The organism is Secundilactobacillus silagincola, from assembly GCF_002583405.1.
GTDB lineage: Bacteria > Bacillota > Bacilli > Lactobacillales > Lactobacillaceae > Secundilactobacillus > Secundilactobacillus silagincola.
The window spans coordinates 99109-156779 of the sequence record NZ_BCMJ01000001.1; the positions used below are offsets into that span (position 1 = coordinate 99109).

At 42.5% G+C, this 57671-nt stretch carries 54 protein-coding genes and 1 other annotated feature (1 of these 55 running past the window's edge); of the genes, 15 read left to right on the forward strand and 39 right to left on the reverse strand.

Translation table 11 applies throughout. The features are described from left to right. A protein-coding gene (locus CES82_RS00335; protein ID WP_098823331.1) for a DHA2 family efflux MFS transporter permease subunit crosses the window boundary here: on the reverse strand, positions 1–640 show its start. Its footprint begins 764 nt before the window's first position; only the first 640 of its 1404 coding nucleotides appear in the window; it begins with the start codon at positions 638–640; its stop codon lies off the left edge, out of view. A gap of 165 nt (positions 641–805) precedes the next feature. Between CES82_RS00335 and CES82_RS00340 the strand changes: the two genes are divergently transcribed. Beyond that, positions 806–1918 carry a YdcF family protein gene (locus CES82_RS00340; RefSeq protein WP_098823332.1) on the forward strand — a complete coding sequence of 371 codons (1113 nt, stop codon included), beginning with the start codon at positions 806–808 and terminating at the stop codon, positions 1916–1918. Positions 1919–2141: 223 nt separating this feature from the next. On the opposite strand, the gene CES82_RS00345 is transcribed toward CES82_RS00340, so the two are convergent. Beyond that, the gene (locus tag CES82_RS00345; RefSeq protein WP_098823333.1) at positions 2142–3755 is read right to left on the reverse strand and encodes an FAD-dependent oxidoreductase; all 1614 of its coding nucleotides are present in this window, start codon (positions 3753–3755) and stop codon (positions 2142–2144) included. A 221-nt stretch (positions 3756–3976) separates the two neighbouring features. On the opposite strand from CES82_RS00345, the gene CES82_RS00350 reads away from it, so the two are divergent. Beyond that, positions 3977–5335, forward strand: coding sequence for a glutamate--cysteine ligase (locus tag CES82_RS00350; protein WP_098823334.1), 1359 nt, complete (start codon positions 3977–3979; stop codon positions 5333–5335). A gap of 63 nt (positions 5336–5398) precedes the next feature. Here the strand turns inward: CES82_RS00350 and CES82_RS00355 are convergent, their stop codons facing one another. From CES82_RS00355 to CES82_RS00385, 7 genes are all read right to left on the reverse strand, one after another. Continuing rightward, positions 5399–6334, reverse strand: a complete 936-nt coding sequence (locus tag CES82_RS00355) for a nucleoside hydrolase (protein ID WP_098823335.1) — start codon at positions 6332–6334, stop codon at positions 5399–5401. A gap of 4 nt (positions 6335–6338) precedes the next feature. Further along, entirely contained in the window at positions 6339–7154 is an 816-nt protein-coding gene (locus tag CES82_RS00360) for an energy-coupling factor ABC transporter ATP-binding protein (RefSeq protein ID WP_098823336.1), read from the reverse strand. 3 nt (positions 7155–7157) lie between these two features. Beyond that, positions 7158–8015, reverse strand: coding sequence for an energy-coupling factor ABC transporter ATP-binding protein (locus tag CES82_RS00365; protein ID WP_098823337.1), 858 nt, complete (start codon positions 8013–8015; stop codon positions 7158–7160). After that, on the reverse strand, positions 8012–8761 hold the full coding sequence (locus CES82_RS00370; protein WP_098823338.1) for an energy-coupling factor transporter transmembrane component T: 750 nt from the start codon (positions 8759–8761) through the stop codon (positions 8012–8014). Before CES82_RS00370 ends, CES82_RS00365 begins: the two co-directional genes overlap by 4 nt. Beyond that, a complete protein-coding gene (locus tag CES82_RS00375; protein WP_098823339.1) occupies positions 8758–9387 on the reverse strand; it encodes an ECF transporter S component in 630 nt (209 codons plus the stop codon). The genes CES82_RS00370 and CES82_RS00375 overlap by 4 nt, the downstream gene beginning before the upstream one ends. 99 nt (positions 9388–9486) lie before the next feature. Next, complete coding sequence (locus CES82_RS00380) at positions 9487–10185, reverse strand: GntR family transcriptional regulator (RefSeq protein WP_098823340.1); 699 nt, start codon at positions 10183–10185, stop codon at positions 9487–9489. A 220-nt stretch (positions 10186–10405) separates the two neighbouring features. After that, positions 10406–12538, reverse strand: coding sequence for an AAA family ATPase (locus CES82_RS00385; protein WP_098823341.1), 2133 nt, complete (start codon positions 12536–12538; stop codon positions 10406–10408). A 292-nt stretch (positions 12539–12830) separates the two neighbouring features. On the opposite strand from CES82_RS00385, the gene CES82_RS00390 reads away from it, so the two are divergent. Further along, the gene (locus CES82_RS00390; protein WP_098823342.1) at positions 12831–13811 is read left to right on the forward strand and encodes an aldo/keto reductase; all 981 of its coding nucleotides are present in this window, start codon (positions 12831–12833) and stop codon (positions 13809–13811) included. Between the two features lie 97 nt (positions 13812–13908). Here the strand turns inward: CES82_RS00390 and CES82_RS00395 are convergent, their stop codons facing one another. The 3 genes from CES82_RS00395 to CES82_RS00405 are packed head-to-tail and all read right to left on the reverse strand — an operon-like array spanning position 13909 to position 15902. Then, entirely contained in the window at positions 13909–14295 is a 387-nt protein-coding gene (locus CES82_RS00395) for a hypothetical protein (RefSeq protein WP_098823343.1), read from the reverse strand. Next, positions 14288–14608 carry an acetyl-CoA carboxylase gene (locus tag CES82_RS00400; RefSeq protein WP_098823344.1) on the reverse strand — a complete coding sequence of 107 codons (321 nt, stop codon included), beginning with the start codon at positions 14606–14608 and terminating at the stop codon, positions 14288–14290. Before CES82_RS00400 ends, CES82_RS00395 begins: the two co-directional genes overlap by 8 nt. Next, on the reverse strand, positions 14601–15902 hold the full coding sequence (locus CES82_RS00405; RefSeq protein WP_098823345.1) for a Y-family DNA polymerase: 1302 nt from the start codon (positions 15900–15902) through the stop codon (positions 14601–14603). Before CES82_RS00405 ends, CES82_RS00400 begins: the two co-directional genes overlap by 8 nt. A gap of 139 nt (positions 15903–16041) precedes the next feature. On the opposite strand from CES82_RS00405, the gene CES82_RS00410 reads away from it, so the two are divergent. Continuing rightward, positions 16042–16593, forward strand: coding sequence for a PAS domain-containing protein (locus CES82_RS00410; protein ID WP_098823346.1), 552 nt, complete (start codon positions 16042–16044; stop codon positions 16591–16593). Between the two features lie 249 nt (positions 16594–16842). Then, a complete protein-coding gene (locus CES82_RS00415; protein WP_098823347.1) occupies positions 16843–18000 on the forward strand; it encodes an ArgE/DapE family deacylase in 1158 nt (385 codons plus the stop codon). 158 nt (positions 18001–18158) lie between these two features. Here the strand turns inward: CES82_RS00415 and CES82_RS00420 are convergent, their stop codons facing one another. From CES82_RS00420 to CES82_RS00495, 16 genes are all read right to left on the reverse strand, one after another. Further along, positions 18159–18923, reverse strand: a complete 765-nt coding sequence (locus tag CES82_RS00420; RefSeq protein WP_098823348.1) for a CAP domain-containing protein — start codon at positions 18921–18923, stop codon at positions 18159–18161. Between the two features lie 349 nt (positions 18924–19272). Next, positions 19273–20265 carry a D-2-hydroxyacid dehydrogenase gene (locus tag CES82_RS00425; protein ID WP_098823349.1) on the reverse strand — a complete coding sequence of 331 codons (993 nt, stop codon included), beginning with the start codon at positions 20263–20265 and terminating at the stop codon, positions 19273–19275. Between the two features lie 155 nt (positions 20266–20420). Then, the gene (locus CES82_RS00430; RefSeq protein ID WP_225364794.1) at positions 20421–21629 is read right to left on the reverse strand and encodes an RNA-guided endonuclease InsQ/TnpB family protein; all 1209 of its coding nucleotides are present in this window, start codon (positions 21627–21629) and stop codon (positions 20421–20423) included. A gap of 344 nt (positions 21630–21973) precedes the next feature. Next, positions 21974–22531, reverse strand: coding sequence for a serine O-acetyltransferase EpsC (epsC, locus tag CES82_RS00435; protein ID WP_098823350.1), 558 nt, complete (start codon positions 22529–22531; stop codon positions 21974–21976). Then, the gene (locus tag CES82_RS00440; protein WP_098823351.1) at positions 22497–23684 is read right to left on the reverse strand and encodes a trans-sulfuration enzyme family protein; all 1188 of its coding nucleotides are present in this window, start codon (positions 23682–23684) and stop codon (positions 22497–22499) included. The genes epsC and CES82_RS00440 overlap by 35 nt, the downstream gene beginning before the upstream one ends. A 20-nt stretch (positions 23685–23704) precedes the next feature. Next, on the reverse strand, positions 23705–24622 hold the full coding sequence (locus tag CES82_RS00445; protein WP_098823352.1) for a PLP-dependent cysteine synthase family protein: 918 nt from the start codon (positions 24620–24622) through the stop codon (positions 23705–23707). Positions 24623–25226: 604 nt separating this feature from the next. After that, complete coding sequence (locus CES82_RS00450; RefSeq protein WP_098823353.1) at positions 25227–25694, reverse strand: arginine repressor; 468 nt, start codon at positions 25692–25694, stop codon at positions 25227–25229. A 17-nt stretch (positions 25695–25711) separates the two neighbouring features. Further along, positions 25712–27184, reverse strand: a complete 1473-nt coding sequence (gene arcD, locus CES82_RS00455) for an arginine-ornithine antiporter (RefSeq protein WP_098823354.1) — start codon at positions 27182–27184, stop codon at positions 25712–25714. A 31-nt stretch (positions 27185–27215) separates the two neighbouring features. Further along, entirely contained in the window at positions 27216–27905 is a 690-nt protein-coding gene (locus tag CES82_RS00460; RefSeq protein WP_098823355.1) for a Crp/Fnr family transcriptional regulator, read from the reverse strand. A 41-nt stretch (positions 27906–27946) separates the two neighbouring features. Next, positions 27947–28909, reverse strand: coding sequence for a carbamate kinase (gene arcC, locus CES82_RS00465; RefSeq protein WP_098823356.1), 963 nt, complete (start codon positions 28907–28909; stop codon positions 27947–27949). 167 nt (positions 28910–29076) lie between these two features. Beyond that, a complete protein-coding gene (gene argF, locus CES82_RS00470) occupies positions 29077–30105 on the reverse strand; it encodes an ornithine carbamoyltransferase (protein WP_098823357.1) in 1029 nt (342 codons plus the stop codon). Positions 30106–30119: 14 nt separating this feature from the next. Then, positions 30120–31358, reverse strand: a complete 1239-nt coding sequence (gene arcA, locus CES82_RS00475; RefSeq protein WP_098823358.1) for an arginine deiminase — start codon at positions 31356–31358, stop codon at positions 30120–30122. Positions 31359–31851: 493 nt separating this feature from the next. Further along, positions 31852–33606 (reverse strand): DUF2075 domain-containing protein, encoded by a 1755-nt coding sequence (locus CES82_RS00480; protein ID WP_225364795.1) that lies wholly within the window; start codon positions 33604–33606, stop codon positions 31852–31854. A 12-nt stretch (positions 33607–33618) separates the two neighbouring features. Beyond that, the gene (locus CES82_RS00485; RefSeq protein ID WP_369689061.1) at positions 33619–33972 is read right to left on the reverse strand and encodes a nucleotide pyrophosphohydrolase; all 354 of its coding nucleotides are present in this window, start codon (positions 33970–33972) and stop codon (positions 33619–33621) included. 16 nt (positions 33973–33988) lie between these two features. Continuing rightward, complete coding sequence (locus CES82_RS00490; RefSeq protein ID WP_098823360.1) at positions 33989–36835, reverse strand: DEAD/DEAH box helicase; 2847 nt, start codon at positions 36833–36835, stop codon at positions 33989–33991. Next, positions 36822–37247 carry a (deoxy)nucleoside triphosphate pyrophosphohydrolase gene (locus CES82_RS00495; RefSeq protein ID WP_098823361.1) on the reverse strand — a complete coding sequence of 142 codons (426 nt, stop codon included), beginning with the start codon at positions 37245–37247 and terminating at the stop codon, positions 36822–36824. Before CES82_RS00495 ends, CES82_RS00490 begins: the two co-directional genes overlap by 14 nt. A 329-nt stretch (positions 37248–37576) precedes the next feature. Between CES82_RS00495 and CES82_RS00500 the strand changes: the two genes are divergently transcribed. The 5 genes from CES82_RS00500 (at position 37577) to recA (ending at position 41495) form a co-directional block, all read left to right on the forward strand. Then, entirely contained in the window at positions 37577–38329 is a 753-nt protein-coding gene (locus CES82_RS00500; protein WP_098823362.1) for a GW dipeptide domain-containing protein, read from the forward strand. A 156-nt stretch (positions 38330–38485) separates the two neighbouring features. Then, positions 38486–39013 (forward strand): hypothetical protein, encoded by a 528-nt coding sequence (locus tag CES82_RS00505; RefSeq protein ID WP_098823363.1) that lies wholly within the window; start codon positions 38486–38488, stop codon positions 39011–39013. Between the two features lie 180 nt (positions 39014–39193). Continuing rightward, positions 39194–39694, forward strand: a complete 501-nt coding sequence (locus CES82_RS00510) for a DUF2798 domain-containing protein (protein WP_098823364.1) — start codon at positions 39194–39196, stop codon at positions 39692–39694. Positions 39695–39785: 91 nt separating this feature from the next. After that, a complete protein-coding gene (locus tag CES82_RS00515; protein ID WP_098823365.1) occupies positions 39786–40190 on the forward strand; it encodes a hypothetical protein in 405 nt (134 codons plus the stop codon). A gap of 213 nt (positions 40191–40403) precedes the next feature. Continuing rightward, the gene (gene recA / locus CES82_RS00520) at positions 40404–41495 is read left to right on the forward strand and encodes a recombinase RecA (protein ID WP_225364796.1); all 1092 of its coding nucleotides are present in this window, start codon (positions 40404–40406) and stop codon (positions 41493–41495) included. 109 nt (positions 41496–41604) lie between these two features. On the opposite strand, the gene CES82_RS00525 is transcribed toward recA, so the two are convergent. Then, on the reverse strand, positions 41605–41910 hold the full coding sequence (locus CES82_RS00525) for a YciI family protein (RefSeq protein ID WP_180245614.1): 306 nt from the start codon (positions 41908–41910) through the stop codon (positions 41605–41607). Continuing rightward, positions 41910–43073: an alpha/beta hydrolase gene (locus CES82_RS00530; protein WP_098823368.1), complete on the reverse strand. Its 1164-nt coding sequence runs from the start codon at positions 43071–43073 to the stop codon at positions 41910–41912. The genes CES82_RS00525 and CES82_RS00530 overlap by 1 nt, the downstream gene beginning before the upstream one ends. A 217-nt stretch (positions 43074–43290) precedes the next feature. Here CES82_RS00530 and CES82_RS00535 point away from each other — a divergent pair, with 217 nt between their 5' ends. Then, positions 43291–43761: an RrF2 family transcriptional regulator gene (locus CES82_RS00535; RefSeq protein ID WP_098823369.1), complete on the forward strand. Its 471-nt coding sequence runs from the start codon at positions 43291–43293 to the stop codon at positions 43759–43761. A gap of 238 nt (positions 43762–43999) precedes the next feature. Here the strand turns inward: CES82_RS00535 and CES82_RS00540 are convergent, their stop codons facing one another. Next, entirely contained in the window at positions 44000–44698 is a 699-nt protein-coding gene (locus CES82_RS00540) for a FadR/GntR family transcriptional regulator (RefSeq protein ID WP_180245615.1), read from the reverse strand. 142 nt (positions 44699–44840) lie between these two features. Here CES82_RS00540 and CES82_RS00545 point away from each other — a divergent pair, with 142 nt between their 5' ends. Beyond that, on the forward strand, positions 44841–45737 hold the full coding sequence (locus CES82_RS00545) for a 3-hydroxyacyl-CoA dehydrogenase (RefSeq protein WP_098823371.1): 897 nt from the start codon (positions 44841–44843) through the stop codon (positions 45735–45737). 180 nt (positions 45738–45917) lie between these two features. On the opposite strand, the gene CES82_RS00550 is transcribed toward CES82_RS00545, so the two are convergent. The 4 genes from CES82_RS00550 to CES82_RS00565 form a co-directional block, all read right to left on the reverse strand. After that, a complete protein-coding gene (locus CES82_RS00550; RefSeq protein ID WP_098823372.1) occupies positions 45918–46367 on the reverse strand; it encodes a hypothetical protein in 450 nt (149 codons plus the stop codon). 124 nt (positions 46368–46491) lie between these two features. After that, on the reverse strand, positions 46492–47343 hold the full coding sequence (locus CES82_RS00555) for an NmrA family NAD(P)-binding protein (protein ID WP_098823373.1): 852 nt from the start codon (positions 47341–47343) through the stop codon (positions 46492–46494). Between the two features lie 497 nt (positions 47344–47840). Continuing rightward, positions 47841–48611: an acetoin reductase gene (locus tag CES82_RS00560; protein ID WP_098823374.1), complete on the reverse strand. Its 771-nt coding sequence runs from the start codon at positions 48609–48611 to the stop codon at positions 47841–47843. A 20-nt stretch (positions 48612–48631) separates the two neighbouring features. Further along, positions 48632–49105, reverse strand: coding sequence for an S-ribosylhomocysteine lyase (locus tag CES82_RS00565; protein WP_098823375.1), 474 nt, complete (start codon positions 49103–49105; stop codon positions 48632–48634). A gap of 108 nt (positions 49106–49213) precedes the next feature. Continuing rightward, positions 49214–49482: a binding site (T-box leader), on the reverse strand. Between the two features lie 306 nt (positions 49483–49788). Between CES82_RS00565 and CES82_RS00570 the strand changes: the two genes are divergently transcribed. Both CES82_RS00570 and CES82_RS00575 read left to right on the forward strand, forming a co-directional pair. Further along, positions 49789–50397: a helix-turn-helix domain-containing protein gene (locus CES82_RS00570; RefSeq protein ID WP_098823376.1), complete on the forward strand. Its 609-nt coding sequence runs from the start codon at positions 49789–49791 to the stop codon at positions 50395–50397. Positions 50398–50501: 104 nt separating this feature from the next. Further along, positions 50502–51158, forward strand: a complete 657-nt coding sequence (locus CES82_RS00575) for a DUF6198 family protein (protein WP_098823615.1) — start codon at positions 50502–50504, stop codon at positions 51156–51158. 42 nt (positions 51159–51200) lie between these two features. On the opposite strand, the gene CES82_RS00580 is transcribed toward CES82_RS00575, so the two are convergent. Genes CES82_RS00580 through CES82_RS00590 form a run of 3 tightly spaced genes read right to left on the reverse strand, consistent with a single transcriptional unit; the run spans position 51201 to position 54387 of the window. After that, on the reverse strand, positions 51201–51848 hold the full coding sequence (locus CES82_RS00580) for a TetR/AcrR family transcriptional regulator (RefSeq protein WP_098823377.1): 648 nt from the start codon (positions 51846–51848) through the stop codon (positions 51201–51203). Between the two features lie 15 nt (positions 51849–51863). After that, positions 51864–53480 carry an ABC transporter permease gene (locus CES82_RS00585; protein ID WP_098823378.1) on the reverse strand — a complete coding sequence of 539 codons (1617 nt, stop codon included), beginning with the start codon at positions 53478–53480 and terminating at the stop codon, positions 51864–51866. Beyond that, the gene (locus CES82_RS00590) at positions 53470–54387 is read right to left on the reverse strand and encodes an ABC transporter ATP-binding protein (RefSeq protein ID WP_098823379.1); all 918 of its coding nucleotides are present in this window, start codon (positions 54385–54387) and stop codon (positions 53470–53472) included. Before CES82_RS00590 ends, CES82_RS00585 begins: the two co-directional genes overlap by 11 nt. 192 nt (positions 54388–54579) lie before the next feature. On the opposite strand from CES82_RS00590, the gene CES82_RS00595 reads away from it, so the two are divergent. Beyond that, on the forward strand, positions 54580–55419 hold the full coding sequence (locus tag CES82_RS00595; protein ID WP_098823380.1) for an aldo/keto reductase: 840 nt from the start codon (positions 54580–54582) through the stop codon (positions 55417–55419). 415 nt (positions 55420–55834) lie between these two features. On the opposite strand, the gene CES82_RS00600 is transcribed toward CES82_RS00595, so the two are convergent. Further along, on the reverse strand, positions 55835–57178 hold the full coding sequence (locus tag CES82_RS00600) for an MFS transporter (RefSeq protein WP_098823381.1): 1344 nt from the start codon (positions 57176–57178) through the stop codon (positions 55835–55837). Positions 57179–57671: the final 493 nt, after the last annotated feature.

A 57671-nucleotide genomic window follows, 5' to 3' on the forward strand; every position in this document is an offset into this window, starting at 1 on the left:
CAATCAAAAAGAAGGAAATCCCTAATAATATAAGGCCAAGAAAATCAAACGTGTCGCGCCGGGTCTTCATCTTTTGCGGAATCGTGAACGTACCCAGTAAAACAGCGATCACAACCACGGGTAAAATAAACCAGAAAATTTCACGCCAGGTAAATAAATAGGTGTTCATCCCACCGTAAGTCGGTCCAATGGAAGGCGCGACACCAACCACCATGCCACCGATGCCCATAAATAAACCTAGCCGGGCAACGGGAACCTGCTGCAGAATAATCGCGAATAATAGCGGAATCGCATAACCGGTTGCGACAGCCTGAATCAGCCGGCCAATTAATAACACGACAAAACTTGGGGCCAAGGCACAAACAAAGCTGCCCAAGATAAATGACACCCCTGAAAAAATAAAAATACTGCGAATTTTATATCGTCGCTGGATATACGCCGAAGTCGCCATGGTCAGTGAAACCAGTAAGAGATACCCAGTAGACAGCCATTGAACCACACTCATGGACAGTTTAAACTGTGCCATCAGTGTTGGAAACGTCACGTTCATCGATGTTTCAACTAAAACACCGCAAAACGCCATTAAACCAGCACCAATAATCGCCAGCATTGTCTTTCTCGGAATGGCTTGATTTTGCAAAATAAAGATCCTCTCTCTATGTCATTTTAACGATTATGATGACACAACAAACATCATAACCAGCTTATATAGTATAGACGTTCTTTACCTAAAACGCCAAGGTATCAAGTAATTAACACCGGATTTAGAGTATAATTTAATGAGACGATTAAGGGGGAGTTATTATTGCAAGGCGATTATTTATTTTACGTTAAACTGGGCTGGCTGATCACCGGAGTCTTCTTTGTGATTTTTGGGATCAACTATGCCTACAACCGAACTTGGCTGAGAAACGGCATTTGGTTCAACTTGTTTTTCTACAGCTTTTGGCTGACACTTGCCATAACCATCCTGAATACCGGCAATACCGCCATTATTTACCCCGTTGGCATCTTATTCTTATTTATCCTCTTCTGTATTGGCCTGTTCTTTGCGCTTCAGGCAATTTTACTATTCTGGAACGCTGCCATTGTTTGGCGTCGGGAAAGTCATTCACTGGCAAATTCACTGACACTTTATCTGGGAATCGGCATTATTATACTGCCATTTGTAATCAAACTTATTCGGGCACATTTACCCATTTTTTGGGCTGAGGTGTTCACGACCTTTCCAGTCCTATGCATCTTGTATGCTGTTTTCTGGTTCTATAATTACCTGACTGTACTGGTACTCTACCAGTTCTATTGGCCCCGTCACAATAAGGATTTCATCATCGTACTGGGTGCCGGTTTGATGAACGGTGATCAAGTCACCCCCTTACTGGCACAAAGAATTCATAAGGGAATCCAATTCTATCAACGCCAGCTAAAGAAAACGGGTCACGCTCCGAAAATGATTTTTTCCGGCGGTCAGGGTGGCGACGAAACCATGCCCGAAGGTGAAGCCATGCGTCAGTATGCGATTGCCCACGGTGTTGGCGCCAACGATGCCCTTGCTGAAACGGCCTCTAAAACGACTTATGAGAACATGGTCTTTTCAAAAAAAATCATCGATGAATCACTGGTTAAAAAACCGAAAACCATTTTTGTCACCAATAACTACCACACGTTCCGAGCTGCTATCTTTGCCCAATCGGCAGGACTAAAAGCCACTGGTATCGGTTCTAAGACAGCCGGCTTCTTCCTGCCAAACGCTGTGATGCGTGAATACATCGCCATCGTTATGCGTCAGCGGAAATTACATTTGATCATGATCATATTGATGTTTATTTTATCGCTGCTATTAGTAGTGCTATCACTGCATTCAGACTGGATTGCGGCGTGGTTACAGGGAATTCGTCGGTTTTTGGACAACCTCTAAAAAAATAAGTTGTGCCATAAGCCTATATTGGCAAGTATTTCAATCACTTTTTCAGCCAAAATTAGTGATACTGTTCTTTGGCTCAACGCGTCAATATTGCCTAATCGTGTGCCAAAACTCAGATTCCTGCCATTTAACGTGAATAAACCTCATCCCGACAAAGTTCGCCGGAATGAGGTTTATTCACGTTAAATTCTGGAATCTACCAAGTTTTGTCACACACTCATTCTGTCACAATTTTAACATCGTATCCGTTCCCTGCCAGTATTCTGGAAGCATTATAAGGGCCAAGTCCCTTCCTGTAAAGAATGTAGACGGTGTGCCCCGTCGGAATTTCAGTTAACCGGTCACGTAGCTCGGTTAGTGGAATGGCCAAGTCTGAATCAATGGTGCCGCTGGCAGTTTTTCCCGTTTCGCGAATATCAAGAAAGGTCCCATCACAGCGTTCAGTCTCGGTTAAATCATCGTACTTGACCGTCTGATTAGCCTGCTGGCGTTGATTGATTCCAACGTAGCCAGCCATATTTAACGGGTCTCGAGGGGCTGAATACGGCGGTGAATATGGCAACTCAATCCCTGGCAGTTCGTCAATGGTGAGGCCACCAGCAATTGCCGCTGAGAGCTCCCCTGATCGTTTATCAACACCGTTTTCACCCACGAATTGACCGCCGAGAATTTTACCGGTGTCTGGTTCATAAATCAGTTTAATATTCAACCGTTTCGCATTCGGGTAGAAATAGGCATGGTCAAAGGGGGTAATGAATACACTGGCATAGTTAGTGATTCCTGCAGCCTGCAGGGTTTGTTCAGAGTACCCCACCATACTTGCAGTGAGATTAAACACCTTCACGGCAGATACGCCCACAAATCCGGGATAATGCAGTGGTTCACCGTTCAAAATATCTGCCAGTAAGTGCCCCTGCCGGTTGGCGGCGCTGGACAGTAAACTTGGGATCGGTAACCCGGTAATCCGACTGGTTGTTTCGATAACGTCACCAATCGCGTAAATATCGGGCGCGGAAGTGGCAAATTGATTATTCACAATAATGTGGCCATCCGCCCACAATTGAAGACCAGCGTTTTTAGCAATTTCGCTATTGGGGGTGACACCGGTGACCACTACCAACATATCCGTGTTCAGTACACTGCCATCTGATAAGTGCAGCTCACGACCACTGTCGGCAACCAACTGAATCGTCACGCCCAGTTTCACATCAACACCATTTTTCTCCAGCTCTTTTTCCAAGAAATCCGCCAGTTCAATATCGTATGGCTGCATCACTTTGTCAGCTTGATCAACCAGTGTCACTGATAGTCCCAGTTGTCTGAAATTTTCAGCAAGTTCAACGCCTGCTGCGCCTGCACCTAAAATCGTCACTTGTTGAGGCGCTTCTGTTTGAATGTAGTTCTTAATCCGGTCACCATCCGTCAAACTGCGCAACGTAAAGGCGTTAGTAGCCGTTTCAATCCCGCTGATCGGTGGCAACACTGGTCGCGCACCAGTTGATAAAACTAACTTATCGTAGGTCTCTTCATACTGCTCGCCACTATCCAAGTTCTTCACACTTAACCTGTGCCGCGCTGGATCAATCGCTGTGACTTCGTGACGCACGCGAACATCAATATTATTATTCTGTTTCAAAATCGCCGGTGTCCGCTCGATCAACGCATTACGATCAGTAATGACGCCACCTAAATAGTACGGCAACGCACAACTGGCGATTGAAATATGCTCGCCGCGTTCCAGTATCAGAATCTCGTTTTGTTCATTCAATCGCCGAAACCGGGTGGCAAAGGATGCTCCACCAGCAATGCCGCCAATGACGATGACTTTCATAGGAAAACCTCCATTCTAAATAAGCGCTTTCATCGATTTTAGCATACTGGTTAACCTGCCAATGCGCAAGCAATAAGTCCGTTGTCACTGCCGTAATACATTTAACCAATTAATTTACGAATTTGCTGTACTACATTATTAGAAAAGTGTACACTAAGGAATAATGTTTTCTCATAGAATATTAATAATCTAATTGGAAATACATATAGGGGGAACCAACCATGTTTAGTGAAATCGGTCAATTAATTTTTGACAATGAAGCCGTGGCGAAAACGCAAGATTTTACCATGGGGCTAGAAATCGAAATGCAGCGAGTCGATGAAACCGGAGAATTAAGTCAGGAACCTTATCCTGCTGGTGCCGGCGATGAAAAAACGAATCCGTGGATTACCAACGACTTTCTGGAAACCATGTCAGAGGTTGTGACACCGCCTGCCAGTCACGCACTAGATGCGATGCACTACTTATTTAGTTTAAATAACGCTTTACGTACCGCGCTTTCACCAGGAGAATTACTGTGGCCATTATCGATGCCGCCACGCTTACCCAAGGATAAATCAACCATTCCGTTAGCCAAAATGGGACCTGATAAGGAAGCCTACCTGCATGAATGGGTCAAACGGCATGGCTTTTCTGCCGGCACACCATGTGGCGCACACATTAATCTCAGCATTGATAATCACGTTTTCGAATTAGTTTATGAGCATCTAAAGGACCGTTTCCCGAATCGAGTCGATCTAGAAAATTACCTTTACGCTGTCATCGCTCAAGGCTTTTGTCGCTACCGCTGGCTAATTACCTATCTTTTCGGTGCCAGTCCAATTGCCGAAGCAGGTTACTTTGATAAAAATGAGGGACCAGGTCATCCCGTACGGAGCATCCGTCAAAGTGTCTATGGCTTTGGCACGAAATTCAAAGGTGACTACACCAGTGTTCAGCGGTATGTTGACCGCATTGAAAAAGGTGCCAAGGATGGTACCTTAATCTCCGACTATGAATTCCACGGTGCCGTTCGTTTAAAGGGTAATTCAAATTTGAAAGACCTGCCTAAAACTGGGGTCAAGTACCTCGAACTGAGAATGTTAGACTTAGATCCCAGCAGTTCAGTGGGTGTAAGAACCGGCACGCTGCGTTTCTTACGATTAATGGCCAGTTATTTTATCATGACACCCGCTTTGCACCCGGAAGAGGTCGAAAAAGTCATCACCCGTTCCGATAAAATGAACGAAATTGTTTCAGAAGAAGAACCCACTTCCGTTACTAAATTTCAGGCTAAAGCCAAAGCACTCATGCGCCGGCTAGAAATGTATGCCAACCAAATCCAGTTGGGACCTGAATACCAAGAAGAACTGGAAGATCTCGAAGACCGGATCGAGAACCCTTATACCACACCAAGTGCACGATTAATGACACACGTTAAAAACGATTCATTAGAAGAGTACGCACTGATCCGGGCTAAGCGTTATCAGAATTCGGCACTGGAGACCATCCGGCCGTTTAAAGGTTTCGATCACAAGCGAAAACTCACTGCTGAAGATTTAAAGAGTCAGCTATTCAAGGGCAGTTGGGAACCACAATGATCAAAAAAAGGACGTTCACTTATCAGCGTAAACTGGTAAGCGAACGTCCTTTTTGACGATGTTCTATTTCTCATTTAGCCGATTAATTGCTTCAAAAAGCAAATCACGATATTGTTCTCGTTTAACATCCATTAGAACTAATGTTGAGTTCTTATTTTCAGGCAAGGGGCGTTTATCCGCTACAGTCATTCCCCGTGCCTCAGAATCATCGGTCACTACATCCACAGAATAATGTTCGCCAGTAAATATATTAGGGTTAAGCAAATAAGAAACTGTACACAGATCATGAATCGGACTATTTTTAAACCCAAATTGCTTACCTGACTCAAAATAAAAGCTTAGCAATGCATACACAACTTGATTAATTTTACCCGGCTTATTGAAAGTCTGAATTTCATCATAAGTAATATACGCTTTTTCCGTTACATCAAGTCCTGCCATAACAAGTGGGATGCCAGCGGTAAAAACAATCTTAGCTGCTTCTGGATCTGTCCAAATGTTAAACTCTGCTCCCTTAGTTATATTACCGTGGTCAATTCCACCACCCATAAGAACAATTTTATCAATAGAATCTTTTACATCAGGAAAAGTTTTGAATAGTAATGCGATATTAGTTAACGGTCCAGTTGCAACTATCGTAATTAATTCTGAACTTTGTTGTATTTTTTTATGCAAGAAAGTAACCGCATTTTGACTGCTGATTGGATAATTAGTATCGGCATTGTCAAACGTTGGACCATCCATTCCTGTATCTCCATGTGCATTGGTAGCTGGATAAAATTCTTTCACTAAAGGTCGATCTTGGCCACTAGCTAGTTCAATATTTGCGTGCGCAACTGACAAAATATGTTGTGCATTTCGAGTTACATTTTCCAAGGTCTGATTGCCACCAACAGTAGTAATGCCTAGTAAATTCAATTTATCTGGATTGGCTAACGCTTCAAAAAGTGCCATCGCATCATCGTGGCCAGGGTCACAATCAAAAACAATATTTTTCATCAAACTATTCCTTTCCATTTGCTGCAACTAAATCATCGACTAATTGTGTAACGCTCAGTGGTGTCTGAGATAGCTTAACTCGTTGCGCAATTGAAATTACCTCAGCTGGTTCAATGTTTGCATCGTTCATCAATTTTTTATCCGTGAAAATTTCTTCGGGTGTACCATCTCTTAAAACCATATGCTTTGATAATACTACGACGCGTTTAAAATTCTCTACAACAAAATTCATATCATGGGTAATAACAATGACACATTTATTGTTCTTTACTAATTCCTCAATGATACTGGCTAATTTTTGTCGGCTAACAGAATCCTGACCGGCTGTTGGCTCATCGAAAATATATATATCCGGGTCCATTGCAATAATCGAAGCAATCGTAATGAATTTTCGTAACGAATAAGGAAAATTATATGGGTGTTCATTAAGGGAATCCATCAATCCAGTCAATTTAGCGGCATACTGAACACGCTTCTCCAATTCCTCACCAGTAATACCATTTTTCTTAGGTCCGAATTCAATCTCTTTACGAATACTGTTATTAAAAATTTGATCATCTGGGTTTTGAAATGAATATCCTACTTTCAGTGCGACTTTTGCAGTAGTAAGATTTCTAGTGTCTTCACCATTAACAAACACATGTCCTTTTTGAGGAACCAGTAAGCGATTAATTAATTTCACAGTGGTCGTTTTACCTGCTCCATTTTGACCAACAATTGCTGTTGCCGTCCCTGATTGAAAAGCAAGATTAATATTTTCAATCACTGAATTTTTAACATCATAGGCAAAAGAAACTTTTTCTAATTTTACGCTCTCCAATGTTCAGGCCTCCTCCATTTTATTGATTACTGACACGATATCAGCACGAGTAACAGGAACCGATTCCCCTTTTTCTACTAATTGACGTTGCACTAATTCTCGATACACACGCGCGGCTGTCGGTAAAGCTACTTCGTTTTCATTTAATAGTTTTTTCAAAACCATTTCAGGTTTACCAAGAGCCAACTGCGTCCCATCCGACTTTAGAACTAATAATTGATCAATACATTCCATCATTAAATCAATCTTGTGCTCCACAATGATAACCGTTTTACTATCCTTCTTTAAATTCTCGATAATTTTAAAAATACGATTTGTACCTGCTGGATCTAGCTGAGAAGTTGGCTCATCAAAAATAATAATTTCAGGATTCAAAGCTAATATTGATCCAATTGCTACGAGTTGCTTTTGACCTCCAGAAAGATCAAATGGATTTTTATTTTGAATGTCTTCTAATTCAAGCAAATTAATGATTTTTGCTACACGTTCTAATATTTCATCACTCGGCTTCCCTAAGTTTTCTAATCCATATCCTATTTCTTCCTTTACTGTATCTTTTACACCAGAAATTTGAGTAAACGGGTTTTGAAAAATATAACCAATTTTCATACTCAGTTGTGCTTCATCATACTGGGCAATTGGCTTACCATCTAGCAGAACTTCACCGTCTAAATTTCCTTGATAAAAGCTGGGAATGAACCCTCGTATAACATTACACAAAGTTGTTTTACCAGAGCCATTAACTCCCATAATACCTAATATCGTTCCCTGCTCTACGTTCAAATTTATATTCATTAATGTCTTTTTTTCAGTTAGAGGATAACGGTAATTAATGTTTTTTAATTCTATGACTGAATTCATTTAAATACCCCCAAATAAAAGCTGATTAAAAAGGCAATAATGATAACCCAGCTTAAAATTTTATCCATACCCGTTTTCTTTATCGGTAACATCAAAGTAGGTCGTACTTTGCTAGAAAACGCTCTTGATTCCAACGTAAGTACACGTTCTTCGTTCTGCTCTATTGATGTGAGTACTACCGGGCCTAACATGGGTACAAAAGATTTAATACGCGTGAGAAGATTGCCTTCTGTTTCTACACCACGAGATTTTTGTGCATCTGCAATAGTAGCTGTTAAAGCAGACATCTGTGGAATTAATTGCATTGTCGATAAAATTACAAAAGTAAGTTTTTTGTTCCATCCGGCATTTTGCATCGCTGCTGCAATGTCCTTAACCTCAGTTACTTGAAAAAACCAAATTAAAATTGCACCAATTGCAACGATTTTTGAAGTCATCGTATAACTCATCTGTAAGCCAGTATTAGAGACATGAATAATACCCCAACTTAGAATGATATGATCGTGATAAACAAACAGTGTCTGAATAATAAAGATAAACAAGGCAACTAAAAAAATTGATTTGAAAAATAACGATAAATATTTACCTGTCACTTGACCTAAAATTGCTAATATCAATCCAATCACGAATACGCCATATTGAAAAAGATACCCAGAGAAAAACACACTACAAAGTGTGATTGCAATGACTAACCATACTTTGGTTGTAGGATAAAGTCGCTTAATAATATTAGTTTGATTAATCATGATAGGGATTCCTCCAAATGACGTAACTTTTTAGGAATATAATTCCATCCGTAGTTTAATTTAATTAAGAACCGTGCCGGAATGTTATGAATAATTAATAATGCTAAAACCATATTGATAATCGTATTCACTGTACCCGAAATCAAGTTTGTCGAAATCACAGAGGTCCAAATTTGTTGCCCAGTTGCTAAAAAGGCAGCAGTTAAGAAATCCGTTCCCGTTCCTGTAACACCACCAAAAAGTAAAACTGAAACTACCGCTGACGATGACGCAGAAATTACATCAACGATAATTCCCGCAATTACGATTCCAACAATGTTTGTATACATTTTCCATCGAGATAAATATCCTGTGGCTAACGCTGTACATAGAGATACAAAAGCAAAGGGTATTGAAATTGGATTAAGCATCCCATTAACTAAATTGCCTAAAACGCCAGTAGCTGCACCAACCCATGGCCCTGCAATCATCGAGACCATTACGGTACCTATTAAATCAATGAAAATTGGTAACTTTAAAATTGTCGATAGTTGATACCCTACGACACTTAGCGAGACACCAATTGGAATTAGTAAAAGTGCCAATAAGTTGAAATCATGAAAAAAGCCAACTTTTCTTTTATTCATTTTCTGATCCTCCAATCGCACGTGAAACGGAACCGCTTACAACGCAATCAAAGTAACAAAAATAAAAAAGTTGGTCAATAGGACAAAGTTGTATTGCTTTTAGCTAGTATAAAAGATTAATTTTGCGAGTTTTGTTGATAAATAATGTTCGTTTGTCAATATAACTCTTTCATTTGAATCATAAATACACTCGATAATCTTAAAGAAAATTGAATTAGAACTGCCATATATAGCGTGTTTAAAAATCACCTTTTGTGGGTTGATAACCTCAACTTTAATCTGTGAGTTATAACCAATATCATAAACCTTTTCTTCAATTAGTCTTTGAATGTCCTTTTTGTTATACATATCCGTTGAACTGCTAGAAACTAATTCAGCCGGTACAATGCTCCTAGTATTCGCAATAATAGTATTATTATGTTGGTACCAAAGATCCACCTTAAAGTAAGCACCGATGTTTCTATGAAATAGTTCTTGGCTAAATGGGTTGGATTGTTCCACTTCTGATTCAGTAATTACATTGGTAATTTCCTCTGTACAAATGATTGGTACTAAAGGCCTAAATTGAGTAAACGTGTCCTCTAAATTACTTACGGTATCGGTTATAAGCCTTTGATGTCGCTTATTATTAACAATGCCGGAATCAACTAAATAGTCAATGGCCTTTCTAACTGTCACCCTACTCGCATGATAATTTATCATTAATTGTTCATCAGTAGGTAATTTATGCCCTGGTCTCAGGACTTGCAATTTAATATCTCTCATAATATTATTTGCAACTCGCTCATACTTGTACATGATCTATCCTCCGCATTTAATCTAATTTAATCTGCTATAATACAATATTATAATAGATTTTTTGTTTAAAAAACACGTTGTTGGAAAGTTACTGGAAATAATCAAGTTCATCGAAAACAATCTAATTATTCATTTATTTAACACAAAAAGCAGGACACCAAGCATATTGGTGTCCTGCTCTTCGTATGTTAATAGCTTATAATCTGATCAACAGCGGCAATTAAGCTGTCACCGCAGCCTTTTCACTAATCTTAATCGTGCCATCTACTAGATCAGCTTGCAGGTGCTTGGCATCCAAGTGATCCAGATAGAAGTCAGTGACCTTGTCACGAATTTGCTGTTCAATGACCCGACGAAGCGGACGTGCGCCCATTGCTTCATCGTAACCTTCCGTCATCAACCAGTTCTTAGCATCGTCAGAAACCGTTAAAGTAATCCCCTTCTTAGCCAATGTCTTGTTAACGTCGTCCAATAACAGGTCAACGATTTGACTCAGATCATCCTTGGTCAGGTGACTGAATTGAACGATCCCGTTGAACCGGTTCAGGAATTCTGGTCTGAAGTATGGTGCCAAACGTTCAGATAAACTGATATCCTTCTCTTTGTCACCAGTCAAAGCTTCGTTACCGAAACCGGCGTTAGAGGTGGCGATGATAATCGTGTTCTTAAAGTTGACCACGTTACCTTGACCATCCGTCAAACGACCGTCATCCATGACTTGCAGCAAAAGCGTCAACACTTGCGGATCAGCCTTTTCAATTTCATCCAAGAGAACGATTGAGTATGGGTTACGACGAACTTGCTCAGTCAAGGTGTTGCCGTTGTCTTCGTAACCAACGTAACCAGCACTGGTCCCGATTAACTTGGAAACCGCGGTCCGATCGCTGTATTCACTCATGTCCAACCGGATAATGGCATCCTTGTTGCCAAACATGTCCAGGGCTAATTGCTTAGCCAATTCCGTCTTACCCACACCGGTAGGACCAACGAACAGGAAGCTGCCGATTGGCCGGTTACCTTCGTCAAACCCAGCACGGTTACGACGAATGGCACGGGCTACCATGTCAACGGCTTCGTCTTGGCCAATGACCTTAGACTTCAGCCGGTCAGCAATGCCTTTCAAACGCTGAATATCGTTGGTACCCATCTTAGCAACGGGAATGCCAGTCAGCCGTTGAACGGATTCAGCAACGTCATTTGGCGTCGCAACCACGTTACTTTCAGTGGTGTCGTCAGCATGCTTGATTTGAGCTTCCAGTTTTTCGACGCGTTCCTTAGCTTTAGCGGCTTTTTCATAATCTTCAGCTTTAGCGGCTTCGTCCTTGGTCTTTTGAGCTGTTTTCAGTTGTTCTTTCAGACTTGCTTCATCGGAGCCAGCGTTGCCAGCTGCTAAATGAGCCGCGGTCATGTCAATCAAATCGATGGCCTTATCTGGTAACGTCCGTTGCGGCATGTATTGAACGGAATAGTCCACCGCCGCTTTCAACACATCATCCGGTAAGCTGACGTGATGGTGCTTTTCATAGAGGCCTTTGACCCCTTTCAAAATTGCCAAAGTCGTTTCCGGTGATGGTTCGTTGATCGTTACATCATTGAATCGACGAGCTAACGCCGTGTCCTTTAAAATGGTGTTCCGGTATTCATCTTGAGTGGTTGCACCAATCACGGTAATATCACCACGAGAAAGTGATGGCTTGATGATGTCAGCCAAGCCTTTACCGCCATTTTCTTCACCGCCAGTAGAACCAATACCCAAAATCTGGTGAATTTCGTCGAAGAATAAAATGACGTTACCGGCAGCCTTCACTTCTTTGACTAAGTTTTTAATGTTATCTTCAAATGAACCTCGCAACTGCGTTCCGGCTTCTAGTGAGGACAAATCAATGGACCAAATTTCCTTACCTTGAACGGCTTCAGGTACTTTGCCATCAGCAATCGCCTGTGCTAAACCTTCAACAACTGCAGTCTTACCAACCCCAGCGTCACCAACAAGGATTGGGTTGTTCTTGATCCGACGACTTAGAATTTCAGCCGTTTCTTGAATTTCCTTGTCCCGACCAATGACAGGATCCAGTAAGCCATCGCGAGCTTCTTGTGTTAAGTTACGACCTAACTTCTCCAAAATACCGCCCTTTTTAACGGCGTGATCACCAGTATCGTTCACTTCAATTTCATGTTCGCGGTCTGGTAACTTCCCCGTTGCACGGTACTGTGCGAATTCATCCGGCGTTAACTCGTGGCCGTTGACTTCGTAGCGTGCAGTTTCACCATTACCCATCTGTCGAAATAGGCTGTTAAACATATCATCCATGTTGTTATTGAAGAATGGATCATTGTTAAAATAATTTGCCATATTACATACACCCCCATGTGATTTGACGCCCAAGCAAAACGCAAAGGCACCGTCTGGTCGACGGTGCCTCGCTGATTGCTATTAAGTTGGTTAGTCTAGTCAGTCGAGGCGGATATTAACATTATATCGAACACAAGTCTGATATAGTTCTTATATCCCCGTCAACAATTATATAGTATCACCTTTTTAGCACTCTTGCAAGTAGAGTGCTAACTTTATTTTTATTTATTTTTGCGGGTCAAACTGGTTATAATAAGACTGTATGCTAAAACGCTTACAAGGAGGATTTACGATGTCAAAAACAGTAAAAATTGGTAAATCAGAAGTCACCTCAACCCCATTAGGTCTTGGAACCAATGCAGTTGGTGGTTATAACCTCTTCCCAAATTTGAATGACGAGGATGGTTTAAACATCGTTAAGACCGGTATTGAAAACGGCATTACGTTGTTAGATACCGCCTACGTTTACGGACTGGGCCATTCTGAGGAATTGGTGGGCCAAGCTATCAAGGACTTTGACCGTCATCAGTTAGTGATTGCCACTAAAGGTGCTCACGATTTTTCATCAGGTGAACAAGTCATTCGTAACGATCCAAAGTTTATCACCCAGCAAGTGGATGATAGCCTGAAGCGTTTAGGAACCGACTACATCGACATTTACTACCTGCATTTTCCAGATCACGATACACCAAAGGCCGAAGCAGTGGGTGCACTGCAACGTTTACGCGAACAAGGTAAGATTCGGGCAATTGGCGTTTCCAACTTCAGTCTGGATCAAATCAAGGAAGCTAACGCTGATGGGTACGTTGACGTGGTGGAAGATGAATTTAGCTTGCTGCATCAAGACCGTGGTGCAGATATGCTGCCATATTTAAAGGAAAATAATATTAGCTTCGTGCCATACTTCCCATTAGCGAGTGGTTTGCTGACGGGTAAGTATCAACGAGATATCGCCTTCCCAGAAGACGATATCCGCAGTCAAATAGCTGACTTCCAAGAACCGCGTTACGGGAAAATTCTCACGGCGGTTGATGCTGTTCGGCCAATTGCGGAAGCGCACGATGCCACGGTGGCGCAGACTGTCTTAGCTTGGTACATTAAGAATCCACTGATCAGCGTTGTGATTCCAGGGGCTAAAAAACCGGAACAAGTAGCAGCTAATGTGAAAGCGTTGAATGTAGAATTGAGCGACGAAGAATTCAAGCAAATTGATGATGCGTTTGCTGATTTTAAACAGATTAAGAGTGGAAAATCGTTGAAGGATCCGGATTAGAGTGTGGAAACAGGCGGTTAAGGAGCGACGTGTAAGGTGATGTTGGTAAAAATCCCGGTTTTGGATTTATGCCAACATCACCTTACACGCCAGTCCCTTAACGCCTGCTTCCACGCTCTATGTTTCTCACATCCCCAATCTCAAACCCTTGCTGCCCTTCCAAATAAACCATCTCATCCTCATACCCAATCACCTTGCCAACCAAATCTGGTAAAAATTCACCATTCAGATTCCGGTTATTCAACTGAACACTCACCGTTTGACCGTTCGCATAGGCTTCACTCAATACTTGAGCGATCTCTTCCACGGATTGCTGCGTCCTAGCCGGATACTTTTTTGCTTCTTGTTTGGCCTGCTTTTTCAGTGCGGCTGTGTGATCCGACAGATAGAATCCCTGCCACTTCACCACACCACGATCCTGATAATCGTGATCGAAGAAGCGCTGCACCAATTGATCATCATTAATCTGCTGTAACTTACTCATTGTTTAATCGCCTGCTTTGAATTAAACGCTGACTAGATGGCCAGCGTTGGCCTGTAAAACCGACAAACTCAAAACTCAGCTTAGTGTGTTCCCTTAGTCCCTTAACCACCTGTTCCAAATAGGTTAACTGGTATTGCTGAATACTGTGCAAAGGCTGAGACTTCAACCGTTGACCACGGTGCTGATAGTTAAGGAAGAAATTATACGTTTTATCATACGGATCATCCGTGATTTGAACTTGATAGCGAACTTGCGGCAATCGTTTAAAACCAGCATCCAAACGTTCCGTAATTAATTTTAAGTCCTTATTCATAAGCATTCCCTCCGTTATGTCCGCCGACTAATGACGCTCTATCAATAGCGGTACCACCTTTTTGTAAACTGTTAGCGTACACTAACCTAGTAAAACCAAACCGGTCACGAATTGCGTCAACCACATGGTCAGCCTTAACACGCTTAAGTTGCGTCTTAGCCGGTTCAAAAAAGTTCAGCTGCAAGCCTGTTGACGGACACAGCCTAGACGTATAAACCGCTACGTTTCGAATGGCCTGACCTCCCCAGTTGCGCCTAAACAAATCAAGGATTGCGGCCGTAATCTCAGTATTCTGATCAGTTGGTGCAATGCGCATCTCCTGATGAAACCCGCTGCGCCCATCTGCTTCACTGGCGGCGTAGGAAAAGCCGATGCCCAGTGACACGCAACCTGCCTGCTTATGGTGATGACGTAGACGAGAAGCCACTTGTTCACCGACTTCTTTAATCACCGTTTCAATCTCTGCCTGCTTTACGTAGTCTCTGGGCAACACTTGGGAGTTCCCCAAACTGGCATTTTTAGGTCCACGGCGCTTGTGTAACTGTGACCGATCGATCCCCCACGCCATGGCAAACAGTTGCTGACCCATCAACCCCATTTCGCCGTTCAACTGATACGGATCCACGTGGGCCAACTGATACATATTATGGATTCCCAGACGGTTTAAGTGAGCTGCGGTTCGCTTCGCAATCCCCCAAATGGCCGTTAAACTATCAACCGGCCAAATCGTTTGCGGTACGGTTGAGTAATGAATCTCACCAATCAGATCAGCATCATGCTTGGCATAAAGATCCAACGCTAACTTAGCTTGGAGAGGATTATCACCAATTCCAACGGTGGTGTATAACCCTAATTCTCGTCGCACCGTTTTTTGAATTCGAACGGCGACTTCTCTTGGTGTCTTCCCAAATAATCGCCAAGAATGGGTTAAATCCAAAATCGATTCGTCAATCGAATATGGCATTAAATCTTCGTTGGCAACAAACCGGCGAAAAATATCGTTGATCTGTAGATTGCGTTTAATATATAAATTCATCCGTGGGGGCACCACCACTAATTGCGGGTCCTGCGGTACTTCCCGGGCACGGGAAACGTTCGCTTGTAAATGATAACGTTTCTTAGCTTCCGGTGACGTGGCTAAAACCAGACCACCGTTCGTATTCTCAGCTTCACTCATCACTACAAGGCTAATCTTTAGTGGATTCCACCCTCGTGCAACAGCTTCGACGCTGGCGTAAAACGACTTATTATCGATTAAAAAGAAGACCCCGTGAGGTTCATTTTGGTAATTCATCACGCTCACCTCGAACATACGTTTGCATACATTATACAAACATATGTTCTTATTTGGCAAGCATTATTTCTAAATTTCTGAAGTCCTCATAGTTTCGTACTATAATATAGACATCAAATTAACATTGGAGGATGATTTTATGCCAGATAATGAGCCTTTCACGAAAGATGCCCACGTCACTTTTCCAAGTGGGACTTTAACATTGACTGAGCTTCAGCAAATTTTTAAAACGCTCCCCTTTGAGTTGGACTTGGTGGATGCTAACGACCGCTTTAGTTGGTATTCAGATCAGCCGAATCGCAACCACGGCCGCTCTCAAGACCAGATTGGCAAAACGCTGGCAGAAATTCATCCTGCCAAAATTCTGCCGACCATCAAATCACTTATTGAAAGTTTTAAAGCGGGTAAACAGGATTCCATAAACATTCCCAGCACACAAAACGGCCACAAAATTTTGACCACTTACTATGCGTTACGTGATGACGCCGGTGCCTACTTAGGGACTTTGGAATGCACCGCAAACGTTGACCAAGTGATCAGTATGTTTGAAAACGGCGCGTTTGATGCGATTTCCGGTGCGTCATCTCAGCCGGGTAAAAACAGTAACACCGCCGATGCTACAACAGGTGCATTGGCAAAACCAAAGATGCCAGAAAATTTGGATACCACAACTGGCGCATCACAAAAGTAAACAACAAGTAACGACGCTGCTCCGAAAATGAGAGTAGCGTCGTTTTACATTTTCAATAAACTGTGTAAAATTTTAAAAATCGTCCTTGTGAAAGTTGTACAAACAAATCATCTTAAATTGATTAAAATACCGCCATAAAGCCATTTAAAACTGCTTTTGCACACTAAACACCGAGTGCTAAAGGGGACAATTGTCCGAAAAAAGTTTATAATGTAAAGTATAAGTCTGAAAATGAAAGCGGAGGTCACTATGGATAAACAAAATAAAATTGACATCCTAACGCACTTGGTGCAAATTGATTCGGCTAATGATCACGAAAAAATGATTGCGGATTACTTAGAAAAGTTACTTACGGATCACGGCATCACAGTTAAGCAAGTTGAAACGTCTCCTGGGCGCAACAACCTGATTGCTGAGCTTGGCGAACCAGACGCAACGCCTGTTTTCGCGCTTGCTGGTCACATGGATACTGTCAGTTTCGGTAATGTGGACGATTGGGCACATGGCCCATTGTCAGCTGAAGTCCACGGTGACCGCCTTTATGGCCGTGGCAGTGCAGACATGAAAGGCAGTCTGGCTGCTATGGTTATCGCCATGATTGATTTAGCGGACAGCAAAGTTAAAATTCCTGGTCGCATCCGTTTACTAGCCACAGTCGGTGAAGAATACGGTGCCGCTGGGTCTAGACAATTAACCGAACAGGGTGAAGTCGATGATGTAGATGGCATGATCATCGGTGAACCAACTAGTGGCGATGTGGTTTACGCCCACAACGGTTCACTGAATTACACCGTAACTTCCGAAGGGACACCCGTTCACAGTTCCATGCCAGAACAAGGTGTCAACGCCTTGACTAACTTGGTGAAGTTTGTGAACGCTGAAGCCGATCTTTTCGCTGACGTGAAGCCAAGCAAGGAAGTTGGCCCATTGGTTCACAGTATCACCGTCTTCAATAGTGGCGACCAAGTCAACACGATTCCAGGTCACGCCGAACTGCAAGGAAACATCCGTGCCACACCTGAATTTGGTAACGGTGCTGTGATCAAGCGGTTGAATATGATCTGTCGTGGTCTGAGCTCAGCTGCTGATACTGATTTATCCTTCAACGTGGATATGTCCTTTGATCCAGTGGTCACCGATAAAGAAGACCCACTGGTTCAGTTGGCACAATCAGAATCAAGTAAAGCCTTGAAACATGACACTGAATTTAAAGTCATCCATGGTGCCACCGATGCCTCAGAGTATCGTAAAGCCGAAAACCAGTTCCCAATCGTCGTTATGGGTGCCGGTGACTGGGAGAATGCTCATAAGATGAACGAATACGTTGAATTGAGCCAATTCTTGGTGATGGATGACGTTTATAAAGAAGTTGCTTTGAAGTATTTGAAGAGTTTGAGTAAGAAATAGTTCGCCGCACAGTAAAAAGGGGCAGTAAGATTGTCGTCACAATCTTACTGCCCCTTTTTTAGGCTGCTTCACGAAAGTAACGAACCATCACTCCCACTCATCTCCACGCAGAATAACTGTTTAGGTTAAACTTGTCAGGTTTCCCTATGATAAACCGATTAATTTAGAGAACTATAAAAGTTCATGACGTTATAAACGTCACCATCGTGATAGACCGAGGCCACCGCAACTCTTGTCGCTTGAGCACTCATAATATTATCCCGGTGACCCCAGTTAGAAGCGGCATCGTCATAGAAGTACATATGAAAAATATCATCTGCCGTAGCTTGATTAGAACCTTGCCAGAAATCGTATGCAAGATTTTCGTTAAAATATCCAGCATTAAACCCAGCAGCATCCGCCATGTCAGACGCAATAAAATTACCAGCAGCATCCGTGTGACTAAAATTCTTGACAATCTGGTTAGCACGAACCAGTGTTACCTTCTGAAACAGGTTAGAATCTAACGTTACTGGCGCTAGACCGCCCGCGGTTCGATGCTGATTGATCAACGTCAAGAACCGTGCATCAGTTACTGCTTCATTGAACTTTTCAGCGGGTTTAGCTTTTTTTAAATAACCATGCCAGACCCAACCGGTACTCTTACCGACCTTAAACTTATAATAGATGCTGGCCTTGCCATTCTTTGAAACGTGCGCGGCATAGTAGCCTGTCACCTTTGATCCATATGTACCAAGTTTGCCCTTTTTATGCGTTAATTTAGCTGATGAATACACGTTAGCGTTTTTATTAGTCACCGTATAAGTCGCATTACTAATATTTTCGTACGACCGCACCTTAGTTTTAGCGTTACCAGAGACCGGTGTTAATAAAGTAAACAAAGCAGCTGAAAATGTAATCGTCATTAATTTTCCAAATTTCATAACGTCTTCTCCAATCCAGATTATCTGTTGATCAACAACTATCAGTCATACATCTCACATTACTGACATGCTCCTTGTAATAGTAGAATAACCATGAGCTTTTGTAAATGACTTTTCGTGTTCCTCGGCCTATCCTAACGTCTTCGATTGTTAACATCATTATGGCAGCATAAAGACGCCCACAGCAATACCTCTGTGGGCGTTTCTCCGTTAATTTAAATTACGGTAGGTTTTTTAAGCTTAAGAGACATGCTACAAAAGTCGTTTTAAGAATCATTTAGCTGGATAACTAAAAAGAACCAGCCCTAATAGTGGTTTTGAGTCTCGAAAAAACGATTCACAATACTTCTCAAAACTCATGCTCACTCTTCCCACCACTGATGATTGCCAAAGTATCATCCAGCGACTGCATCACCATGTTCTTGACAGCATGGTCAGTGAAGAACGCCACGTGCGGCGTGAGTAACACATTCGTCATTTTCTTCAACTGATTATAGTGATCAACCGGTGTTGGGCCATCAAACTTCTTGTTGAAGACCTTGGTTTCATCCTCAACCACGTCCAGCGCCGCGCCAGCAATCTGCTGGTTGTTCAGCGCACTGATCAACGCCTGGGTATCCACTACTGGTCCACGGGAGTCGTTGATGAAGAAGGCGGTTGGCTTCATTTGTACAAAGGCCTTGTCGTTGATCAAATGGAAATTATCGTCGCCGCCCCAAACGTGCACGGAAATAATGTCGGCCCGTTTGTACAGTTCTTCCTTGCTGACATAGGTCATAACCCCACGTAAATCTTCACGCGGTGCACGCAGATCATTGCCGATCACCGTTGCACCAAGGGCGTGGAAAATTCGTGCTAAGGTACCGCCAATCCGGCCAACACCCACGATGCCGACTGTCAGCTCAGTTAGTTCCTGTGACCGTAACCCAAGCACGACATAATTATTGTCACTGAGTCGGTCGTTAAATTGTGGGATGTGGCGAATGAGTTGCATTGCCTGAGTTAGTGCCATCTCAGCCACCGCCTCTGGTGAATAGGACGGCACGTTGGTTACCCGCAAATGATTTTCCTTAGCCCACTTCAAATTGACGGTGTCGATACCAGCCGAACGCGCTGACATTTGAACAATGCCATAACTGGCTAATTTTTTATAGAAATCTGGATTTTGAGTCACTACGGTTCGTTGCTTGAAATCAATTCCGTCGTAACCCTTGGCCATCTCAACCGTGTCATCGTGCAATTCTTTATCAGTACTATCAACTTGCACACCATGTTCCTTTGCCCATTGATCAACAAAGGGCTGTTCATCAATTCGTACGTTGTAAGCTAAAATCTTTGTCATTATGTGTCATTCTGCTACTGATAACTTATAAAAAGTTATAGATTATTCTTGCTTCTACCTATCCTGCCTCGCACGAAGCTCGCTAATACAGTTGGTATGATAGTCCACAAGCGTTAATTCCCGGCTAGCCACCGGTACATGCTTTGAAGCCTGTTTTAGTAGGCTAATTCAAAGTGTTCAGTATCCCTGATATTCAGGGCCGCATTAATATCACGGTCTTCAGTATAATGACAATTCTGGCATTCATACATCCGATCTGTTAGTTTCAAATCAACTTTTTTATGGCCACACCGATGGCATAACTTAGAAGTTGGTTCAAACCGACCAGTTAAGTGCACCGGAATGCTTAATTGCTGACATTTAGCAATCAGTTTAACCCGAAAGTTGTAGAATCCTTGGTAACTAACCGATTTTGCTAAATGCCGATTCTTCATCATACCTGAAACATTCAAGTCTTCTAAGGCTATCCACCATGGTTTGGTTCTCACCACAGCAGCGATAATCTTGTTTTGATAATCAGCTTGAATGTGAGTTAGACGTTGATACAAGCGTTGCACTTTCCGCTGAGTTTTAGCTAGATTTAAATCAGTAGCAGATTTCCCTTCTTTCTGTCTTCTAGCTTTCAGTGCAAGATACTGACGGGACAACTTCCTTTGCAGGCGTCTAAGGCGTTTTCTGATGCGTCTTGCGCGACTACTTTTATTCTGATTAGGATACAGAGTACCATCATTTAAGATGGCAAATTCTTTTAGACCAAGGTCAATGCCGATAGGTTCACCGGTCAATCCTAATTTGGGTAGCTCAGCCTGTTCCACTAAACAGGTCAGGTAATATCGACCAGCCCTAAATTTAATTCGGCCTTGTTTGATAACAAAGTGTTCTGAGTCTGTCGGAATATAGCCAAATTCTTTGAAGCGCACCCAGCCGAGCTTCGGTAGCTTGATTCGGTGACGCTGACAGGCAATGATTTGCGTCTTACTGTTCTTAACAAAGTAGTAACTGCCTTGACCGCGCTTAAACGAGCGCCAGTGTGGGAACCCACTCTGTTTCTTAAAGAACCGTTTCATGGCCGTATCAGCATCAATAAAAGCCTGTTTAACCGATTTGGCATATAAATCTTTGATCCATCGGTCATCAGGATTGCTCTCAAGGTACTCATGGTTAAACCATTTGCTGAACTCATAAGCGCCCATATAGTGATAACCGCATTCGTAACGCTGCCGGTTGATATCCAAAAACAGGTTATAGGCCCAACGACTGCCACCAATATGACAATCAATCTGCCAGGCTTGTTTTTCAGTCGGCTTAATTTCGACTTTATAGGTGAGTAACATCAGTTGTTCCGCCTTATTGAATTTAATCACCAAGGTGAGGTGTCCCTCATATTATACGGGATGGATTTATCCCCAAAAGCCTTTTAATGAAATTCATATAAATCACTACTTATAAGCTATCAGCTAATACGGAGTAGTATAGGAGCACCACTTTACAAAGACTTATATCCCTTTACAGCAAGACAGTTACTGCTCATTTCTCCTACCCAAAATTTAATCAAATAAAATCCCTTCCAGTTCGTGAATTGAACAGTAAGGGATCATCACTCTCCCAGTTAATGCACTGATAATTGATTACTTTCAATTATTAAGCAGTCTCTGAAGAGAGTCAATGTTAAGATTAGAAAACTATGGGTAATTAATGATAAACGCGTCTATGCTTTTGCTCGTTCATGAGCAGACTTTAAGGACATGGGCATGACCTTGATGCGCTTTCGAATTAACCTAGCTGGATTTCCCACTGCAGTCCAGTGAGCGGGAACATCTTCCAACACAACCGCGCCGGCACCAACTTTCGCTCCTTCGCCAACAACGATTGGGCCCAGTAATAACGCATTAGCGCCAATAAAGGCTCCCCGCCTAACAATTGGCTGACGTCTGCCATTCTTCACGCTATTTCGCGCGCCCAGTGTCACCCCTTGCAAAATGGTCACATCATCTTCCACAACCGCGGTGGCACCAATGACTACCCCGATGCCGTGATCGATGAAGACCCGTTTACCGATTTCTGCAGCTGGCGCAATGGTAATGCCAGTGGTTCTTGCAGCATGCTGACTCAAGATATTTGCCAAAACATAGTGCCGATGTGTGTTCAATGAGTGAGCGATTCGGTGCCAAAACAACGCCCTGACGCCAGGATAGGTAAGCACCACTTCCAGCAAACTGTGCGCTGCTGGATCACGCTTTAGGATGGCTCGCGGTGTTTGCAGCATGGCGCACGCTCCCTTGTACGGCCTTGAAGCCGCGGTCCAAATCGGCCAGTAAGTCTTTTTCATCTTCGACGCCAACGGAAAGGCGAATCAGTTCGTCCTTAATACCATTCTTGAGCCGAATATCACGTGGAATAGCACCGTGGGTCATCAGAGCAGGAATTTCAATCAAGGATTCCAAAGCACCCAGACTCTCAGCCAACGTCACAATCTTGAGGTTTTCAACAAACTTCTTAGGATCCAGTCCTGGTTGTAATTCAAAGGAAATCATGGCACCAAAACCGTGATGCATCTGCTTCTTGGCAATTTCGTAATCAGGATTTTCAGGATCACCTGGATAGTAGATTTTAGCAACGGCTGGCTGATCAGACAGGTAGTTGAAGACTGCTTGAGCGTTAGCTAGATGTGCCCGCATCCGAATGGCCAGGGTCTTCATCCCACGTTGTAATAACCAACTTTCCTGTGGTGCCAAGATGCCGCCAATCGCGTTTTGCAGATAACCGATCTTTTCGCCTAACTGGTCATCCTTGGTGACAATTACGCCGGCAATCACATCCGAATGACCACCGAGATACTTCGAAGCGGAGTGCAGCACGATGTCCACACCCAGTTCCAATGGCCGTTGCACGTAAGGCGAACTGAAGGTGTTATCAATAATACTCAGTAAGCCATGTTTGCGAGCTAAATCAGCAACAGCTTTAATATCGGTTACACGTAGTAACGGATTCGTCGGTGTTTCTAGGTATATGGCCTTAGTCGCTGGCTTGATGGCAGCTTCAACAGCAGCCAGGTCCCGCGTATCAACAACGGTAAAGGTCATGCCGAAGCGTTTCAGTACCGTGTCAATCAAACGGAAAGTCCCACCGTAAACATCGTTACCAACGATGAAATCATCGCCCGCGCTAAACATCGAAAATACGGTATCAATTGCTGCTGATCCGGAAGCGAAGGCAAATCCTCGAGTGCCACCTTCAAGGTCAGCGATTAACGCTTCAACCGCCTCACGTGTGGGGTTGCCAGAGCGAGAGTATTCGTATTTTGACTCGCCAATTTTACTTTGATGGAACGTGGATGCCATGTAGATGGGAATGGAAGTTGCGCCCGTGTATGGATCTTCGCTAATGCCGCCGTGTAATAGTTTCGTTTCAAATTTCATGTTAAAATCTCCTCTTCAATCTAGTCTTGTGCAGCGTAAATGTCTTCACTCATGTAACGTTCCGAACTGTCCGGAAATACCGTCACAATAGTGCTATTTTCAGGTAGCTGTTCGGCCACTTTTAAGCTGGCCGCCAACGCTGCGCCGGAAGAACTACCGATAAACAATCCCTGTTCAGCCGCCATCTTGCGAACGTACTTGAAGGCATCCGCATCTGAAATAGTGAGCGTTTGGTCAATTTGAACATCCTTGAAAAATGGCGGGATAAACTCAACACCGATTCCCTCCGTCTTATGAGGATGCTCTGGTCCGCCATTTAGAATCGATCCTTCAGGTTCAACCACGATGGATTGGGTATTGGCATTCTGTTCTTTCAAATACTTAGCAATGCCCGCAAAGGTCCCGCCAGAACCAGCACCGGCAATAAACGCATCAATAGGCTGATCAAGATCCGCAATCAATTCTGGTGCCAGGGTGTGGTAATAGGCCGCTGGATTAGCTGGATTTTCAAACTGCATCGGTACAAAACTATTTGGTGTTTCAGCAGCGATTTCACGCGCCTTTTTGATTGCGCCTTTAATCCCATCTTCCGCTGGTGTATTGATCAATTTGGCGCCCAACGCCTTCATCAGCGTCTGCTTTTCATAACTAAATCTCTCTGGAACAACGAGGATGGTTGGTAAATGATGTTCCTGGGTCGCCAATGCAACGCCGATACCCGTGTTACCAGCAGTTGGTTCAATAATGGTGGTCGTGGCGTTGATCTTACCTTTGTCGATACCATCCTGGATCATGTACTGACCCAAACGGTCCTTGATGCTGCCACCAGGGTTGAACATCTCTAGCTTGGCGTAGATATGTGAGTGGTTTGGAACCTCGATTTGCAGGTCGATTAACGGCGTGTTGCCGATGAGTTGCTGGATTGATTTGATTAACATGGTTTGTGATCCCTTTCCTTAAATTATTGGATGGATAATTTTGGTTGGGATAATTGTGATTTCTTGGTTGTGTGTAATGGTTTCGTCAGGCTGCCGTGTCTTAGCGTTTCGCTAAACTGATAGCCTCTTTCAGGCTACCGTGCCCTAACGCGTTCCACAAAACTGATAGCTATGTGTAAGGGCTGGCTGGGATAAATCCAAGACCGGGATTTTTCCCAGCCAGCCCTTACACGCCGCTATCAACCCGTTTTGTTCCACGCCCATTACACAAAAAGAACGCGCCCATTCCTCTTTCAGAATTGGCGCGCTCCTCGACCCCGTTCCACCTGGAACAGAGACTTTTAGGTTAAATCAACAATTACCCTTTAAAAGTCAATGCTTAACAGGCCAAACATCGCAGAACACGCGACGTTTGACAACAAGTATTTTGCAATTGAGCTTTAAAAGAATGGGTTATCATTGTTGATCCTCCTTCGATTTATAACTTGGGATTAATATAAGCGTTTAGGATGAAGATGTCAAACCTTTTTATTAGAAATTGATTAGCAAAAAACAAAAACATTTGCAGTATGACTGATCTAGTTGTCTTTTTAGTATGAAAATACTATTCAACCAAATCCTCATTCATATGCTTAATAAAGAGATCGTACATCTTCTGCGCTTCAATCTCATCCGCACTAATAATGATAATCACGTCATGCCCCGCTAAAGTCCCCTTAACTTCGGGCAGATCTAGGTCATCAAGAATCGCTGCCAGCATATTCGCATAGCTAGGAAACGTGTGAATCACGTTAAGAAACTGAACGCGATCAACTTGTGTGACTGTATCGCCAATCGAACGGTATAGATGCTGCATCTCGTTTTGATTACCTGCTTTATAAATCATATAGCGGGAAGATCCGCTGGCGTCCTGTTGCTTTACGATCTGCATTTCACGAATATCCCTGGATATCGTTGCTTGAGTCGCATTGATGCCGGCTTGACGCAGGCGCTCCATAAGCTCCTCTTGCGTCGAAATCACGTATTGATTAATCAGCTGTTCAATCTTAGTTTGGCGAACAGTCTTTTTCATCTTGTTTCACCTACTTCTTAAAATAATTTAGTGATCTGACTCCAGTCGAGATCTGTCAAACCATTAACACCCAAACGGAAGAGTTCAAACACCGTTAATAACGCGACGATGAAGATACCAATGGCGAGGATCCGTTCACCGGATGAGAAGATTTTATCCGCGTGGTTATCGCGCTTTTGCAGCATGTAATAAACCGGGATACCGACCGCAAACAGTAAACTCATCAGTAAAATGTAACCCAAGTTAGAAGCGTATAGCAACCAAATTGCGTAAATACTTGCGATCCAGCCAACGACTAGGTTGCCGGTACGTCCTGGGGTACCGACTGATTCATGCATGGTGAACTTCAATTGATAGAACGCTGAGAAGGCGTACGGAATCAGGATAGCGGCACTGGCAATTGAGTAGAAGAAATTGTATGCCGACGCGGTGATCAGATAACTGAACATAAAGAGTTCCACGCAGACGTTGGTAAACAGCAACGAGTTAATTGGCGCGCCATTCGCATTTTCCTTAGCGAAAACCTTAGGGAAGGTCCCCACCTTGGCAGCTTCGTATGGTAATTGACCGGCAAACATGGTCCACGATAGCCAAGCACCCACAACGGAGATGATCAAGCCAGCGTTAACTACTATGGCGCCCCACTTACCCACAACGCTTTGCAATAAGGCGGCCATAGCGGGTTGGCTCAGACTAGCTAAACCAGCTCTACGCATCACACCAAACGATAACAGGGTGATCAAAGCGTAAATCAAGATAACAGTGATAATTCCCAGCACCGTGGCTTTACCAACGTCTGAACGCCTCTTCGCCCGTCCTGAGAAGACAACGGCACCTTCAATACCAATGAAGACCCAAACGGTAACTAGCATGGTGTTTCGAACTTGCCCCATAACGTTACCGAACTGGAAGCCACCACTTGGTGTGAACCAGAAACCGTGGGTGAAAACACCCAACCGGAAGGAAATGACCATAATGACTAAGAAGATGAAAATTGGGATCAGTTTGGCGACAGTAATAATAGCGTTAACAAATGACGCTGATTCAACACCCTTCAATATCATGAAGTGGCATGCCCACAGAATCACTGAGGCAGCAGCGATGGACCACAAATTTTGCCCATCTTTGAAGACTGGAAAGAAGTACGCCACGGCGCTCATCAGCAAGGTGGCGTAACCAACGTTCCCCAGCCAGGCCGATAACCAGTACCCCCAAGCGGAGTTAAAACCCATGTACTTCCCGAAACCGGCTTCGGCGTAACTGTATACACCGGCATCTAAGTCGGGGCGTTTCATGGTTAAGTTCTGGAACGTTTTTGCCAGGGTCAACATCCCGATAGCGGTGATGACCCAGCCAATCATGATGGCCCCGGCACCAGCCCCCGCTGCCATATCATGCATCAGGTTGAAGACCCCGCCACCGATAATCGAACCCACGACTAAGGAAACCAGTTCTAATAGATTTAATTTACCCTTATTTGATTCTTCCAATAGTTACACATCCTTTCGCTCTAGAATGCTCTTAGGTCAGCAATTCTGGATTAAACTGAAAGTTCTTGTGCTGATAGACCACGACACCCTCATCGACTAGCTTGCTGACAACTTGGCCAGCAGTTTCCCGTGTGGTACCACTAACGCGAGCAACTTCCTTTAGCGTGATGGGGTACGGAATCTGAGTTGTTTCCGATTCATCTTGAGTCCCCAGATCCTCTGCAATCAGCATCAGCGCCTGTTTCACGCGGTGTGTTGCACTGGAAGTCACCATCCGTTGCAGCCGATTTTCGTCATCATCGATAATTTGACCCATTTGAGAAATCAGGCACACCATCATTTGCTTGTTATCCCGCAGTAATTTCTCAAAAACTGGCATTGGAAACGAGGCAATCGTGATGGCAGTCATGGCCATAGCAGCGTAAGTGTACGTTTCACCAACAAACATGCCGCGGTACGGAAACGCCTTGTGGGGACTCACGTAGTTAATGAATGGAAAACTGCCCGTCTCGTCCACCCGTTCAAGGCGCACTACCCCATCGAGCACGTAGTAAAACCGCGTTCGCGGATCACCCTGATCAAACAGCACTTGCCCTTTAGCGAAAGTTTTAACTTGCATCTGCTGAGCTAGCTGTTCAAATTCATTGTCAGTAAAGGAAGCAAACTCCTCTTGCTGGCGGATGATTTTACGATATTTTTCAAGTTCATCCATTCTGTTCATGTTGAGTCCCCTTTTCGATCTAATGCGTTTTCGTACCTGGACTATTTAGTTGGTACTGGGGCAGCGGAGATGATGGTGCCGCTACCCGTACTGAGAAATTGACCAACGTTTTCTAACGACGTCACAACCGCTTTGGCATCCGGACGTTGTTCAACAAACTTGATAGCAGCCTCCACCTTAGGCAACATGCTGCCCTTAGCGAATTGATCCTGCTGCATGTAATGTTTCAATTCTTTAACGGTGACATTGGTTAACTGCTTTTGATCAGGCTTGTTGAAGTTCACGTAGATGTTATCGACAGCAGTTAGGATGATCAGCAGGTCAGCGCCCACCAGTTCAGCCAGTTTTTCAGAAGCGAAATCCTTGTCGATCACGGCTTCTCTGCCCACGAACCGGTTACCATCGCGGACAACGGGAACACCGCCACCACCGACTGCCACAGGGATGATATCAGCATCGACCAATTTATTCACGACATTTGCCTCGTTAACGCCGATTGGCTTTGGTGACGGTACAGCGCGACGGTATCCCCGCCCAGCATCTTCCACAAAAGTCTGGTCTGGGTGTTCTGCACGCAGCTTAGTGACCTCGGTTTCACTGTAAAATGGACCGATTGGTTTGGAGGGGTTGGTGAAAGCTGGATCATCAGCGGCTACCTCAACCTGAGTCACCACCGTGGCAACGTCGATAGCCATATCATTTTCAGCTAATACTTGGCTCAATGCGTTTTGCATCCAGTAGCCAATACTGCCTTGGGTCATAGCTACTGCGGTGTCCAACGGCATTGCGGGATTAGCCTCCGTACTGCCAGCAGCTTGTTGAAGCAGTAAATTACCCACTTGAGGACCATTACCATGAGCAATGATCAAATGATTCCCCTGCTTGATAAATTCCACGAGGTAGCGTGCTGTGTCTAATAAAGCTTGTTGTTGTGCCGCTGCACTGGCGTCTTTTGATAGAATGGCGTTACCACCCAGCGCGACAACGATTTTTCGTCCTGACATTATAAACATCCTTTCGTTTCAATATGAGCCAATTGTGATTTGCTCGTTTAATTTCAATTTCACTAACATGAGGGGTCGCACTTAAATAATCCTTGAACCAGATTATTTGAGCGCGGCCCCTCATTTATTGGGAGTTAAACGTCTTTGATTCCAATTATCGCAAGTGATTAAACTCTTGGAATGAAGAGATTTCCTAAAGTTGCCGCCATCATCGCTTTAATGGAGTGCATCCGGTTCTCTGCTTCTTCGAATTGGCGTGCGTATGAACTACGAAAGACTTCATCAGTAACTTCCATTTCAGTAATACCGTATTTTTCTTGAATTTCTTTACCGTATTCAGTATCAGTATCATGGAATGCTGGTAAGCAATGCATGAAGATCAATTGATCATCTGGGGTACCGGTCTTCTTCAGTGCGGCCATGTTAACTTGGTATGGTTGCAATAATTTGACCCGTTCTTCCCAGTTGCTTTCGCCCATTGATACCCAGACGTCGGTATAAACGATGTTTGACCCCTTCATACCCTCATCCAGATCATCGGTGATGAATAACTGAGCGCCAGATTTAGCAGCGAATCCGTTAGCCAGGTCTTGGATTTCTTTGGTTGGGTGTAATTCTTTAGGAGCAACGATATGAATGTTAACGCCTAAGATGGCACCCGTTACTAACAGAGAGTTGGCAACGTTGTTACGGCCATCACCCATAAAAGTCAGGGTTAAGCCCTTTAAGTGACCAAAGTTTTCCTTCACCGTCATGAAGTCAGCCAGCATTTGAGTTGGGTGCCACTCGTCGGTGAGGCCGTTCCAAACTGGTACACCGCCGAATTCGGCTAACTGCTCAACGACTTTTTGACTGAAACCACGGAATTCGATGCCGTCAAACATACTTCCCAGTACTTTAGCAGTATCTTCGACAGATTCCTTCTTACCGAGCTGAATATCGTTAGCACCTAAGAATTCTGGGTGAGCACCGAGATCAATAGCTGCGGTCGTGAATGCTGAACGTGTTCTAGTTGATGTTTTTTCAAACAGTAAAGCAACATTTTTGCCTTCCAAGTAATGGTGTGGAATGCCAGCTTTTTTCAAAGCCTTTAAATGCAAACCAAAATCGATCAAGTATTCAAGTTCAGCCGCGGTAAAGTCTTTTTCAGCCAATACTGAACGGCCCTGAAATACACTGTTTTTGAAATCTGTCATGTTAAAATTCTCCCTTATTTTAAATCTTCTCTTACTAATGGCATGCTCATGCAACGTGGACCCCCACGGCCCCGAGATAATTCACTTGAAAGAACTTCCAGAACTTTAAGGCCGTGTTCGCGCAGTACCCGGTTGGAGACGTAGTTACGGTTGTAAGTAACAACGACACCTGGGGCAATTGCCAACGTGTTTGAGCCATCGTTCCATTGTTCTCTGGCCGAGACGATTGGGTCGCCAGCACCAGTTGGAATCAAGTCAAGATCGTCTAAGTGAAGGGCGTCTTTAAGCACTTGTTTTAAGTCGGTTCTGTAATCAAGGTTTAATTCACCATCGTTGCCTTGGGTGATCGTCCAAGTATCAATGTGACCACCTTCACCTAAGATACCTGGGTGAACGGTGAACTGATCCTTGTTGATCATGGTAAAGACGGTGTCCAAATGCATCATCGCATGGTTGTGTGGGATGCGGATGGCAATGATTTTTTCGTAACCGCTCTTGTTCTTGAAGAGGTTCCGGGCAATGTCTTCAATAGCGTTAGCTGAAGTCCGTTGCGAAACACCAATTGCGAGAACGGTATCACTGAGAACTAATTCATCCCCACCTTCGATACGGGTATCGTGGTTACGATCACGCCATACCTGAAGGCCTTGGTTAGCAAACCGTGGATGATATTTGATAATTTCTTCGTAAAATAAGGATTCACGACGACGTGCAGGGAAGGTCATGTGGTTAATGCTCAGTCCCTCGCCGATTGAGGCTGCTGGGTCGCGTGTGAAGTAGAGGTTAGGCATTGGATCCATGAAGAATGGGTAATCCTCTTCTTCGGCCGCGCTGACAAGGTCGCGTGGCACAAAGTCGAGTTCGTTCTTACGAACACCGCCCATGATCTTAATGACCATCTCCTGAGTTGACTTCGAACTGAGGTATTCTTTCAAAACGTCGTGCAGGACACCAGCTGCGTAGCCGGATTCTGCCAACATTTGGTCAAGAAAGGCATCTTTAACTTGGTCGCCGCCAGCATCCAGTGCTTCGGCTGCCAATTTTTCAAGATATAAGACCTCAACACCGTTATCCCTTAGCGTATCCGCAAAAGCATCATGTTCCTTTTGGGCTACAGGTAAGTATGGGATGTCGTCAAAAAGCAATCGGGGCATCATATCTGGTGTGAAGTTTTCAACTTCAACGCCGGGCCGCTTTAACATCACAACTTTCAATTTGCCAATTTCAGAAGTGATGTGAATTGGTTTTGTCATTTTGTTACCTCCTATCTCATTTGAACAACATCATCATATCCGATATTGTAACCGTTTTCTAAAGCGCTTTCACACTAAAAATGTACGTTTTTTCACGTTTTAATTTGACGTTGTATATTTGGAAACGTTTATGTAATAAAGATGAATATTCAATATAAATTAAGTATTTATACGTTTTGTTTTGTATAAAATTAGAGAATAATATTTACGTTAAAATTTGAATCAATTTTGTTTAATTCCCTATTTAATAGCGTTTATGACATTTATTAACTATAATTATTTACATATTATGTATTTAGTTTAAATGTATACTAATTAATTGGATTGTGAATAATATAATTGTGAGGAATCACTAGTTTTACTGGGTTATATGTGATAGTTAGACTATATATTGCATTTCTACACATGAGATTAGGTATGGTGTTTCTGTAAGCTTACTGAGTATTTGTGAAAGTAAATGAAAAACGAGACCACATTATCATGGTCTCGTTTCTTAACTATTAAACATTTCAGATAATTTATTTCTTAAAGCTTCGTCCACCGCGTAAATATATAATCCATTCACACCACGTGTTAAAAGGACGTTTAATTCGTTTGCCAGTAATTCATCGCTGACATACGCCATTTCACCGGTCGAAGAAAGTTTTCGCTGATGAATTGCATTCTTGTTTTTACTTTTGCTAGGATCAAATTGAATCCTGCCATCGCGATAAATCACAGAGGGACCAATAATTACGCCGCAATAATTTAAATCAAATCCCTGTATGGTATAGGTTGAGCCAACTTCATCAATTGTTTGCTCCTGCTCTGGCCAGGCTAATTTTTTTACTGAACGTTCACTCTTTAGCTGAAGATTCCAAGGTAACTCTAAGTTACCAGCATTCACCATCCACAGTTTCCCGTCTTCGCGTTTTGCTTGCGTAAACTTCCAATCGAAAGTTGCCACTAAACGAGATATACCGCTGTTTGCTTGATCGGCATTCTTTTGTTTGATTTGATGATACATCTCGGTAGCATCATCAAAAATCCGCAAGTCATACCCATTTGAATCAGGATGAAATGGCAATACTTGTCTACGAGAATCTGTAATTGCACGAATCCAGTCAATGGTCTGGTCATCCGCTTTCATCCGCAACTGTTTTTTCAATTCAATCAGGTTATCTTGACTGTCAGCCTTACTCCGAATCTTATCAATATCTGACTCCTCAAGATATTCTTCAGTTTTTAAGACTTGTTTTGGGTCAAAAATAGCTACCGTTACTTTTGAGCGTTTCATAATATCATCTAACTGATTCTTACCTTGATAAGCTTGCTTCCCTTGCGTCCAAAGTAAGTGAGCTTCATCAACTAATACGATATCGACTTTATTCTTTGGATCATGGTTATGAATAAAGCGAGTAGCTTTTGATACAGTGTCCTCATCCTTACCATCTGTGATTCCTAATTTCATCAAAATATCTCTGTAAACCTTCAGTTGTTCATCATGATTAACAATCAAGTTTATCTTAAGGTTACTAAATTGTGGATGATCACTGCTATTACTATACTGAAACAACTGATAAAAAATTGTGCTAAGCAGCACCGTTTTACCCGAACCGGCTTCACCTTGGACTAGTATAAGCTGGTCCTCTTTACCTGCTAACAAAACCTCTGTGATTCGATCTTGAACCAAGTTTTTCGCATCAAACTGTTCTTGAGTCAGTTTGTGGAAAGGCGAAGCTTTAAATAATGCCGAATCACGAATAATCTGTTCCAGTGGAAAGAGCTTATTATCCAATTGTCTGAGCTGCCGCCAAGCCTTGGAGAAGATATCATCTCTGTCATTTTCCGTATAATACTTATTTTGGTCATTTTCACGCCGATTATTCAGATTCTGTACACTGCTAACCCCTGACATATATAACATCATTTTATTTTCAATATCTAAAGTCAGCGACTTATTAAATAGATTATGACCGATCACAACCATATTTACATCTTCAGCAGCTCTAAAATCCGCCCAATCACTTCTAACTTTTGGATCTTCGATTAAATGTTGACGGGTTCGTTGCCAAATATTATTGGTTTCGCCAACATAGACATCATACATATCTTTCTTATTCTTCTTGTAAATAATGTACACAGTTGGATAGTCAAACAATAGTTCATCGGCTGGAGTACCTTTGACTTCATGGGATAGTTGTGTGAGCCCCTGGACATTATATGGAATTTTTTTAACTAATGGCCTAGCAATATCACTCAAACGCATATCCTCCTAACGCTATTTATCAAACTTCCAGTGACGATTTTTATTTGTCTGTAACTTCTCATACACGATATCATTTGGATTAACACCAAGTTTATCACACATATAGTATGCGTATGTGAGTGTATCGGCCAATTCCATTTTCAATGATTGTAAATCTTCTTTGTTCTCTAGTATTTGATCATTGTTCTGGCTGTCTTTCCACAGAAAATGCTCGTTTACTTCTGCCGCTTCTATTGACAAAGCTCTGGCTAGGGCAGGAAGTGTATGGTAGTTTTGCCAATGACGTTCGTCACGAAACTTGATTAATGCTGCGGATACTTCTTCGTAATTCATTAGATCACCTTCACTAATATCGTAAAATTTCAAAGACTTTTCTCCAACACTACTTTTCAAACAACAAATATTTATCATACTGAGCACTATTATCCAACTGCAGTAGCATCCGTACTATTGGTTCGACTTTACCATCTTTAACCTGAAATTCTTGCTGTTCTGTATCTTTTACTTGCACTTCACCAAAGTAATAAAAGCCTTTACCCTCGTCGTCATTCTTCTTGATGAATAGTCGGATACTGGTCTTACTATTCTTAATTTCAACGACTTCTTTTGAATCTATTTTAACATTATGACGTGTATACCACTGAAACGTATCGGTGTTAATAAAGCGATCTTGATAATTAATACTTGAATCGATTTGATCTGACTTTGAATATGTTACAAAGATTGGGCATTCATTATCCCTTACTCGATATCCATAAATAGTCGAACTTGTATCATTATCCCAACAAAGCAATCGACAAACGTCTTTCCGTGTATAACGATGGTATAAAGTAAATTGCTCATCTTGATTATACCTTTCAGACCTTATTAAACCTGCTTGAATTGCATCATCGAATAATTTATTGAACAGAGAATTATTTTTCATCCAATCAAGTATTTTGGGATTTAATACATAAGTATCATCTTGAACTGAAACTAGCGGATCATTTCCATATTTCTTTTGCGCAGCTTTCTGAAAGAATTCCAACGAAAGTACACGTTCAATCGATTGAGATACATCTGCGTTATAGAAAATCTGCTTTTCAGATAACAATTCCTCAAAATCATTTTCACCGAATCTTCCACGATTTTGGATTAATTCATTTAATAGCAACAATTCAACACTACGCTTACCATTCATTAACTCAATGGAAATAAAACTAAGAATAGCTTCTTCATCCGCAGTAAGGTGAACATCTTCCTTCATCCTAACAAGAAACTTATAGTAATTCTGATAGTTATCAGCAAACACTGTACAATCAACAGTCTCAGACTTTTGGAAATCGCAAAGTAACGGTATCCGACCTAAACGAAATTTAAGATCAGTATAGTCGTCTTTCAAAACTTTAAACCCGGCTAATTTCGTATTATTAATTGACTGATAAATCCTTTCCTTGGCAATCTCCGAGAAGTTAACCGTTGATACTCCTGAAATCTGTCTAACTTCCAAATCGTCACGCGCTTTATCAGTGCTCCGCGACTTATCCCCAGTCAGAGCAATCGGAATTAAATAGTTATTCTTATAATTACCGATAAAATCAATCACAGTCACAAATGATTTATTATTAGCTTTTCGAAGACCTCGACCTAACTGTTGAATAAAAACAATACTGGATTGTGTATTTCTTAGCATCACCACTTGATTAACACAGGGAATATCAATTCCTTCATTAAAGACATCAACGGTAATGATATATTCAATTTCGCCATTTTCCAACTCAGCAACCACTTCATCACGCTTACTTTGAGGCGTTTCTCCAGTAAGTGCTTTACTCAAATGGCCTCTATCCGTCATTAATTTAGCTAATTCGTAAGCCTCATCTTTTCGACTGCAGAAAATAAGTCCCTGTAATCTGTCACCTGAATAACCATAGTATTCTGTCTGTTTGATGATGTATTCGACTCGCTCATCTGATACTAACCATTTAAGCGCACTAGTATCATCACTTACTTCTCCGTCTTTTTCGTAGTCGGTAATGCCAATATAGTGAAATGGACACAACATATCTTCGTCCAAAGCTTTTTGTAGCCGAATCTCATACGCAATATTATAATCGAACAACTCATAAAGATTATAATCATCCATCCGTTCCGGAGTAGCGGTCATCCCTAATAGAAAATCAGGTTGAAAATACTTTAGAACACGTTGATAGGTCGGACTACCGACTCGGTGTGCCTCGTCAACTAAAATATAGTCAAACTCAGCCACATTAAACTGTGTTAAGAAATCCTGCTTAGATAAGGTTTGAATAGTTGCAAATACATATTTAGCGTCCTTATCTTTACTCGTACCTGAGATTTTTCCAAAAGCATTATCTGGTTCATTACTCAATACCCGCTTAAAACTAGCCATTGTCTTATCAAGAATTTGTTCCCGGTGAACAATATATAAAAACCTTTTGGGCTGATAACTAGCTACATCAAAAGCACCTAAATAAGTTTTACCTGTACCAGTTGCTGAAATAACAAGGGCTCGTTCGGCACCATTATTGCGAATTTCTGATAAGTTATTCAGCGCATCAGTTTGCATGGCATTTGGCATAATTTGATTTTTAGAAGTGGATACTTTTGGATGCGTTTCCCTTAAGGCGACTGGTTGATAACCCTTACTGTAAAAATTGATCCAATCTGTCGTTAGTGGGGTTGCTTTATTCCATGCCAATTCAACTTCTTGGATGAGCTTTTCCGTAATCGATCCATTATCGTAAGAAGTAAATTTGATATTCCATTCGTAGTTATTCATTAAGGCTTGTTCAGTTAAATTAGAGCTGCCAATAATCGCAGATTGATACCGTTGCTCTTCATGGTCAAAAATATAACCTTTCGCATGAAAATTATCATTTTCAGCAATTCGCACTTCAACATTATCTAACTTTCTCAATTCTCGAAATGCTTTTGGAGAATTAAAATTTAGATAGGTGGAAGTTAAAATACGACCGTGAATACCTTTAGCGGCTAAATCAGCTAATTTCACCTTTAGTGAGGTTAATGCCCCTTCAGTGATAAAAGCAATCGCAAAAGTGAATGAAGAACAGTGTGATAACTCCCTCTCGATATGTAGTAACATCGTATCACCATGACTATTGTGAATAAATTGAGGCATGAGCTCTTCAGAACCAGCAATCTCCCGATCCACAAAACCATTGGCAAGCGAGTTTTCAATTTTAGCTTGAATATCAGTTAGATCCATAGAATTTCACCTGTGTTAAATCTGCTTTAGAAATGACATTAACAGCTGCTTGATCGGCTTCAGCCCACGATAACTGGTTCAACTCATTTTGATTAAGCCATTCTACTCTGCTATGCGCTACCAAATCAAAGTGGTGGGTCAGAAATTTGGCATAATATACAGTTAAATTAACGATTCCAAAATCATATTCGTGGCTATTTGTTTCGGTCACACGTTCACCCACAACAATTTCATCGTTGAATTCTTCATTTAATTCACGCTGCAATGCTTGTTCTGGAGTTTCTCCAGTTTCTATTTTGCCACCAGGAAACTCCCAAAGTGTCCCTAACACGCGATCATCATTGCGTTTTGTCGCTAATACCTTGCCATTTTCAATTAAAGCGGCTCCAACCACGTTGATTTGTTTTTTCATGCTGAACACCTTCCGTTTTCTCGTCTAATAACAATATATTATCACATCTAAAACGGCTTCAGAACAGAATGAGTGGGAAATCATATTTACCATCAAGATGGTTTTGCCAAAACATCTTTTAGAATTACTCTTCACTAGTCGAATTTCTAATTACACTTTAAAAAAATGAATTTTCTTATCTATTATTTTGTATTAAGCCTATAATTAAAATGTTAAATTATTCATTATTTAACTAATAATTCTTTTATGGAGGTTTTAGTTTGAGGTCGTCAAAGGTTTTTAAGGGTATTTTATTAGTCATATGTACGTGTTTAGCTGGAGTTAGTATGATGGTGTCACCCAGTTCAGCATCTGCAAAAACTGCTCCTGCAAAAGTAGTATCATACTCTAAAATTAGTAGCTCAAAAAGATACCACGCTTTGTATGGAAACATCTACGGCAATGCAAAATTAACCAAAAAGGTTCACAATGCAAGTAATTTTCCAAACACAGTTTTTTCGGTAACAAAATCTGCCACAATCAAAAAATATCACGGCTCTAGATCTATTTACTACTACATTTCTAATAAGTCTGGAACAGTAAAGGGATGGATCTGGCGTGGCAATCTTTCTCCAGTTAAAACATATGCTCAAGAAAAATCAGATATTAACGCTATGATTAAAATTATTAATACTATTGATCCTGATGAGCGTGGAACATACTTAGTAGAAATGAATGATGTTACACCTCAACAAGCATATTCTGGTATTTCCAGCGTCACCGGCGATATAGGCAGTGACGGTTATTATATGGGGTCAGTAGGCTACTCAGAAAACATCAGTGAAATGCAGGCAATGGGTAAAATTTATAATTTATTTGAAAAAAGATTTACTTCATCTCAAAAGAGGACCCTTAATGCACTTTACGAAAATTATTTAACAGAATTAGACTCCGCAGTTTCTAATGAAAATAATGAAAATCCAATAAGTGACGGTTCAGCCTTTGATGACAGTGAAGAAACTGATGCTGATGCTCAAGAAGCTACATCTGATTTATCAACAGTACTTGTAAAAGATATCGCCTCGTTACAAAAGACGGTTTAAGATTCTCATATATTCCAAGTAAAATGAACACTTATTATTAATTCAAACTCTGTTAATTTCACCAATATCCACGGTTTTAAATTTAGCCAAGTTTAAACTTGAATTAGGTAACTTAAATGATCAAGAGGTAATTACAAAATGTCTAGAAAAAGGGTCATGAGAATTGTACTTAGTTTAGTTGCCACACTATTCTTATCACTAGTTGCCTTGCCAACACAAGCATCGGCAAAAACAACTTTAAAGTCATTTCCAACATCGCTACACAGAACTTGGTATCATTATGATGGTCATGGTCGATACGACACCATTCATTTTTCGTCTAAGAAAATGAGTTATGCACAGTATTACGACCATAAATGGTATCGTTCCACATCTACGTTACATTATCGGAATGCCAACACGGATTCTGACAAGATAAAGCGTCATAATTCTTGGGTAGTTGGTCATACCTTTCATATAGGTAAGGCTAATTGGACAAACGTGATGGGTTGGAACCAATCAGCCGGTGACGGTAGCTCATATAAAATTGAAACTAAAACCTACCATCATAAGAAAGTCCGTGTATTAAGTGAAGGCGGCGGTGCAGAATTCTGGATTGATAACCACTTCTACACCAGCAAGGGAACCGCTCATAAACTTGGTAATCATCATTTTTCAGGAGAACACTATTATCCTAAATATTAATATCCACAAACCCTGATTTGATAAATCTCAAAACAGAGTCTAAACCAATTTAAACGGTTTAGGCTCTATTTTGTTGTTTGTCATTCAACCGCTTCCAAATTCGTAATCAAAATGTAACTTACGAAGCACCCTCTTTCTTTGCTATGCTTAGCAACATTGTGAAAAGAAAAGGAGATTCAAATGCCTCGTAATTTTAAAGAAGAAATTGTTTTTACTGCCATCATGGCCGGCTTAATGGTCCTCGTTATGGTTGGTTACAACGTTGTTTTAGCAGAAGGATTCACGAATGACTTCCTGCTGCACACCATCACGGAATATCCGGGTGGGTTACTCGTTGCCGTTATTCTTGATTTGTTAGTTGTCGGCAAGATTGCTAAGTTTGTCGCGTTCAAATACATCATCAACGATTATATGAAGAAGAATGTTTTATTGATCGGTTTAACCATCTCTGTACTAATGGTATTGGGAATGGTTACCTGCATGTCATTATTCGGCATTATCATGGCTGGTAACGTCGGCTGGGGCGCCTATGGTCACGCTTGGTTATTCAACGTCATCATGGCATTACCACTGCAGTTACTGATCGTGGGCCCTATTGCTAGATTTGCTTTGGGTAAAATGCAAACTGCTGCTGACAAAGCAACTGTATTACGTGAAGAAGTAGAAGAAACCGAGCTGTAAACTTGATTCGCCGTTATTTCATTTCTTTACCATTCCACCGCATTATCGACTATAATGGCTAAGTAACCTTCATTAAAAAGGACTTAATGCTATGCAAAAAGAATTAACCTATTATCATCGATATTTGCGTTCGTATTGGTGGACAGAAATATTTAACACCGTTATCTTCGTTGTGGCTCTTGGCGCAACAGTGGTAAACGGCCTGATTGGTGGCAGAGACCTCATCTCCGCATCTACCTCCAGCTGGCTGTTCATCCTGGTGCTCATCGTCATCGGTGTCACCATCATCATGATGTTTGGCAAAGTTAATCGTCAAAACCGTGCAGTCGCTCAATTCAAGCTGTTCATGGCTAAGGATGATAAACAGCTTTCACAGGATGATGAACCCCTTTATAAGCAGTGCAAACGTTACTACCAGCGAGGGCATCAGTTGGACAAGCTCAACATGGTCATTGCTTTGGGCGTTGTCTGCGGCTACATCTTAATTAGTATATGATTTTCTACAAAATAATCGTCCTGCAGCACGTTGTGGCTGTGCGGACGATTTTTGTTTAAAATTACTTCCATTATGTAGGTTCAATAACCGCTCAGTTGTTTCACATGAAACAATCGTCATCAATTCTTCTCTTTCGCTTTGTTTATTTAGCAAATAAGACTACAATAGTAATATAGTTTAGAACGTATGTTCGAAATAAAGGGGGATTGCCGTATGGCTCTACAATTATTCGAACCCGGTCATTCAGCACAACGGACCGATGCAAAAGAACGTAAACAAGCGTTGGACGAAACATTAAAACAAATCGACAAAAAATTTGGTAAGGGCGCGTTGATGCGCATGGGCGATAAACCCAACCTAGACATTAAACGCTTCTCGTCAGGCTTACTTTCACTAGATCACGCCATTGGTGGCGGCTATCCGTATGGTCGCATCATGGAACTCTATGGACCCGAATCATCTGGGAAAACGACTTTGGCGCTAACAGCAGTTGCCGCACTCCAAAAAGAAAACGGCATTGTGGCCTACATTGATTTCGAAAACGCTTTGGATCCAGCTTACGCTAAGAATCTCGGTGTTGATCTGGATTCACTGCTGTTATCACAGCCCGGTACTGCCGAGGATGGCTTCAACATCGCTAACGAACTAGTTAAAAGTGGTGCTGTGGATATGATTGTCTTCGATTCCGTTGCCGCGATGCTACCAAAGGCTGAAATTGACGGCGAAATTGGCGATAATCACGTTGGTTTACAGGCCCGTTTGATGTCACAATCATTGCGTGGCCTCACGAGTTTAGCTAATCAAACCCAAACTACCTTACTATTCATCAACCAAATTCGTGAAAAAGTTGGTGTGATGTTCGGTAGTCCCGAAGTCACTCCCGGTGGCCGTGCACTAAAATTCTACTCGACCATTCGCCTAGATATTCGTCGTCGCGACAACATCAAAGAGGGTCAGGACATCATTGGGACCAACGTCAAAATCAAGGTCACCAAGAACAAGGTTGCCCCGCCATTTAAACAGGTCGAAGTCCAAAACTTCTTTGGCAAGGGCCTTTCTCATGCGGGTGACCTGCTGACTATTGCGGTGGATAACGACATTGTTCAAAAATCCGGTTCATGGTATTCCTATCAGAAGGAACGGCTTGGCCAAGGTCAACCAAACGTGATTGATTATTTGGAAAAGCATCCTGACACAGAAGATAAGATTGAAAAAGACATTAAAGATATGTGGAGCGACGAAAAGAAGGATAAGGCACCAGATAAGGATGATAAATCCACTGGTGATCATACGGAATTAGTTTAGTCGTTACGCAAAGGGAGTGCTGATTTAAACAGCACTCCCTTTTTTAGTTTGATGATGTTTTTCTCAAATCCAGTAAATGACGGTTCTTTGACAACTGTTGTTGGTAACTTCATTCAAAATTGCTTTCATCTAAATCGCCAAACTGTGGCTTCCATGGCGTAATGGTCATCGAAGTTATCAAGTCATGGATATAGTACGGATCTTGCTTGATAATGGTCATCAAAGCATCACGGTCTGCTACATGAAAAATCAAAATTGCCTGGCGCTTGTGATTACCCTGACTGGGGCCGGAAACTACTAAGTTACCGATTTTAATTTGTTCTTTGAGATATTTCACATGAGCCAGCACATACTTGGTCCAGCCAACGATATTATCATGGGTGTAAGTCACCACAAAGTATTGTCTTTGGGTCACTATTTTTCATCCTTTTTAAAAGTTTGGGCATCAACTGATTGGTAAAATGCGGCTAACGCATCAGAGACAGCCTGTGGTTGTTCCATCGGCATCATATGGGTACCGGGGTCCAAGGTGACTAGCTTAGAATTTGGATAGGCATTTGCCATTTGCTGCATGAGGGCAGGAACCGCAGAGGCATCCTGTTTACCGCCTAAAGCCAATACTGGCACTTTGATGTTCGGTGCGGTTTCCGTTGCATCACCTGCGGCCATTGCACGCCAAGCTGCGGCCCAGTTAGCCACGCTAATATGACGAACACACTCGCGACCGTAGCGGACTTCCCAAGGGTTTCGAGCGATGGTTTCAGGTGTGAACCAGCGAATCAAGGATACCGCTACTTGTGCTTCCATACCCTCTTTTTCAGCAGCATCAGCCCGAGCAGCCAACACTGGGAATCCTTTAAGTCCAGTGGCAATTAAAGCTAATGAGCGTATGTCTTCGGGATAGTCGGCAGCCAAGGCCTGTGCAACTGCACCGCCGTATGAAGCGCCGTAAATATCCGCTTTTTTGATACCGAGTTTACCCAACAACTTGTGCAAATCATCAGCTAATTGATCCAAACTCGTAGTGACTGGCGCATTGCGAGCCCAACCGTGACCACGAATATCATACGCGATGACCCGCGCACCAGTCTTAGCCAGTTGGGGATAAACTTCACGCCAAGTACGGTGATCCAGTGCCAGGCAGTGAATCAAGACGATAGGGAAGCCTTCACCGTGGTTGTCCCAAACCATCGTTTCATGATCGCCAACGTTTACTAATTCTTCAGTGACGTTTGGCCGTAAGCGTTGCTGCTCACTTTGCAGGTAAGGCGCAATTAACCGGGTGGCGTTAACAGCGCGGGGATTGCCAGCATAAATGCTAGCTAAATTGATCACATCTTGAATCTCATCATCTGTTGCGCCGGCTTGCTGGGCAGCCTTGGTATAAACTTGAAGCTGACCGTCCATATCGCCCATGCCAATCAGCATTGCCAGGGTATTCATTGCCCACTGGCGGTCGCCGATGATTGCGTTATCGTTCAGTTCTTTACCAGTGTTAGTGATTGCTCGGCTGAGCTGAGGTGTCAAGCGTGCTAATTCTGATACTTTTTTATCAACAATAGTTGAGTCGTCTGTCATATTTAAAATCTCCTTTTATCTATAGATAATCATTGTCCAAAGATTAAAGCTATTTTACAACTTGCTCCGAGAAAGTCAACTAATAATCAAAAAATTTGATAGCTTATCAAAGACAAGCTTTTTTGGTTTGACGGTGCTGTTTGCATCTAGGCGAGACTAGTTTTAAAGTTGTTTTACAGACTATTATGACCGGCTGACTGGCCGTAGGAGGTATAACATGAAATTTAAAATTGGAGTAGAACAAGCAATCTACGTGGTAGTAATCCTAGCGCGTCAAAAGGATCAACAGCCACTAAAAAGTAAACTGCTTAGTCGAATCCTACAAGTGTCTGATTCTTATCTGCATAAAATTACACATCAGCTGGCCGTACATGGCATCGTTGCTACTGATGCCAGCAAAACCGGTGGAATCACCTTAGCACGGCCAACTAGCGAGATTTCGCTGCTGGATATTTTTACTGCAATTGAAGGCGACGAGTCGTTTGCCTCTTGGAATAACTTGCGCGATCAAGTACTGCGGCTTGATCAGGCTGCATTTGATCAAAAATTCGACCAGGTCAGCCTACAGTTTGAACGTGCCGAGGCTAAATACAAAGAAACCTTGAGCCAATTGTCCATCGCTGATCTGCTGAGCGATGAGGCTTCCGCTTATGTGGACTGGCGAACGCTTGCTGACAAATACAAATAAAAAAAGCCAAAAAAAGGGCTACTCATTTAAAGTAGCTCGCCAGTAGTTTATTCAATTAATGGTTCCAAAAACCAGTTTTGAAATGGTACTTATTCTGAGTGGCAGCTCTGCCTCGATACCATTTGTTACATGATTTGAAAATTAAAGAAGTTGTAGTACTTTAGCTATTTACTTAACAAATCTGGTACACATGAACCACACTTTTTTATGTTCTATTAAGTAAACTAGTCTTATGGAATTAAGCCCGCATGAGATCTCGAAAGCTCCATTCAATCAAAGCGTGATCAAGGTCAACGGCCAGTTTAACGTTGCCCTGACTAATAGCCTCCAGCAAATCTTGATTACGCTGAATAATCTCAGAATTGCCACCATCCTTACTATTCCATTCCGCCAATTTTAGATACATTGGCCGGAAGCTATTAATAATCAGCGGATAAACTTGATTTTGGGAAGCTAACGCGAGAGCATGAAAAAAGTTGAAAGTTGCAGCAGACCATTCTTGAACGTTGACTGCTTGTTTAAATTGATCCAGGGCTTGCTTAGCTAATTTCAAACTGGGCTTATCTTGCCTTTGTGCTGCCAAGGTCACGATGTTTTCCTCAGTAACAAGACGAAATTCGTAAATCGATTGAAGCAATGAAGTCTGATAATAACCCCCATCAAAATCAACCACTTGATTGAGTGTTTCTAGGTTACCTTCACTGTGATAGTCAGCAACAAACGCACCTTGGCGCGGACGAATATGGATGAAGTGAAGCTGCTGTAATCGGTTTAAACCACTATTAATGACGGATCGGCTGACATTCATTTGATGTGCCAATTCACGTTCATGAGGTAACTTATCACCTGGCTTTAATTGTCCTGTGATAATAGCATTCTTGATTTGTGTGACTAATAATTCTGTAGCGCTAGGTGCTTCAATCGGTTTGAATTTCATCATATTGCCTCCTTGTACTGGTCATACCAGATACCAAAGATGATTTTATCACAAGAATTCAAGAAAAGGATTATTGTGTATTTACGCACAAGCAGAAATTTTATACCCTTTAGATAACCTATAAAATCTGGAGGGATTAATTATGACAATTAAGAATGTTACTGTAATTGGCGGCGGAGTTCTTGGTAGCCAAATTGCTTATCAAACTGCCTTTAAAGGCCTAAAAGTGGTCCTTTACGATATTAACGATGATGCGATGAAAACTGCAAAGAAACATATTGAACAGTTAAAAACAGCTTATCAGCGCGATTTGAAGATTACCGATAAAGATTTTGAAAAAGGACTCCAACAGCTGAGTTATACAACTGATTTAGCTACTGCTGCTAAGAATGCAGACTTAGTCATTGAAGCCATTCCAGAAAAATTAGATATCAAGAAAACGTTTTATGAATCATTAGCTAAAGTTGCCCCAGCAAAAACAATTTTTGCCAGCAATTCATCAACCCTATTACCTAGTCAGTTAAAAGATTTTACTGGTCGACCAGAACGTTACTTACACATTCATTTTGCGAACCAGATTTGGAGTCGCAATACTGCTGAAGTTATGGGCTCGCCTGAAACTTCAACAGATGTGTTTGATCAAGTCGTTGATTTTGCCAAAACCATTGGCATGGTTCCAATCCCACTGAAAAAGGAACAGCCAAGATATGTGCTAAACTCGATGCTGATTCCGTGGCTAAATTCAGCTTTAGTTCTGTGGGCTAAAGGTGTCGCAGAGCCAACCACGATTGATAAAACGTGGATGATTGATTTAGGCGTTCAAGTGGGACCATTTGCTGTCTTAGATGCTATCGGTATGAAGACGCATTACAACATTGTTGTGACCGAAGCTGAAGCCACTGATAACGATGATTTACGGTTAGTTGCTAAGAAGATGAAGGAACGGATTGATGCAAACAAATTGGGACCAACTACTGGTGAAGGCTTTTATCACTGGCCGAATCCTGAATTTATGGCGCCTGATTTTTTAACTAAGTAGCTGACTTTGAGTACAACACCATTGTGAGGTACAGCAAGCAAGTTAGATTTCTGTCTAACTATTATGAACAAAATGGCTCTATCTCGGTATTTATTAGAGATAGAGCCATTTTATTATCTATGAAGTATTAATTTTAAGTTAGTCTATTTTGCTCACTGATTTTGACTTATTTCACACTCTCTAATACAGATTATCATCGTTATGATCATCATTATGAAACGCCCACGAATCGAACCAGCCAGCATCGTAACTATCATCATACGGGTCACCCGAGTAGCCACCGCCACCACCTGTTTTGTTGTCGAGCCATACACAGAATAGGTACAGTAAGAACAACCCCAATAACATGAAGAATAGCATTCCCAGAGCTATCACCCACGACTCGATGTACGGCCACACCCAAATACCAAGTTTTAAGAATAGATAGCCTGTCCCTATAGTAACCCACCAAGAACGCTTTTTCTTCTTACCAGTACGTGTTTCTACACTGGCTTGCTCCTGAGGTTCAACTAGTGGGTGCTTAACTTTGGTGGTTGACCCAAGTACGTATTTATAGTGCAATTGTGGATGTGATTCTGATTTGAGATACATCTGTCGTGACGGCTTTGCAGATTTTAATTGAACGGTCATTTAGCCTGCTTCTTTCCGGTTTAATCTCTACAAAATCAATTTTACTCTCTCTAATTAACTCCGTCACAAAAAACCTCTGAAATTTAAATCAGAGGTTTAAATCATTGTATGCATTTCGGGACTTTTAAAGATTCAATTCCCGTTTGAGGTATTCATGGAACGTCGTTGGTTTACGACCCAGTTGCCATTCAAGCACACTGGTATTTCCGTCTAATCCCCAGTTATTATAAGTGTTAGCTAAGTGTTTGAACCCTTCACGGAAGTACAAGTCCTTGGCACCAAGATCATCGAGCCATTCATCAATTGGTTGGTAAATAGCTTTGTAGTCTTTACCCGTAACTTCATTAAAAATATCCATACACTCGTTCAGTGTCAGACGTTCAGTTCCTACTAATTCCAGATCTGCTTTATTATACTTTTGAGGATCGCCAACCACTTTGGCACAGACCTCAGCAACATCTGCTTCATCAACCCAGGCAACACTCTTCTTGTCCAAAAAGAAGAACATCTTATACTCACCATTCTTCATGATTTCCTTTGGCGTAAAGTTATGCATGTAGTGGGTTGGTTGCAAGATCGTATATGGCAGGTCTTCATTCATCGCAGTGTACAGTAAATGTTCCTCAATGTTTCGCTTATCAACGTGTTGTAACAACGTTGTCAAAATTGGGTGAATAACTGAAACAAATACGAACTGCTTCAAATGTGCTTTAACAGCCAAATCAATCATTGCTTTACCAATATATTCTTCTTGGGCATTGAACAGCGGTGGCACGTAAACAATCTGATCACAGCTATCAATCAGTTCTTTTTGAAAATCAACGTCGGTCAAATCGCCAACCATTGCTTTTTTGATTCCTGGTAAGTCCTTAACTTTAGGGTTAATGTCTGACGCAATCACATCATAGCCAGCATCTACTAACCCTTTCACCATTGCTGAACCAGAATGACCAGCTGCAGAAGTTACTAAAATCATAGTGAATACCTCCATCAAACTTTATTTGATTTAACGGTTATATTGTAATCGCTTTCTAAGACATATTTAGTTACATTTGGTTTGAAAGTGTCACATATTGTGAAAAAGGTTCAGTACGTATTCTTTTTTAGATTAAAAACAAATTTTCATCTAACCCCATGTGGTATAGGGATTTACGAGCGAAATGATTCTACCTAAAGTGCAATATATAGTTAACCAAATTAATGAGATTGTGAAGTACTATTAGTACTGATAAACCAACTCGGAAATAGACGAAACTAGACAGCTAATTACCACCTGGATTCGAGTGGTAATTAGCTGTCTAGAAAATTAACGTATTTTGTTTAAACTTTTATGGCTCTTTGACTTTACCTAGCTTAAACGTGTTCAACGGGGCAGAGACCTACATGTAACTGGGACCCACCATAAATCCAAAACCGGGATTTTTGGCGGGTCCCAGTTACATGTAGGTCTCTAAACGCCCCGTTTCACACTCTCTAGTGAAACCTCATCCCGCCATCAACTTGTAAACTCTGTCCCGTAATATAACCGGCGCCAGGACTCACAAACCAGGCGACCACTTCCGCTACATCCGCTGGAGTGGCTTCCCTTCCAATAGCGATTTCTGATAAGCAATCTTCCTGTTGCTTCTGGATTGTCTCGTGTTTGATTGCCGCCGTCTTTTTATCGATAGCATCACGCATCTTGGTACGAACGATACCTGGATTATAGGCGTTCACGGTAATCTTATCCTTAGCAAATTCCTTGGCAGCAGACTGAGTCAATCCACGAATGCCAAACTTTGAAGCAGAATAGGCACTTTGTAAGGCTGATGCTTCGTAACCTGCCAGAGAAGCAGCGTTAACGATTCGGCCACCATGGGCCTGTTCCTTGAACTTCTTACCAGCAGCTTGAATGCCCCAGTAAGTCCCCTTCAAATTCACATCCAGTAACCGTTCAACATCTTCTGGGTCCGAATCCACAAAACTATCAATGAAGGCGATCCCCGCATTGTTAACGTACACGGCCAATTCCCCTAAATCGTTAGTCGCTGCGTCAACCAAGGCAAACACCTCGTCACGATGTGCCACATCCACGTGGTAAGCTTTGGCACTATAGCCTTCATTCTGCAGATCTTGAGCCACCTTTGCGGCCGTTGTGTCATTGATATCAGCCACGGCAATCGCGTAACCATCCTTCGCTAGACGATGTGCGATTCCTTCACCGATACCTTGTCCTGAACCCGTTACAATTGCTAGTTTTGCCATCCTGGCACCCCCTTATTAACCTAGACCGTGTGACGTTCGAATGGATCGTCGCTGATACCCTTTTCTAGAATATCGCGAGACCACTGCTTAGCTGAGAACAGTGAGTGGTCGCGGTAGTTACCGCAACTGTACTTGTCAGTTCCCTGTACGTCTTTCCATTCAATCTTGTTGGCAATGTCATCCAATGACCCTTTCAGGGCTTCAGCAACTTCCGTAGTGGAATGAGTGCCCCAGGTAATCAAATGAAAACCAGTCCGGCAGCCAAATGGTGAACAATCAATCACACCGTCAAGTCGGTCACGTAGCAAGCCAGCCAATAGGTGTTCAATGGTATGCAGGCCCGCTGTTGGAATGGCGTTTTCGTTAGGTTGAACTAACCGTAAATCGTAGTTGCTGATGGTGTCGCCCTTTGCCCCGTGTTCCTCAGTAATCAAACGAACGTATGGTGCCTTTACCTTTGTGTGATCCAATGTAAAACTTTCAACTTTAGCCATAATCAAAAATCTCCTTTTATATTATTTGTAATTTTAATCTGTTAACAACGAAGCTGAGGTGCTGTCCACAAGCGGTACAAAAAAATCGCCCCTCTATTTATCTCTAAATAAAAGGACGATTAAATCGTGCTACCACCTTAGTTCGAATACCCCTCGCGGAAATATTCCTCATCGGGTACTAACTAACGGCGGTTCAGTACTTACTGCTATCAGTGCATACCCTAACTCTATAACGGGAGTTCCCGCCACTACCTAGCCAATCGGTTCAGCAGTAGAGCGATTATCAAGACCATATTCAGCAACGCGTTGCCGTTATCTTTCACCAAACGATAACTCTCTAAAGACTACGCATGACTTACTCATCTTGTCGCTTGCTTCGTATTTAATAACTGGTGAATAGTATGGCTCTATGATTAGAAACTGTCAAGCTTATTTCATTATTTTTTAATTTTTATCTTTATTTTTCGTCACTATTAGCATCTACGAATACTGTTGTCTCAGTATTAACAGCAGGTTTGAACTTATTATTTTTCTGTCGAGGTTAAATCAATTTAGTTAATTCAAATTTAAGTCACCTGCTAACATGCCTTAATCCGCACCATATCAGTAATGCTAAGAAACTTAGCTAGTATTTTTTGTCAAACTCAGGTAACTTTAAAGACGAATAAGGAGGGCATTCAAATATGCTATTTGGGAAACGACTGCAAAAGACTCGAAAAGATCATCACATCACTCAGCAAGATGTGGCGGAATCATTAAACGTTTCGCGACAAACGATTTCTAGCTGGGAAACCGGTAAAAGCTATCCTGATATCGATAGCCTGATTCGATTAAGCGATTTCTACGATATGTCATTGGATACAATGTTGAAGGAAGATGAAGGAATGAAAAACTATTTGAAGAAGCAAGACGTCATGGCAGAAATTAAACCCACCAGAAAATTGACTGTCGCAATTGATATCCTCTTTTTACTCATCATTGTCTTCACGCCATCCGTACAAATCATGAAGGCACTGGTCTTACTTATGGGAGTACTCAACATGGCCGTGATTGTGCACATCAGCAATCTCGCCAAATCAGCCGATGAAACTGATTCACGGACTCGCTGGTCAAAGGTACGCTGGTGGTGGGTCGGTGTCGCAGCCATTCTAAGTTTGATTACAGGATTTTCCATCTACCAACAATCCTTTACAAACCTTTCACAGAATTTATTAATCCTTACCTTAGCACTTTGGTTTGTGCTTGTTGTGGAAGAAATCCAGCAACATTTCACAAGTAAGCCACATCCTTAACAAATTAACGCGTTAAATAACCGTTAATTTAACCTGGTATATTACATTTTCCGCCTAGTATGCTAAACTAATCAAGAAGTGAGGCGGAGAATGTGAAAAATACGATGAAAGAACGGTGGATCGGCTTAATCGCTGGTCTCCTTTTCAATGCTTTTGGCAATGCCCTATCGATTGCCGGTAACATGGGAAGCGGCGTTTGGTCAGCTTCCGCGGTTAATTTACATAATTGGACGGGTATCAGCCTTGGTGTGCTCTTATTTTGCATCGGTGTGATCAACGCCATTACTAACCAGCTCCTGATTCATCACTGGGATGCCAAACGATTCTTTGGCGAGATCTTGTTCGTCATGTTCTTTGGGACCTTCGTTCAGTACTTCGTTGGCTGGTTTGACTCAATTGGTGTCAACACTGCACCGATCATCTTACGGCTAATCTTGAGCTGTACAGGAATCGCATTGTTCTGTGTTGGTATCTCACTCTACCAGCGGGCAAACATCGTCATGCACCCGAACGATGACACGACCAACATCTTGCGTTTCATGTATTTAAAGGGCAATGCCACGGCTTCTCAACTATTGGACTTTCTGCCACCGCTGCTTGTTTGCGCCATTGCTTACTTTCCAACCGGCAGAATTGACTCGATCAATCTGGCGACCTTATTCTCCATCATCTGCAACGGCTTCATTATCGCCGCAGCTGACAAGTATATTTGGCCGCATCTCACCCATAATTTCAGAACTAAGGTAGCACCAGCAAACTAAAATAAAGACAGGTCGAAAGCATATTTGCTTCCGGCCTGTTTTTTATTTAGCCGCAAATCCATACTCCAAAATCTCATACTCCGCCTGAATCTGCTTGATAATCGGTTCAAAGTCCTCAATCTTCGCGTCTGGATGCTGCCTCATAAACGCTTCAGCATCCGTAAAAACCGTGGTTCCGATAGCACTCAATAACTTTTTCAAGATGGTTTTATCGACTCCTGGCCGTAACTTCATACGGTCCAGCACCGGTTCCTCTAAGGTTGTCAGCGACGTGGTGGTCTGCTGTTGCCACAGAGCACGCATTGCCGGTTGAATTTCTGCTGGCAGCACATTCATTTCACCGAATGATTGTACCGACAATCGAAATTCATCGGGGTACTCCAGTTGCAGTTCAATCTTATAGCGGACAGCCCGCTCAATCATATCTCCAAGATCCTTGGCGTCAGTCCAAACGCTAAAATCAGCTTGGTCTGTCAGCCGTTTAATCACATCCGTTACGGTGGCCAAATAGAGGTGGCCTTTGTCACCAAAGTAGCGGAAGACAATTCCCTTTGAGACCTCAGCATTCTTTGCAATATCAGCCGTTTTAGCCTGTAGATAACCGTTTTTAGCAAAAATTTTCGTCGCGCTGACTAGGATTCGCTCAACTTTTTCTGGATCCTTTGGAACATCGGGATTCATTTCAAACATGCATCTATTCCCCCTCTAATTTTCAACCAAATCTCGGCGTTGATATAGGCCGTAACCCACTAATATTAATACGATGCTCAGGAGAACCAGCCAACCGGCTTGATCCCACTGAACCGCCTTCAACGGTACTTTATTGATCCAACCAAAGGGCGTTAACTGCTTCGTCCATTCCGGAAAATCCAGTAGTCCACCAAGGTAAATCGACAATATGGCGTAGATTGGGATGACCCAGGCGATTTGCTGATACCTAGGCAATAATCCTATCAACACAGCAACCATGCCAATTACCACCAGGACTGCTGGTGAAAAAGCCCAAAACGAGCGCATCAGCCGACTTATCGCAAATGCATGCTTTGCTCCCTGGCCGCCAAGTGCCATGCTAAACGTACCGGCGAACAGCGTCAACAGACCAGTCACTAGTCCCACTAAGGTATAGGCACTGAATAAATGGAACCGAGAAACACTGCGGGCATGGATTGATTCTAGCCAACCCTTCCGTTCATCACTGTTAAGTCGCAGCATGGTAGCAATCGCCGGTACACTGGCACCAATGGCCATCATCACGCTCATCATAGCTGCAAACTGCAAGGTTGTAGTTCGACCTACTGCTGTCGCTGCATCAGGACCCAGTATTTTGGCAATCATGGGACTATTTGTCATCATGTCACCAATAGTATCGAACAAGGTTCCCATGCTGACGCCGTACACAGCAAGACCAACAAACCACGCCAGCATACTGGTTCGTTCTAGCCGAAAAACCAACGTCACCGGACCAGCCAATAATGCACTAGCGTGACTGCGACCCGGTCGATCAGGCAATAGGCCGGAACCCAAATCCCGCTCTGAGCTGACAGCCAATGTGATAACCAGGACCACAACGGCTAGTCCCAGCATATATAGCACTGGTGATACGCGATTTTCACCGTACGGATCAATTTTTTCCACCCAGCCGAAAACTGTCCACCAAGTATATTTTACATTTTGAACGTCCGTCATCGCCCTCAAAAGGTACAACAGACCAAGCAAACTATAACTCATGGTCGTGGCACCCCGGGAATTACTAGCCAACTGGGCGCAAAATAGCGTAAAACTACCGAACATCATTCCCAAAGAAGCAATTCCAATCCCAAATAACCAGTTTCCTGCAGTACCAGCACCATCCATATTGATTGCTTGCAGAGTTGCTGCTGAAAGTAAACCAGCAGCCACATTAATGATCAACAGTTCATAAATCGTTGCCAATAGCGGGCTTTGCCGGCCGACACTGTGAGCACGAACCATTTCTAACACACCGTTATCCTCCTGTGTCCGCGTATTCCGCACGGCAAAGAAGATGTTCATGATGGCCATTAATAATCCAGTAAAGACCATCATAGAAGCCGCAAAAATGGCAGCCGTCGTATAGGGCTTTACCGCAGTAAAAGGACCGAATAAAGCCGCCATGGACGGCGTATCCAACGCGGTTGCCAATGAGGCGACCTGCTTATCATCGCCACTCAAACCAATAATTTTACTGGCACCGGCAGCGACCATCACTACAATTCCTAACAACCAAATCGTAATGGCGAACCGGTCATGTCTGAGATACATCCGTGTCAGATACCCAGTTTGAACCGTCTGATTACTTTTCATGTCCCTCAGTCCCCTCCGTGTTGTAATAGCGGATAAACAAGTCTTCCAAGGTCGGCGGAGTGGTTTGCAATGTCACAATTTCACGCTTGACCAATTCCGCCATGACTGCACCAATTTGTGCCGTATTAACGGCGAAGACTGCTTTATTGGCAATCTGCTCATCTGCTTTGAAAGTGTGAACGCCCGCTAATGTCTCGATACCTGCCAGTTCCTGCTTGGTTTGAACAACCACTTGCGTCCGGGTCAGCTGACGCATCTGATCCAAAGTACCAGTTTCCACAATCTCACCAGCTCGAATAATTCCAATTCGATCACACATCCGTTCAACCTCGGACAAAATGTGGCTTGAAAGCAGTACGCTCTTACCCTGATGTTTTAAAGCTAACACATGTTTTTGAAAGACCTCCTCCATTAAAGGATCTAGTCCGCTAGTGGGTTCATCAAAAATATATAGGTCAGCATCCGTAGATAATGCCGCAATCAACGCCACCTTTTGCCGGTTACCTTTGGAGTAGGAACGTGATTTTTTCTTAGTGTCTAACTCAAATTCCTGAATAAGTTCATCCGTCTTCGCGGTACGCTTTTGATGGTTTAATTTTAAAAGAAAGTCAATCATCTCACCACCAGTCAAGTTAGGCCACAGATAGACATCCCCCGGCACGTAAGCGATGCGATTGTGAATGGCAACGGCCTGCTGCCACACGTCCTCGTTAAAAATCGTTGCCTGACCACCGCTGGCTTTTAGGATGCCGAGCAGCACCCGAATCGTAGTGGATTTACCAGCACCATTTGGCCCAATAAAGCCAAATACTTCCCCCGGATTAACGTCAAAAGTAACGTCTTTTAATGCCTGAAATTTACCAAAGAATTTCTGCAAATGATTAATGCTCACGACTGTCTGTGCCATAACTAACCCCTCCTTATTGATTGCCATCAGTTAGGCTAATCCGAAATTTCACCCAGAGTATATTCTCTATTGACCAGTAAGTCAATGACTAACGGGTCAATATTTAAAACGGCATTATGTGCCATCTTATTTGACTTATAGTCGGCTCTAACCGCTATAATTAAGATAATGAATATATAAGGGGGAACATCGATGACAATTCCAAACATTTTACTAAATGATGGTCACCAGCTACCCATGCTGGGGCTGGGAACGTATCAAATTCGCGGTGCTCAAGGTGTTGACCAGATTCTGTCAGCAATTCACGACGGCTACCGGTCACTTGATAGTGCGACTAATTACGATAATGAAGGTATCGTGGGTAAAGCGATTCGTCAAAGTGGTATTCCACGCAGCCAGTTCTTCGTGACTTCTAAATTACCGGGTAAGTATCACCGTTATGATGACGCGCTGGATGCTATCACAGAGTCGTTAGCCCGAATGGGATTAGATTACTTTGATTTATTCCTGATTCACTGGCCGCTACCAAAGCGCGACCATTACGTGGAAGCTTGGCGGGCCATGATCACTGCGCAAAAGCTCGGTTTGATCCATACCATCGGTGTTTCCAACTTCATGCCGGAACATCTGGATCGTTTGATTAAAGAAACCGGCGTCACCCCTGCTGTTAACCAGATTGAAATTCACCCTTACTGGATCAACGAAGCCAACGTCCAAGCTGACAAGGATCGGGGCATCGCTACTGAAGCGTGGAGTCCACTGGGTCGTGGCAGCAACTCACTCAAAGAACCCGTGATTTTAAAATTAGCCAAGAAGTACAATAAAAACGCGGGTCAAATTATTCTCCGCTGGCACACGCAACGGGGAATCGTTCCAATTCCTAAGTCCAGCAGTTTGGTTCATCAGCGACAAAATCTCGATATTTTCGACTTTAAGCTGACTGACGACGAAATTCAGGCCATTAATTCGCTAAATAAACCGGATGGCAGAACCACAAATCAGGATCCAAACGAGTACGAAGAATTCGATTAATCAAGCGCATAAATAAGCGCTACCATTACCGCAAAATAAGTAGTTGACATTCAATCAATATCATTGTATTATAGCCTCAATCAAAAAAGGGGGTGATGCTTTGAGTTACGGAATAAGTCTTAAAGCATCAGCTACGGAGACTTCAGTTAAATAGCTGATACTTAAGAGAGGGTCCCACGAAATCTATTCGTGGGACTTTTTTGTTAGTGTGTGAAGCAACACGGGTTGACTCCAGAGTATAGGCAATAAAAAATGGGTATTCCTGCACTTGGAATACTCATTTTTTATTGCCTATACGGCCGGAGTCAGTGTTGCTGAACACGATTCGGCTATGTTGACTCAAAAATTTATTTACATTGGCCGGAGTCAGTGTTGCGAAACACGATTCGGCTATCTAACATTGATCAACACAATCCTATTGAACCGCCTCACCATTCTTAACCGCTGGATTAGCAGACGTAGCCGGTACACTGTCCACGTTGATTTCCGAAGCAGTGGATGTTTCCAGCATGTGCCAGTAAACCACCAACGAAACCAAGGATGCCAGCGCAACGTACCAGAAGAACAACGATTCCATGTTAACTGAACGTAACCAGAGAGCAACGTATTCAACGGTCCCACCGAAGAGTGCCACGGTCAGCCCATATGGGAAGCCAACGCCCAACGCCCGAATTTCAGTTGGGAACAGTTCAGCCTTAACGATGGCGTTAATTGAAGTATAACCAGAAACGATCACGACCCCAGCTAACATCAAGAAGAAGGCTGCCCATGGCGAATGAACGTGCGCTAACAAACTGAAGATTGGTACGGTAAATACCGTGCCGCCAATCCCAAACCATAACAGTAATGGTTTACGACCAATTTTATCTGATAAATGACCGAAGATTGGTTGCAGGATCAACATAATCAACAAGGCAAAGAAGTTGATAACTGAAACTACCCGAGTATTGAGTCCAGTGGTGTTGATCATGAACTTTTGCAGATACGTAGTGTAGGCGTAAAAGGCAATTGTCCCACCAAAAGTCAACCCAACAACCGTAAAGAACTGCTTGGGATACTTGGCCAGAAGCGTTAAAGTACCAGCTTTCTTACTATTTTTGTTTCTAGCTTCAAATTGATCGGATTCTTCCATGGAAAGTCGCAGCCATAGCACACCCACGGCTCCAAAGGCACCGATTACGAACGGAATCCGCCAGCCAAAAGCAAACAACTGCGCGTTAGTCAAAACGTTTTGCAACACAATTTGAACCAGCAATGCGAATAATTGACCTGAAATTAACGTGACATATTGGAATGAGGAATAAAAACCACGACGTTTTGGCGATGCCATTTCTGATAAATAAGTGGCTGATGTTCCGTATTCACCACCAAGTGACAATCCTTGGAACATCCGAGTAGCAACCAGAATGATCGGTGACCATACACCAATCGATTTAAACGTTGGTGTAACAGCGATAATCAAAGAACCTGTCGCCATAATCGTAACGGATAGTGTCAGCGCTGCTCGGCGCCCTTTTCGATCCGCAAAACGACCCATCACAAATGACCCCAGTGGTCGCATCAAGAACCCAACCGCGAAAACTGCGGCAGTTGACAACAATTCCGCCGTTTTATTTTCGGCCGGGAAAAAAGCAGCTGAAAAGTAAATTGCGAAAGAAGCGTAAACGTACCAATCAAACCATTCAATCATATTACCTAAAGACCCTTTTAAGATATTAGCAGCAATTTGTTTTTCTGTTCGTGTCGATGTCTTGTCCATGCGCAATCCTCCTATGCATTAAAATATAATTAGATTATTAAATTCTAATTAGCATGTATTGTAACCTGACATGATTAATTATTCAAGCACCGACTATTTATCATTTTTATGCAAAAGGGCTTAAATCCTTACTAGCAGTAACGAAACCGCTAACAAAAAATTTTTTTCAATGAATATTCTCGGTTCAAAGATTAAAGTTTAAAATGTTCGTGAAATCCCATTGAAACCCTGTTAAATTGTGCTTATAATAGCTCACAAGGTATTGAAGCGAATAATGCATAATGTTTAATAGTCAACATTCGTTCTTTCCAATGCTTTCATAAAACTAAATAGTAAAGTGAGGTGGTTACATTTGTCGCAAACTTAGCGGAATATTCACTAGGTATGGCTCAATAACCACACCTAGAAGCCAAGGAGGAAAATCATACTTGGCTACTTAGCCGCCTTATACCTGGTTTCACTGCCCACCCTCTATTCCACCTGACAGTGTTGC

Coding starts and splice junctions, on each gene's coding strand:
- CES82_RS00345 (WP_098823333.1), bottom strand. CDS start 3,755: ATGAAAGTCATCGTCATTGGCGGCATTGCTGGTGGAGCATCCTTTGCC.
- CES82_RS00350 (WP_098823334.1), top strand. CDS start 3,977: ATGTTTAGTGAAATCGGTCAATTAATTTTTGACAATGAAGCCGTGGCG.
- CES82_RS00355 (WP_098823335.1), bottom strand. CDS start 6,334: ATGAAAAATATTGTTTTTGATTGTGACCCTGGCCACGATGATGCGATG.
- CES82_RS00365 (WP_098823337.1), bottom strand. CDS start 8,015: ATGAATTCAGTCATAGAATTAAAAAACATTAATTACCGTTATCCTCTA.
- CES82_RS00370 (WP_098823338.1), bottom strand. CDS start 8,761: ATGATTAATCAAACTAATATTATTAAGCGACTTTATCCTACAACCAAA.
- CES82_RS00375 (WP_098823339.1), bottom strand. CDS start 9,387: ATGAATAAAAGAAAAGTTGGCTTTTTTCATGATTTCAACTTATTGGCA.
- CES82_RS00380 (WP_098823340.1), bottom strand. CDS start 10,185: ATGTACAAGTATGAGCGAGTTGCAAATAATATTATGAGAGATATTAAA.
- CES82_RS00385 (WP_098823341.1), bottom strand. CDS start 12,538: ATGGCAAATTATTTTAACAATGATCCATTCTTCAATAACAACATGGAT.
- CES82_RS00390 (WP_098823342.1), top strand. CDS start 12,831: ATGTCAAAAACAGTAAAAATTGGTAAATCAGAAGTCACCTCAACCCCA.
- CES82_RS00395 (WP_098823343.1), bottom strand. CDS start 14,295: ATGAGTAAGTTACAGCAGATTAATGATGATCAATTGGTGCAGCGCTTC.
- CES82_RS00400 (WP_098823344.1), bottom strand. CDS start 14,608: ATGAATAAGGACTTAAAATTAATTACGGAACGTTTGGATGCTGGTTTT.
- CES82_RS00405 (WP_098823345.1), bottom strand. CDS start 15,902: ATGAATTACCAAAATGAACCTCACGGGGTCTTCTTTTTAATCGATAAT.
- CES82_RS00410 (WP_098823346.1), top strand. CDS start 16,042: ATGCCAGATAATGAGCCTTTCACGAAAGATGCCCACGTCACTTTTCCA.
- CES82_RS00415 (WP_098823347.1), top strand. CDS start 16,843: ATGGATAAACAAAATAAAATTGACATCCTAACGCACTTGGTGCAAATT.
- CES82_RS00420 (WP_098823348.1), bottom strand. CDS start 18,923: ATGAAATTTGGAAAATTAATGACGATTACATTTTCAGCTGCTTTGTTT.
- CES82_RS00425 (WP_098823349.1), bottom strand. CDS start 20,265: ATGACAAAGATTTTAGCTTACAACGTACGAATTGATGAACAGCCCTTT.
- epsC (WP_098823350.1), bottom strand. CDS start 22,531: ATGCTGCAAACACCGCGAGCCATCCTAAAGCGTGATCCAGCAGCGCAC.
- CES82_RS00440 (WP_098823351.1), bottom strand. CDS start 23,684: ATGAAATTTGAAACGAAACTATTACACGGCGGCATTAGCGAAGATCCA.
- CES82_RS00445 (WP_098823352.1), bottom strand. CDS start 24,622: ATGTTAATCAAATCAATCCAGCAACTCATCGGCAACACGCCGTTAATC.
- CES82_RS00450 (WP_098823353.1), bottom strand. CDS start 25,694: ATGAAAAAGACTGTTCGCCAAACTAAGATTGAACAGCTGATTAATCAA.
- CES82_RS00460 (WP_098823355.1), bottom strand. CDS start 27,905: ATGAACAGAATGGATGAACTTGAAAAATATCGTAAAATCATCCGCCAG.
- arcC (WP_098823356.1), bottom strand. CDS start 28,909: ATGTCAGGACGAAAAATCGTTGTCGCGCTGGGTGGTAACGCCATTCTA.
- argF (WP_098823357.1), bottom strand. CDS start 30,105: ATGACAGATTTCAAAAACAGTGTATTTCAGGGCCGTTCAGTATTGGCT.
- arcA (WP_098823358.1), bottom strand. CDS start 31,358: ATGACAAAACCAATTCACATCACTTCTGAAATTGGCAAATTGAAAGTT.
- CES82_RS00480 (WP_225364795.1), bottom strand. CDS start 33,606: ATGCGTTTGAGTGATATTGCTAGGCCATTAGTTAAAAAAATTCCATAT.
- CES82_RS00490 (WP_098823360.1), bottom strand. CDS start 36,835: ATGGATCTAACTGATATTCAAGCTAAAATTGAAAACTCGCTTGCCAAT.
- CES82_RS00495 (WP_098823361.1), bottom strand. CDS start 37,247: ATGAAAAAACAAATCAACGTGGTTGGAGCCGCTTTAATTGAAAATGGC.
- CES82_RS00500 (WP_098823362.1), top strand. CDS start 37,577: ATGGTGTCACCCAGTTCAGCATCTGCAAAAACTGCTCCTGCAAAAGTA.
- CES82_RS00505 (WP_098823363.1), top strand. CDS start 38,486: ATGAGAATTGTACTTAGTTTAGTTGCCACACTATTCTTATCACTAGTT.
- CES82_RS00510 (WP_098823364.1), top strand. CDS start 39,194: ATGCCTCGTAATTTTAAAGAAGAAATTGTTTTTACTGCCATCATGGCC.
- CES82_RS00515 (WP_098823365.1), top strand. CDS start 39,786: ATGCAAAAAGAATTAACCTATTATCATCGATATTTGCGTTCGTATTGG.
- recA (WP_225364796.1), top strand. CDS start 40,404: ATGGCTCTACAATTATTCGAACCCGGTCATTCAGCACAACGGACCGAT.
- CES82_RS00530 (WP_098823368.1), bottom strand. CDS start 43,073: ATGACAGACGACTCAACTATTGTTGATAAAAAAGTATCAGAATTAGCA.
- CES82_RS00535 (WP_098823369.1), top strand. CDS start 43,291: ATGAAATTTAAAATTGGAGTAGAACAAGCAATCTACGTGGTAGTAATC.
- CES82_RS00540 (WP_180245615.1), bottom strand. CDS start 44,698: ATGAAATTCAAACCGATTGAAGCACCTAGCGCTACAGAATTATTAGTC.
- CES82_RS00545 (WP_098823371.1), top strand. CDS start 44,841: ATGACAATTAAGAATGTTACTGTAATTGGCGGCGGAGTTCTTGGTAGC.
- CES82_RS00550 (WP_098823372.1), bottom strand. CDS start 46,367: ATGACCGTTCAATTAAAATCTGCAAAGCCGTCACGACAGATGTATCTC.
- CES82_RS00555 (WP_098823373.1), bottom strand. CDS start 47,343: ATGATTTTAGTAACTTCTGCAGCTGGTCATTCTGGTTCAGCAATGGTG.
- CES82_RS00560 (WP_098823374.1), bottom strand. CDS start 48,611: ATGGCAAAACTAGCAATTGTAACGGGTTCAGGACAAGGTATCGGTGAA.
- CES82_RS00565 (WP_098823375.1), bottom strand. CDS start 49,105: ATGGCTAAAGTTGAAAGTTTTACATTGGATCACACAAAGGTAAAGGCA.
- CES82_RS00570 (WP_098823376.1), top strand. CDS start 49,789: ATGCTATTTGGGAAACGACTGCAAAAGACTCGAAAAGATCATCACATC.
- CES82_RS00575 (WP_098823615.1), top strand. CDS start 50,502: ATGAAAGAACGGTGGATCGGCTTAATCGCTGGTCTCCTTTTCAATGCT.
- CES82_RS00580 (WP_098823377.1), bottom strand. CDS start 51,848: ATGTTTGAAATGAATCCCGATGTTCCAAAGGATCCAGAAAAAGTTGAG.
- CES82_RS00585 (WP_098823378.1), bottom strand. CDS start 53,480: ATGAAAAGTAATCAGACGGTTCAAACTGGGTATCTGACACGGATGTAT.
- CES82_RS00590 (WP_098823379.1), bottom strand. CDS start 54,387: ATGGCACAGACAGTCGTGAGCATTAATCATTTGCAGAAATTCTTTGGT.
- CES82_RS00595 (WP_098823380.1), top strand. CDS start 54,580: ATGACAATTCCAAACATTTTACTAAATGATGGTCACCAGCTACCCATG.
- CES82_RS00600 (WP_098823381.1), bottom strand. CDS start 57,178: ATGGACAAGACATCGACACGAACAGAAAAACAAATTGCTGCTAATATC.